The following is a 55,807-nucleotide window of genomic DNA, read 5'->3' as shown; positions in this document are numbered from 1 at the left end:
TCCGTCCGGGCCGCCCCCGCTGTCAGAACGCGTCGGCCCTGGCGGTCTCGGACACCGTGTGGAGGTCGATGGAGCGGCCGAGGGCCCGGTAGCCGGTGTCGTTGAAGTGGAGCCGGTCGCCGGAGTCGTAGGCGGGCAGGATGTGGTCGGGGGCGTAGGGGTCGCGGACGGTCCGGTCGAAGTCGATGTAGTCGTCGTAGACGCGGCCCGCGCGGATCTGCTGGTTGACGGCGAGGCGTACGGCGTTGCGTTCGGGTGTCCAGGTGCGGAACCCCTGGAAGGGGGTCAGCGTCGTCCCGACGGCGCGCAGCCCACGGGCGTGGGCGCGTTCGGTGAGGGCACGGAGACCGGCGACGATGCGCCGGGGGTCGCTTTCCTGGGGGGCGAGCTGTACGTCGTTGATGCCGAGCGCGATGATCAACGTCCTGGCTCCGGCGACGGAGAGCGCGTCGCGTTCGAAGCGGTGGGTGCCTCGGGGGCCGCCCCGGCCGCTCGGGCTCTCGCGCAGCAGGCGGTTGCCGGATATGCCCTGGTTGGCGATGCCGTAGCGGTGGTCGAGGCGGTCGGACAGGACGTCCGGCCAGCGGCTGTCGGTGTCGGTGCTGGAGCCGCTGCCCGCGGTGAGGGAGTCGCCGATGACGACGATGGCGCCGGGCGAGGCGTCGTTGCGGACGTCGACGGCCGTCAGGTAGCGCCAGGTGGTCGTGGTCCGGGTGGCGAGGGCGTCGGTGAGGTAGGACGTTTGGTGGCTGCCGGAGTGCTGGGTGACGGGGCCGCCCGGCCGCGCGGTGCGCAGGCTCACTTCGAGGTCGGCGTCGGGGGCGACGGTCACGAGCACGGGGTCGCTGACGACCTGTCGGCCCGCGGGGACGGTGACGGTGGGCCGGCCCTGGAAGGTGGCCGGCCGACTGCTGACGGCGGCCCGGTCGATCACGAGCGGGGTGGTGCCGAACAGGTTGGACAGGGTGATGCGGGCCGCGTCTCCGCCGACGCTGGTGTGGACGATGTTGCGGATGGTGCGGCCGGGGTAGCCGTGTGAGGTGTTCGGTTCGCCGCTGACGGGGGCTCCGGTCCAGGTGGCGACCCAGGCGCCGGTGGAGTGGGCGGGGGCGGCGGGGTTGTGGGCTGCCGCGTTCGCCTCCGTGCCGGTGAGCGGGGCCTGCCGGTTCCCGGTGATCAGTGCCGTACCGAACGCCATGGCGGCGGCCAGTGCGGCGGTGCCGGTCATGAGGGCGATGAGCAGGGCGTACCCCTGGCGCCTGGGCATGTGCGGTGATTCTCCTTGCGGTGTTCGTTCGTGTCTCATGATGCGGCAGGCCCTGGGGAACTCGACGTGCGGCCCGGGAGTAGGTGAGGTAGGGACAATGCGTACGGCACCGGGTGACGTGTACGCGGACGGGTGGAGTGGATGGAACAGGACGCGGGGAAGAGTGCGGAGCCGGCCGGGGCCGCTGCGCGGGGTGCGGGGGCGTCGCTCGGCGGGTTCGCGTACACCGCCGCCGACGAGGAGAAGCGGCGTGGCGTGCGCCGTATGAAGACCACCGCCACGGGTCTCCTCCTGCTGGTCGCGCTCGTGTACGTGCTCGCCACCTGGGCGAGGAATGCGGGTGTGGGCGGCTGGCCGGGCTACGTCGCCGCGGCCGCCGAGGCGGGAATGGTGGGTGCGCTGGCCGACTGGTTCGCGGTCACGGCGCTCTTCCGCCGCCCGCTCGGTCTGCCCATCCCCCACACCGCCATCATTCCCACCAAGAAGGATCAGCTCGGGGCATCTCTCGGTTCCTTCGTCGGCGAGAATTTTCTCTCCGGGGACGTGGTGCGTGGGCGGATTCACGCGCTGGGGGTGGGGGCGAGGCTCGGGGCGTGGCTGTCCGAGCCCGCACACGCGGACCGGGTCACCGCCGAGCTGGCCACCGCGCTGCGCGGGGCGCTGACCGTGCTGCGGGACGCGGACGTGCAGGCGGTGGTGGGCGAGGCGATCACGCGGCGGGCGGACGCGGTGGAGGTCGGCCCGGGCCTGGGGAAGATGCTGGAGAAGATCGTCGCGGACGGTGGCCACCGCAGGGTCGTCGACCTGGTCTGCGTACGCGCCCACGACTGGCTGATCGAGCACGAGAGCTCCGTCATGGACGCGGTGCAGGGCGGGGCACCGGGCTGGACCCCGCGCTTCGTCGACAAGCGGGTGGGGGAGCGGGTCTACAAGGAACTGCTGCGTTTCGTCACGGAGATGCGAGACATGCCGGGCCATCCGGCGCGCGGCTCGATCGACACGTTCCTGAGGGACTTCGCGACGGATCTCCGGACGGACGCGGACACCCGGGCCCGGGTGGAGCGGCTGAAGTCGGAGATCCTCGGGCGCGGTGAGGTGCAGGAGCTCATCGCCTCGGCCTGGTCCTCCGTCCGGTCGATGATCATCGCGGCGGCCGAGGACGAGGGGAGCGAGCTGAGGCTGCGGGCCAGGGCCTCGCTGCTGTCGCTGGGCGCCAGGCTGTCGACGGACGAGCGGCTGCAGGCCAAGGTGGAGGGGTGGCTGGAGGACGCCGCGGTGTACGTCGTCACGACGTACCGCGCGGAGATCACCTCGCTCATCAGCGATACGGTCGCCGGCTGGGACGCGGATCAGACGTCGAGGAAGATCGAAGCCCACATCGGCCGTGACCTGCAGTTCATCCGGATCAACGGCACGGTGGTGGGTGCGCTGGCGGGTCTGGTGATCTATTCGGTGTCGCGGGCGCTGGGGGCGTAGGGCGTGGGAGCGTGCCGAGGGCGCATCCGTCCTGTCGTACGGGTGCGCCCCCGGGTTACGCGGGGAGTTGCTGTTCAGTACGCACCCGCAGGCGCCCGTGTTCAACCCCTGGTAGGGAACTTTTCCGGCGTCGGGCTCCGCGAGGCCTCAGGCGTTGCGCCGGGTGACCGCCCAGGAGGCCGTGGCCATGCCGCCCGCCACGGTGAAGACCGCGGGCCAGGCGCCGACCTTCCTGGCGAGCGGGTGCGACCCGGCGAACGCGGCCACGTAGGCGGCGCTCAGTCCGGCGGCCGCGCGGCCTCCCGCCTGCCGGTTCCACTCGTAGGCCGCCACCGAGCCCGCCGCGGCCAGGGCGACCCCGCCCAGCGGGCGCTTCTTCGTCCACCGGGCGATCGCGTACCCGCCGACGAGTCCGCCCGCCGCCACCACCGCTGCCGGGACCTTCGCCATAGCCGCCACCTTCGCTCGTTCCGTACCCGGTCTCGTACCTGGTCGGGAGTCCGAGGCTAACGCGCGGATGACTGCCGGGACGCGCCCCGGGGGTGTCACACGCGCCGTACGTCGATCCCCAGGGCGGTGAACTCCTCGACCACGGCGTCGGGGGCGCCCTGGTCCGTGACCAGGATCGACACGGCACCCGTCTCGCACACCTGGGCGAAGGCCCGGCGTCCCAGCTTCGAGGAGTCGGCCACCACGATCACCGTGGTCGCGCATTCGGCGAGCGCCCGGTTCGCGCCGGCCTCCGACTCGTCGTGGGTGGCCGCCCCGAAGCGGGGATGCACGGCGTCCACGCCGAGGATCGTGTAGTCCAGGGCCAGGGTCCGCAGGACGGAGTCCACGAGCGGGCCGACGAGTTCGTAGGAGTTGGGGCGGGCCACCCCGCCGGTGACGACGATCTTCACCTGGGGGCGGACCGCGAGTTCGTTGGCGATGTTGATCGCGTTCGTCACGACGGTCAGCGCGGTGCCGCCGCCCGCCGGTTCGGGCCGCACGGCCAGTTCCCTCGCCACCTCGGAGGCCGTCGTGCCCCCGTTGATGCCGACGGTCGATCCCGACGGGATCAGTTCGGCCGCCGCCTTCGCGATCCGCTGCTTCTCGTCGGCCTTGCGGGCCGCCTTGTAGCGCAGCGGCAGGTCGTAGGCGACGGTGCTCACCACCGCACCGCCGCGGGTGCGGGTCAGCAGGTTCTGGCGGGCGAGTTCGTCCAGGTCGCGGCGGACCGTGGCGGCGGAGCAGCCCAGCCGTTCGGCGGCGTCGAGTACGTCGAGGTGGCCCTGGTCGCTGAGGATCTCCAGCAGCCGGGTCCATCGCGTGTGTGCCGCCACCTGGTCCTCCTTGCTCGCCCGCCGACCCTATCGCGCCCGGTCGTGCCCGGTACGGGCCAGCACGTGCAGCAGCCGCGTCACCTCCGCGGCGACGGCGTCGCGGGCCGGTCCCAGGTACCTGCGGGGGTCGGCCGTCCCGGTGTGGGCGTCGAGGTAGCTGCGGACGGTCCGGGTGAACAGCTTGTTGAGGTGGGTGGAGATGTTCACCTTCGTCATCCCCGCGTCGACGGCGCCGGCCAGGCCGGTGTCGTCGACGCCCGACGAACCGTGCAGGACGAGCGGCACCTCCACCGCGTCGCGCAGCCGGGAGATGAGGGCGAGGTCGAGGACCGCGTCGCGGGTCAGCATGGCGTGCGAGCTGCCCACGGCCACGGCGAGGGCGTCGACGGCCGTTGCGCCGACGAACGCGCGCGCCTCGTCCGGATCGGTCCGCACGCCGGGGGCGTGCGCCCCGTCCTTGCCGCCGACCTCGCCGAGCTCCGCCTCCACCCGGACGCCATGGGCGTGGCAGTGCTCCGTGATCGCACGGGTCGCGGCGACGTTGTCGTCGTACGGGAGCGTGGACGCGTCGAACATGACGGAGGTGAAGCCGAGCCGTACCGCCTCGTGGACCAGGGCGGCCGATTCGGCGTGGTCGAGGTGCACGGCCACCGGAACGCCGGCCGCCCGGGCGACGGCGAGAGAGGCGAGCCCGATCGGTTCGAGGGAGCCGTGGTAGCGGGCGGTGTTCTCGCTGATCTGGAGGATCACCGGCAGCCCGGCCGCCTCCGCCCCGCTGACGATGGCGTGGGCGTGTTCGATCTGTACGACGTTGAAGGCCCCGATGCCCCTCGCCTCCGTCCGGGCCTCGTGCGTGATGTCACCGGTGGATATGAGCGGCATGGGCTTCCTTCGCGGATACGGGCTGCGTGAATCCAGGCGGATGATGCTCGAAGTTGCTCATTTATAGCGTGTTCGGAGCAGCATGAAAAACAGCAGCCGTCTCGGCCGAGGGCCGGAGGCGGCTGCTGACGCGCCGGAAGGGAGGTGCGGACCTACTCGCAGGCGACTCCGTCGCCGTCCCGGTCGAGGTGGGATCCGTAGCCGGGGTCCCCGCGGTGGATGGGCGCCGCTCCCGCGGCGCGTACGGCCGTGCAGTTGGCGTAGTAGGCGCTGTTCCCGCCGCCGGTGGACCCGCCGCCGGACGAGCCGCCGCTGGACGAGCCGCCGGACCCCGACGATCCGTACGGCTCGCAGCCGACGCCGTCGTTGTCACGGTCCAGGTGCGCCGCGTAGCCCGGGTCCCCGCGCCGGACGGGGGCCGCTCCGGCGGCCCGGGCGGCGTCGCAGTTGGCGTAGTACACGGAGGGCTCGACGGGTGCCTCGGCCTTGGGCTTCGCGGTCCGCGCGACGGTGGGCGTCGGCTTGGGCTTGGGCTTCGGCGTGGGCGTGGGCGTGGGCGTGGGCGTCGGCCGGGTAACGGTGATCCGTACGGTGGCGTGCCCGTCGGTCACACTCTTGCCCTTCCCCTTCTCCTTCAGCGCGACGTCGTACGTGAACGTGTCCTCGCCGGCATAACCGTTGGCAGGCGTGTAGACGAGCGAGGACCCCTCGACCGTCACCGTTCCGTGCGGAGTCGGGCTCGCCACGGTGAGGGTGAACTCGACCGGCTCGTACGTGTCCAGCAGGGGAGCGTCGGTGCCGCCCTCCATCGTCACGGCGTCGTTGGTGAGTGCGTCGACGGTGATCTTCCGGCCTGCCTCGGTGCTTTCCTCGTCGTCGGCGAGCGCGAGAGCGAGTGCGCGTGGGGCGGAGGGTGAGGCGGGCCGCGGCGACGCCTTCGTGTCCTGGCCGGACTCGCCGCCGCAGCCCGCCAGCGCCACGGCCAGGACGACAGCTCCTGCCGACATCCGGAACGGTCCGCTCATCACTCGCGTATTCATGTGCCCCCCAAGGTGTGTGCGCACTGGTGTGCGGCTGAGGGGCGATGCTCGCAGCGGGGGGCGGGGTCCGCGACGCCGTTCGGTGAAAGGAAGCGGAATTGTGATGAACTTATGGAGTATTGATGTAAGCGACGTGCGGGGGCATGGCCGGGAGGCCTTACGCTGTCGGGCCGGTCGCCGTCATGATCTGGATGCCGATGACGTCGAGCAGCCGGAGCCGGCCGGCGCTCTCGCTGTCCGGAGCCGCTGTGTAGGCGACGACGCGCAGGTCGCTTCCGGCGGCGACGAGTACGTCGCGGTCGAGGGCGAGTGTGCCGACCTCGGGGTGGTGGACGGTCTTGGTGCCCGACACGTGGGCACCTACGATGCCCGAGTCCCACAGGGCGGCGAACGCGGGTCGGGTCTCCCGCAACTCCCGCACCAGCGTGCGCAGGTGCAGGTCGGACGGGTAGCGGGCGGTGGCCGTCCTGAGGTCTCCGACCATGGCCGCCTCGAAGTGGGCCCGCTGCCGGGGCGTCTGGCTGACCCGGCCGGGCAGGCCGGCGAAGTGCCGCCAGATGATGTTGCGTTCACGTCCCCGCAGGGCGGACGGGTCCCCGAACAGGGCGGCCCAGGGACGGTTCCACTCGATCAGGTTCCAGGCGGCGTCGTGGACGCACAGCGGGGCGCCGCCCAACTGGTCGAGGAGTCTGCGCAGGCCTGACGGGACGTGAACGGGAAGCCGGCCGGGGCCGGGTGCCGGCTGCCCGGCGAGGAGGTACAGATGCTCGCGTTCGGCGTCCGACAGGCGCGGCGCGCGGGCGAGCGAGGACAGGACCTGCGGGGACGGGGAGGTGGCCCGGCCCTGCTCGAGCCGGGTGATGTAGTCGATCGTCCGGCTGGCCTCCATCGGCGCGGACGGCCCGACCAGCGGCTTCTTCGACGAGGCCGGCCCGGCCGCCTGGTGACCTGCCTGCCCGGATGCCCCACCGCCGTGCGGGCACGGGGCCGAGGGCGGGCGTTATCCGGTGGCCCGGCCACCGGCCGCGCCGTACGGTGCCGTTCATGACGACGCGGCTCCGCCTGGAGAAGGTCACACCCGACAACGTCCTCGACGCCTGCCGCCTGACGGTACTGCCGGAGCAGGAGCGGTTCGTTGCCCCGGTCGCCCGGTCACTGGCGGAGGCGTACGTCCAGCCCGGGACGGCCTGGCCGCGGCTGATCGTCGACGGTGACCGGTTGGTGGGCTTCGTGATGGCGTTCTTCGACGTACGCTTCGACCCCTCCGACCTCGCGGACCGGCCCCGGTCGGGGCTCTGGCGCCTGGCCGTCGCCGCCGGTGAACAGGGCCGGGGCTACGGGCGCTTCGCGGTCGACGCGGTCTGCGAGGAGATCCTCCGACGCGGGCAGCGGTGCGTCACGGTGACCTGGGGGCAGGGCGAGCACGGCCCCGAGGAGTTCTACCTGCGGCTCGGCTTCCGCAGGACGGGCGAGACGAGCGGGGACCAGGTCGTCGGCGAGCTGGAGCTGCCACGCGCCTGACCGGCCGCACCGGGCCGTCCCGGACCGACGCCGGCCGCCGTCGTCCGCCGGTGATCCACATGCGGGTCCGGCGGTCCGGAGTGAGGATCGGGGATACGGGCGGTGGCCCGGGCGCGCCCTGACCCTCTCGGGTCGGTTCTCCCTTCCGGGTGCCCCGGTCCGCCTCCCGGCCCAGCCACTGCCACCAGGGGGGTCTGGAGGTACGGATGCCGCGGCCCCTGTGGACCGGAGCGATCAGCTTCGGGCTGGTCACCATCCCGATCAAGGTGGTGTCCGCGACGGAGGACCACTCGATCTCGTTCCACCAGTACCACGCGCGGGACATGGGCCGGATCCGTACCCGCAAGGTGTGCGAACTGGACGGCGAGGTCCTCTCGCAGGACGAGATCGGCAAGGGGTACGAGGTCGCCAGGGACCGGACCGTCCCCGTCACGGACGAGGAGCTCGACCGGATGCCGCTGCCGACGGCGAAGGCGATCGAGATCGTCGCGTTCGTCGACGCCGACACCGTGGACCCGGTGCGGATCAGCGACAGTTACTACCTGGCCGTGGACGGGCAGGTGGCGGCGAAGCCGTACACCCTCCTGCGCAGGGCGCTGGAGCGCAGCGACAAGGTGGCCGTGGCCAAGTTCGCCTGGCACAACCGGGAACGGCTCGGGCTGCTGAGGGTCCGTGACAACGCCATCGTGCTGCACTCCATGCGGTGGCCGGACGAGATCCGCAGCCCGGAGTCCCTGGCGCCCCGGGACGTCGAGCTGGAGGAGGACGAGGTCGACCGGGCGGTCCAGCTCACCGACACGATGGCCCTGGACGACATCTCGGGCTTCCGGGACCGTTACCGGGAGGCCCTGGAGGAGCTGATCGCCGCCAAGTCGGAGGGCAAGGAGCTGCCGGAACCGGGCGGGGGCGAGGAGCAGGAACCGGGCAAGGTCATGGACCTGATGGCAGCCCTGAACGCGTCGGTGAAGGCTGCCCGGGAGACGCGCGGGGAGGAGGCGGAGGGCGAGCACGCGACCGTGCACGAGATGAAGTCCCGCGAGCCCCGCCCCCGCAAGAAGGCCGCCCCGGCGGCGAAGAAGACGGCGGCGGCGCGGGGCAAGGCGGCGCAGGGCAAGGCCGCCGCGCAGGGGCAAGCGGCACGGGGCGGGACGGCGGGCGGGACGGCGAAGTCCTCCGGCCGCAAGGGGCAGCCCGCCAAGAAGACGGCGGCGAGGAAGCGGACCGCGTCCTGAGCACTCCCCGCACCGGGTGCGCACGGCGCAGGGTCGGCACGCGGGACCGGGTACGGCTCCCGAAACCAGGGCGCTGGAACCACCCCCTGGAACCGCCCCCTGGAACCCGGGCCCTCCTCACGCGTCGCCGATGTCGTCCGGCGCCAGGTCGGGCCGCAGCCGGTGCCAGGACGGCTGGCGGAGTTTCCCCGCCTTGGTCCGGGTCGAGTACCGCACCTCGCCCACCAGCCGCGGCAGCACCCACCGTGCGCCCGCCACCCGGGGCACCTCGTCGAAGGGGCACGTGTCGACGGCGGCGACCCGGAGCAGTTCGGCGAGCGTGGTGCGCTCCGCGTCGCTCCACCCCGTGCCCACACTGCCCGCGTACCGCAGACCGCCCTCGTGCCGCTCGCCGACCAGCAGGGCCCCGGGCAGGCCGCCCAGCCGCCCGCGGCCGGGCACCCAGCCGCCGACGATCACGTCGGCGGTACGCACATGGCGGATCTTGATCCACGTACGGGAGCGGACCCCCGGCTCGTACACGGAGTTCAGCCGTTTCGCGATCAGGCCCTCCAGCCCGGCTTCCCGTGTCATGTCCAGCGCCTGTGCCCCGTGGCCGACGGTCACCGCGGGCGTCGACCAGCGCGGCCCGGTCAGCCCCAGCGCCTCCAGGGCCGCCCGCCGCGCGGTGTAGGGGAGCGGGACCAGGCTCGCGCCCCGCAGGTGGAGGGCGTCGAAGAGCACCAGGTGGGCGGGGATCCGCTCCGCCATACGGGCGGCCTTCGCGGGCGACCCCGACAGCCCCATCCGGGACTGGAGCCGCTCGAAGTGGCTCCGCCCCTGGCTGTCCAGGGCGACGATCTCACCGTCCAGCACCCCCGGTACGCCGCCGAGCGCGGGCCCCAGGGCCATCAGGTCGGGGTAGGCCGCCGTGATGTCCGTCCCGGACCTCGCCCGCAGCTCCACGGAGCCGTCGCCCGGCAGATAGACCATGGCACGCTGGCCGTCCTGTTTGACCTCGTACGCCCACTGGTCGTCGGTGGCCGGTGGGGGCAGGGTGCCGGGCGTCGCGAGCATGGGGGCGAAACGGGGCAGAGAGGTCATGGCAGCACCTTCTCAGCCGATGCGGCGCCGGGCCCGCGGCCAGGGCCGGGGGCGCTGCGGCCCGTGGCCCGGGAGTGAGAGTTCTTCCGGAGGCCGTGTCGATCCGGCCCTGTGCCGTACGTCGTCATGGTGTACGAGGGAAACGACGGAGTACGACAGGAGCTGGACCATGAAGTACATGCTGCTCATCCACAGCGGTTCCATCGACGGGAACGGCGGCGCCGCGGACTGCACGGTCGAGGACTGGATGACCTACGACAAGGAGGTCAAGGACGCCGGGATCCACGTCTCCGGTGAGTCGCTCGCCGATCTGGTCACCGCCACGACGGTGCGCGTCGGCACGACGGGGGAGCGGACCGTCACGGACGGGCCGTTCGCCGAGACCCGCGAGGTCCTGGGCGGCTTCCTCGTCATCGACGTACCTCACCTCGACGACGCCCTGGACTGGGCCGCCCGGTGCCCGGGCGCACGGGGCGGCGGCGCGGTCGTGGTGCGGCCGGTCGCGGACTTCGGGGTCTGACGGCGGTGGACGGGGCAGCGGCCGGAGGCGGGGCCGGGCCCAGGGAGCCGGGCGGGCCGCCCACTGCGGCGTCGGTGTCCAGCGCGGCATCCGTGGCGGCCGTCTTCCGGGAGGAGCGCGGCCGGCTCCTGGCCTCCCTCGTCCACCGCTTCGGCGACCTGGACCTGGCGGAGGAGGTCACCTCCGAGGCGATCGAGGCCGCCCTGCTGCACTGGCCGGCCGACGGGGTGCCGGCCAGGCCGGGTGCCTGGCTGCTGACGACGGCCCGCCGCAAGGCCGTCGACCGGCTGCGCCGCGACCAGGCGTACGCGGCCCGGCTGGCCGTCCTCCAGGTGGAGGCGGAGCGGGCCGGGCACGCACCGCCCGCCGACGTGGAGGGTGACCTCCCCGACGACCGGCTGCAGCTCTTCTTCACCTGCGCCCACCCGGCGCTCGGTGCGGAGGACCGCAGCGCCCTGACCCTGCGCTGCCTGGCGGGTCTGTCCACCCCCGAGGTGGCGCGGGCGTTCCTCGTGCCGCCCGCGACGATGGCGCAGCGGATCGTGCGGGCCAAGAGGAAGATCCGCGAGGCCCGCATCCCGTTCCGTGTCCCCGGGCGGGACGAGCTGCCGGAGCGCCTGCCGGGTGTCCTCCAGGTCCTCTACTCGATCTTTACCGAGGGCTATGCGGCCAGCTCCGGACCGCACCTGCAGCGGGTCGGCCTGGCCGAGGAGGCCATCAGGCTGGCGCGGATCCTGCGCGGGCTGCTGCCGGGCGAGCGGGAGACGGCCGGGCTGCTGGCGCTGATGCTGCTGGTCCACGCCCGACGCGGGGCCAGGACCGGACCCGACGGCGGGATCGTGCTGTTGGACCACCAGGACAGGGCCCGCTGGGACCGGGCGATGATCGAGGAGGGTGCCCGCCTGGTGGTCACCGCACTGGACGGGGGCCCGCCCGGTCCGTACGGGGTGCAGGCCGCCATCGCCGCCCTGCACGACGAGGCCGCCACGGTGGAGGCCACCGACTGGCCGCAGATCGTGGCGCTCTACGACGTCCTGGGGGCCCTGACGCCCTCGCCGGTCGTCGCCCTGAACAGGGCGGTGGCCGTGGCCATGCGCGACGGCCCGGAGGCGGGCCTCGCCCTCCTGGACCAGCTGGCCGGTGAGCCCAGGCTGCGCGCCTACTACCCGTACGCGACCGCCCGTGCCGACCTGCTGGGCCGCCTGGGCCGCCGGGCCGAGGCCCGGGCCGCCTGGCTGGAGGCGCTCACGTCGGCCGGTACGGAGCCCGAACGTGAGCTCGTCCGGCGGAGGCTGCGGGGCTTCGGCACCCCCGGTTCGGCTGGCTGAACCGAGGGCGCCGGCATCGCTCCCGGGCGAAGGGTGCCGGAGGCGCGTCACCGGCGGGCGAAGCCCGTCGGAGGGGTTCGGGAGACCGCAGGACCGTGACGGCCCGGCGAGCGGGGCGGTTCCCGTGCTCCGCCGGGAAGCGGAGGGTCGGCGACGGAGGGGGGCCGGGCCGGTCCGGGCGCCTTCCGGATGGAGATCTCCGGGAGCCCGCTTACCATGATGAATCCGAGCAAAGCGGGCAAAGTGCCCGGCGGGGGTGCCTGACGGACGCACCCGCCCCTTCGGCGGAGGTACGGCATGAAGATCGCGGTGATCGGTGGAACAGGACTCATCGGTTCGCAGGTCGTCGACGTCCTGCACGCGGCCGGGCACGAAGCGGTGCCGCACTCCCTGTCCACGGGGGTGGACCTCCTCACCGGACAGGGGCTCGCACCGGCGCTGCAAGGGGCGGCAACCGTCGTCAACCTGACCAACTCGCCGACCTTCGACGAGGCTTCGCACGACTTTTTCCGCCGGACGATGGACAACCTCCTGGACGCCGCCGAACAGGCGCGCGTCGACCATGCGGTGATCCTGTCCATCGTCGGCGCCGACCGGGTCCCCGCACTCGCCTACTACCGGGCGAAGGTGCTGCAGGAGGACCTCCTGAAGGCCGGGCCGATCCCGTACTCGATCGTCCGGGCCACCCAGTTCTTCGAGTTCGTGGACGCCGTCCTGTCCTGGACCGCCGACGAGGACACGGTCCGGCTGCCCTCCACGCCGCTGCAGCCCATGGCGTCCGCCGACGTCGCCCGGGCCGTCGCGGAGGTCGCCGTCGGCGCCCCGCTCCAGGGCACGCGCGAGGTCGCGGGCCCCGACGTCTTCCCGCTGGACGAACTGGGAAGGATCACGCTGAAGGCCCGGGGGGACGAACGCACCGTCACCACGAACGAGGAGGCGGGCATGTTCGCGGCCGTCGAGGGCGACGCGATCATCGCGGGCGCAGACGCGTTCGTCGCCCCCACCCGCTACCGCGACTGGCTCGCGGCCTGACCCACCCGCCGTGCCGACCGGTCCGCGCGCCGGCACCGCCGCTCTGTGCGACGGCGGTGCCGACGGGGGCCTGGTGCGCGGGCTCGGCACGCGGGGCCCGGCACGCGGGGTCAGGGACGCGGGGCCAGGGACGCGGCCCGGCACGAGCCGGTCCGGACGCCCTTGCCGGATGCTCCGCCGGACGCGGCTGTGGGCCCAGCCGCCCGGCGTCCCCCGCTGGACAGTTCCGCCGGACGGCCCCGCGGGACGGCTTCGTCGGATGCCCCGCTGAACGGTCCCCGCCGGAAACCTGCGCAGGTCGGCCTGTGGGACGGTTCCCTCGGACGCCCCGCCCGACGGCACCGCCCGACGTCCCCGCCGGGCGGCCTTCGTCAGGCGGTCGCGCAGGTGGCGCCGCCGAGGGTGAACGCGGTCGGCGCCGTGTTCCTGGCCCCCTTCACGGCGGTGAAGCCGATCGTCACCGCGCTGTGGGCGGAGATGGTGGACGTGTACGAGGCCGGGGCGACACTCACCGAGCTGCCGCTCTGGGTGGCGACCCCGCCCCACATGGTGCTGATCGTCTGGCCGTCGGAGAAGGCGAAGCCGAGCTGCCAGCCGCTGATGGCCGACGCACCCGTGTTGCTCAGGGTGATCTCGCCCTGGAACCCGCCCGGCCACTCGCCGACGACGCGGTAGCGCACGGAGCAGGCCGCGCCGGGTGTGCCGCCGCCCTGTTCGGTGGTGGCACTCACCGTCGCCGAGCGGGGCGAGCGGTTGCCGGCCGCGTCGCGGGCGTAGACGGCGAAGGTGTACGCCGTACCGGCGGTGAGGCCGCTCACGGTGGCGGACGTGGTGGTGGACGCGGCGACCGTGGTCTCGGAGCCGTCCACGCGGACGACGTCGTATCCCGTGACGCCGACGTCGTCGGTGGCCGCCGCCCAGGTGAGGGTGGCCGAGGAACTCGTCACGGCGGTGACGGCGGGGGCGCCGGGTGCGGTCGGGGCCTGGGTGTCACCCGTGCCGCCGCCGTAGACGGTGGCCTCCTCGGAGGTCTGGGCGATGCCGTTGGCGCCGTGGAAGATCCGCTCTCCCCAGGCACTGAGCCGGGTGGGGTCGAAGTCGACGACCAGGTCGAGGATCGGGTCGGTGTTGCCGCTCCAGGACCAGGCGAGGTAGCCGAGGCGGAGTTTCTCGGCGGTGGCCATCATGGTGTCCTCGTCCGGGTCGCCGTACTGGTCGGCGGGGCCCCCGAACTCGCCGATCAGCAGCGGCAGTCCGGCGTCGACGAAGGCGTTGAGGTAGTCGGTGACCTTCTCGGCGGAGTTGTAGACGCTGTACATGTGGATCGAGAAGATGAGGTTGCCGGTGCTGTCGGCGTCGTACACCGCTTGGGCGTTGGCGCGCATGACACCCTGCCAGTCCTGGCCCCAGTTGGGCGCGTCCACCATGATCGTGTGGAGGAAGCCGGCGGCGCGCAGCTTCTTCACCGCGGCGGTCGTGGGGGCGGTCCAGTCGGCCGGGTCGGTGTTCCCCCACGGCTCGTTGCCGATGTTGACGACGACGTAGTCCTCCTGGCCGGACAGGACGTCCTTGAGGCTGATCCAGTAGTCCGCCGCGTGGTCGAGCGTGCCGGCCGCTGCGTCCTCGCCGTAGCCGGTGGTGTCGTGCACCTCCAGGACGCAGATCAGCCGGTTGGCCTTGCACTGCGCGATGACGGCGGCGACATCGGCCGGGCTGTTCCTGCTCCAGCGGTGGCCGTCGGACAGGACGACGCGGACGGTGTTGGCGCCGGTCGCCTTGATGTCGGCGAGCGACTGCGTCTCGCCCGGATACCAGGTGTGGGCGTGGTTGACGCCGCGCATGACGAAGTCGTTGCCGTTGCCCTCGACCAGGCGGCCGTCGCTGATGTGGAGGCCGGTGGCGAGGGCGTCCGCCCGCTCGGCCCGGTCAGCGGCCTGCGCGGTGGCCGGACCGAGCGCAGCGGCGACCACCAGCCCGAGGAGGGCGGCGAGCCCTCGCAGGAGGAGGATGACGGGGCTTGTGCGTGCCGTACTTCTTGCTGTTCTCACTGCGGACTCCAAGGGGTGGACGCGAGGGAGCGAGCATCGGCAGTACAGGGAGTGCTCCGATATGGGAGCGCTCCCATGAACCCATTTGGGCAGGGCCACGTCAAGATGTCGGCGCGGAGGATGCGTGTGCGCGGGAGCTGTCGGCGCCCCCGACAGTGCCGGGCACGGGATGTCGGGTCCGGCGGGGTGGTGCCTGCCTAGCGTGATGGGTGAAAGGGAAGGAGGTCCGGGTGCTGGAGCGGTTGAACCAGGCCATGGAGTACGTCGAGGCGCACCTCCGCGAACCGATCGAGGCGGCCGAACTCGCTCGCGTAGCGCTGACGTCGGAGTACCACCTGCGCCGGCTTTTCTCGGCGCTGGCAGGCATTCCGTTGTCGGAGTACATCCGCCGGAGGCGGCTGACCGTGGCGGGCGCCGAGGTGCTCGCCGGTGAGCGGACCCTGCTGGACGTCGCGGTGCGCTACGGCTACGGCTCCGGGGAGGCGTTCGCGCGGGCGTTCCGTGCCATGCACGGCGTCGGCCCGGGGGAGGCCCGCCGGACCGCAGCGGTCCTGCACGCCCAGCCCCGGATGTCCTTCCGCCTTGTCGTCGAAGGGAGTAGCAGCATGCGATACAGGATCGTCGCCAAGGAGGAGTTCCGGGTGGTGGGCAGGAAGGCCAGGGTCCCGCTCGTCCACGAGGGTGCCAACCCGGCGATCGCGGAATTCATCCGAGGGATCGGCCGGGAGGCGCTCGGGCGCATCGCAGCCCTGTCCGACCAGGAGCCGACGGGGATCGTCGGGGTGAGCGACCAGCTCGATCCGAGTAGGGCGGAGGGCACCGAACTCGACTACTACCACGGTGCGGTGACGACCTCCGAGGCGCCCGAGGACATGGACGTACTCATCGTCCCGGCGGGCACCTGGGCCGTATTCGGGAGTGCCGGCGAGTTCCCCCGGGAGCTCCAGAACCTCTGGCGCGACGTGTACACGCAGTGGTTCCCCTCGAACCCGTACCGAAGCAGACCGGGCCCGGAAATCCTGAGCGTGCGCCTCTCGGACACGGCCGATCGGGCCGACGCCCAGCTGTGGATCCCCGTGGAGGACCTTCCCAGCTCGGTGTGAGGTACGGGACCGAATCGTGGGCGCCATGTCCGCTTCCGGCGTCCCCTGCCTCCCCATGACCTGATTGTTCGGCCTGGGGCGGCGGGGGTGCTGAGTACGGGGGCGCCGTGTTGCCGCCGGAGCTGAGTGCGGGGGCTCAGGACCGGGTCCACGTCCCGGCAGACGATGGGGAATGCGCAGCCGCCGCGCCGCCCCGATCCGTCGCCGAACCGCAGGAGCACCCGTGCTCAGCCGCATAGCCGCCGCCGTCGTACCGTCGCTCGGCCGTCTGACGACGTCCGCCGAACCGGTCGGCCTTCGGACCCCCGGCATCCTCGTCGCCAACCACACCTCCCTCGCGGACCCCGGCGTGGTGCTGGCCGCCCTGCACCGGATGGGCATCGAGCCCGTCGTGCTTGCCACCGCGGGCCTGTGGCGCGTCCCCCTCCTGGGGCACCTGCTGGAGCGCGGGGGCCACATCCCCGTCCACCGGGGCACGGCCCGCGCGGCCGACGCCCTGACCGGGGCGTTGGCCGCGCTGGACGCGGGCCGGCACGTGCTCATCTACGGCGAGGGGCGCATCCCGGACCGCAGGGACGCCGCCGAAGCCGCCCCCGAGGCGTTCCGGAGCGGCCCGGCACGTCTCGCCGCAGCCTCGGGAGCCCCGGTGATCCCGGTCGGCCAGGCCGGAGCCCGCCGGGTCTCCTCCGGCAGCGGCGGCAAGCAGTTCGCCGGACTCCTCACCGCCCCCGCCCGCCGCCCCCGGCTGCACGTGCACGTCGGCGCACCGGTGCTGCTGCCACCCGACGTCGTACCCGCGAGTGCGGTCGCTCACCGGGCCGTCACCGCCGCCTGGCGCATCGCGGCGCGCCAACTCGGGGAGCCCGCAGCGCTGATGGCGTGACACTCGACGACGACCTTCAGGCCGGGAAGCGGAAACCAGCTCGCTGCGGGAGCCGCCGACGACGCGGACCGCGCCTGTGCACGGGTGGCATCATCACGAGAGGCGTACACCCGGGCACGGCTGGATGCGTCATGAGATCTGGGGGCGGGATGAGGCTGACGAGGCACATGGATCCGGGTCGCCGCCGGCGCGTGAACGCAGTGTGGCTGCTGGTCGGTGCCCTGCTGCTGGGCGGCGGCATGACGCTCGGTTCTTTCGCCGGCAACACCGAGCGGGTGACCCGCCTGTGGGTGGCCGCGGAGGTCGCCGAGGACGGTACCGCCCGGATCTCCGAGGTGATCGACTACGACTTCGGGCGGCGTCCGGGGAGTGACAGGCACGGCATCTACCGGGACGTACCCGGGCTCGCGCCAACCGCTGAGGTGGAGGCGACGGTCGACGGCCGGCCCGTCCCCGCCGAGACGGGTTACCTCTCGAGCGACGAGACCCGCATCAGGATCGGTGATCCCGGCCGGACGGTCAGCGGCGTGCACCGTTACCGCATCGAGTACCGCCTCGACGGCGTGGCCCCCGGCCACCGTCTTGCCTGGAACGCGGTGGGCACGGGCTGGACCGTTCCGCTGGACGACATCCACATCCAGGTCGTCGCGCCGTTCGGCCTGACCGGCGCCCGGTGCGTGCGCGGGGTCGGCGGATCGCGCACGTCCTGCGCCGTGACCGCCGCCGAACCGGGCCGTCTGACCGCCGAGTTGGCGTCGCTGCCGGCCGAACAGGGCGCCACCGTGTACGCCGCCGGCGACCTGGCCGTGTCCCGGCCCGAACTGCCGGTACCTCCCCACGCGGCCCTCCGCGCCGCGGACCGGCCCCACCCGCTGCTGCCAGGCCTCTTCGGTACGGTCGCCGCTCTGCTCGCTGTCGCGCTGACGGCGCTGCTGCTCCGGTGGGCCGGGCGCAGTCCGCTGTACGACGAGGACGGGTTCGACGGAGCCGGGCTGGGCACGACGAGCGGCGGGCGCGTCCGCCGGGTGGACCTGAGCCGTCGCGCGGCCTCCCGGCCTCCGGCTCCCGCACCGCCCGAGGACCTCGACCCCGCACGGGCCGGAATTCTCCTGGCCGGGCGTGTCCTGCCCGCACACAAAGTGGCCCTTCTGATGGACGCGCACACGCGCGGCTGGCTCACCGTCTCTCAGCAGGAGGTCCCGACACTTTCCCGGAACGAGTCCCAGGAGCAGGCGTCCCGCACAGCCGACGCACTGACCCGGAGAACACTGAACACGATCTTCGGGTCGCGCGTCTCCGTCACTCTGGGCCGCTACGACTACGACTTCGCCCGGGCCTGGCGGGCCCTCGACACCGACCTGCGGGAGTGGCTGGAGTCGGCCGGCGGCCTGAGCGACCCGACCGGACGGCGCCGCAGCCGCGTGGTGCGCCGGGCAGGTGTCGCGGCGAGCGTGATCGGTCTCGGGACGGCGCTCACGGGCGCCGTGCTGAGCGGGCACCACGGACAGCCGTGGATGTTCTGGGCGGTGACCGGCGCTGTCATTGCCGGCGCGGGCCTTGCCCTGTCGGTCCGCGCATGGGAGTTGTCGGCGCTCACCCCGCACGGCGCACGCCTGTGGCTGCGCGTGGCAGCCTTCCGGCGGTACCTGGCTCGCCCCGACATGTCCCTCGTCGCCGCCCTGACGGAGGAGGAGGTACGGCTGTACTCCTGTTGGGCCGTGGGCCTGGGGGAGACGGACAGCTGGTCGGCCGCGGCCGAAGCGTCCTCACGGCGCCCCGGACACCACGACGCGTACCGGCACTGGCACCGGCACACCTCCGGGCTCGCCGCCTCCCTCGTCGCTGCTGCGGCCTCGTCCAGCACAGCGCCGTCGTCCTCTTCCGGCGCCTCGGACTCGTCCGGCAGCGGATCGGTCGGTGGCGGAAGCGGCGGGGGCGGTGGGGGGTCGTGGTAGGCGTCAGGACGTCGCCGCGCCGGGGCGGCAGACAGTCCCGACGCTCGGCTCCCGAGTCCTGAGTTCCGGGCGGTGGGGGAGGACCGCCGCCCCGGGGCCGGGAGCGCGGACGGGCGTGCCGCGCAGGCGCCGTCTCAGCCGGCGGAGGGGACGCGCAGGGCGATGACCGCCATGTCGTCGTGGCCGTCGCTGGGATGCTGATCGGCCAGCGTGTTCACGAACTCGTCCAACGGCAGGCCCACATGGGCCCCGGCCAGTTCGGCGAGTACGGCGAGTTGGTCGTCGAGGGAGCGGCGCGGGTGCTCGACGAGTCCGTCCGTGAAGAGGAGCACGGTCGCCTCGGGCGGCAGCGGGTAGGTGTGGTCGGGGCGCTCGACGTCGGGGTCGACGCCGAGCGGAAGGCCGGGCTCCCCCTCCATGTACCGCGTACGGCCCTCCGGCGTGACGATCAGGGGAGGCGGATGACCGGCGCTGCTCCAGTGCAGTTGCCACCCGGCGACCGTCCGCTCGATGCGGGCCAGGCAGACGGTGGTGACCGGCAGATCGGTGATCTCGTGCACGGTGCGGTCGAGTTGGGTCAGCACCCGGCTCGGTGGAGTCTTCCGGTCGTACAACAGCGCCCGGAGCATGTTGCGGGCCTGGGCCATCGCGGCGGCGGCGTGCAGGTCATGGCCCACCACGTCCCCGATCACGGCCGCGCAGGAGCGGTCGGGCAGAACGACGGCGTCGTACCAGTCCCCGCCCAGGGCGGCCGGCTCGGCGGCGGGACGGTAGGCGGTGGCCCCCGTGAACGGGGTCAGATCCGGCACGGTCGGGAGCAGCAGCCGCTGGAACTGTTCGGCACTGTCGCGCACCCGGCCGAACAGGCGGGCGTTCTCGATCGCCAGGCCCGCCGCGCCCGCGAGCGCCCGGAGGATGTCCTCGTCGTCCCGGTCGAACGGCCGGCCGTCGTGCCGCTCCGACAGATACAGGTCCCCGTAGATCTCGCCGCGGACGCTGACCGCCACGCCCAGGAGCGTGCGCATCGCCGGATGGCCCGGGGGGTAGCCGACGGACGCCGGGTGGGCCGGGATGTCGTCGACCCGCAGGGGCGCCGGGTGATGGATCAGCAACCCCAGAACGCCGCGCCCGTGCGGAAACTCGATGCCGGCGAGCGCCTCGCGCTCCTCCTGCGCCAGTCCCGCGGTGATGAACTGCTCCAGATGATCGCCCGAGGCGTGCAGCACTCCGAGTGCGCCGTACCGTGCGCCGATCAGTTCCATGGCGGTGGTGACGATGCGGCGCAGCACCGTGGGCAGGTCCAGCTCGCTGCTGATGGTCAGGACCGCGTCGAGGAGTCCCTCGAGCCGGCCCTTCGTCCTGGCCAGGGACTCCAGGTGGTCGGCGACGTCCTTCAGCTGCTCGTCCGGGCGCTGCCCCGCGGCCGGACGAGGCGTCGGCCGCGTGGCCGGTCCAGGGGCCGGTCCCGTCCTCGGCTCCGCCTCCCCGGTCGGTTCGTTCGGTCCGGTAGGCTCGCTGTCCGTCATTTCCGACATCACCTCAATCATCATCCGTCAGGGGGGAACGGTACGGAAGGCGTAGCCCGAGCCAGGGCGGAACACGCGCGGCCGGACGTTCCGGCGTGAGGGGACCGGCGGGCGGCGTCGAGGGCGGGCGGGCGCCGTGGTCAGCAGGCAGCGCCGAGAGCGGGCGCCGGCGAGAGTGGGCGTACGATCGTACGCATGCGGGTGTACGATCGTACGCATGCCGACGGATCACTTCGCTGACGACCCGCGCACCAACCTGGAACGCATGCTGGCAGGCGATCTCTACATCGCCGACGACCCGGAGATCGCCCGGCGCCAGCGGAACGCCATGCGGCTGGCCGCCCGCTACCAGGCCGCCTACCTCGAGGACGCCGACGCGGCCAGGCCGATCCTCGCGGAAATGCTCGACTCCGTCGGTGCGGGCGTCGACGTGCGCCCGCCGCTGTACGTGGACTACGGGAGCAACATCGCCATCGGAGCCCGTACGTTTGTCAACTACAACCTGACCGCGCTCGACGTCGCGCGGATCACCGTCGGCGAGGACTGCCAGATCGGCCCCAACGTCCAACTCCTCACCCCCACGCACCCCGTAGAGCCGGAGCCGCGCCGGGACAAGCTGGAGGCGGCGTTGCCGATCACGATCGGGAACAACGTCTGGCTCGGTGGCGGAGTGATCGTCTGCCCCGGGGTGACGATCGGCGACAACTCCGTCATCGGCGCCGGCGCGGTCGTCACCAGGGACATCCCCGCGAACGTCGTCGCCGTCGGCAACCCCGCCCGGCCCGTCCGCGACCTCTGATCCGCGCGCGATGGCCACCGGACGTCCCGACCCCGAGCGGCGCGCACGCATCCTCGCCGCCACCCTCGACCACATCGCCGACGTGGGAGTCGCCGGGGTCTCCCACCGCAAGATCGCCGCTCGGGCCGGTGTGCCCCTCGGCTCGATGACCTACCACTTCGCCGGCATCGACGACCTGCTGTACGAGGCCTTCACGGGCTTCGCCGCCCACTTCGCGGACCTCTTCGAGCAGCACCTCGCCGTCGCCACCACCCCGGCCCAGGCGTGCGAAGCGGTTACCGACCTCATCCACACGCTCTCCGAGGGCCCCCAGCGTGATCTGGTCATCACCCAGGAGCTCTACACCCTCGCCGCGCGCCGCCCCGAGTACCGGGAGCTCACCCAGACCTGGATGCACCGCAGCCGTCATGTGCTCCGGCAGCACTTCGACGCCGACACGGCACGCCAGCTGGACGCCCTGATCGAGGGTCTGGCCCTGCACCGCTCCCTGGACACCGCGCCCCAGGGCCGCGACCTGACCCTGCTGGCCGTCACCCGTATCACCGGCACCGCCCGGCCGGCCCCTTGACCGCCCGTGGGGCGCGGACCTGACCCCGCGGCCCACGGGCACACCTCTTACCTCTCATCTCTCGACGAGGACCGAGGACCGGGGGTGAGGACCGGGGAGTGAGGAATTAGGGGTACGGCTCCCGGACTCACGAGGTGGTGGGCGCCTTGTGCACACCACCGGCCGGTTCGATGCTCCAGGAAGCGTCCGACCGGACGTACAGGAAACCCGGCCGTCTCGACGTGGTGGCCGATGCCGTGAACGGTCCCTCGCCGTCGATCAGGAGGTCCCCGGGTGTGAAGTCCGGACGGAGTTCGCGCAGCGAGAAGGCGGCTCCCTCGTTCTGGGTGACGCGCAGGGGCATCCGGCCACCGGGGTGCCGAAGAAACGTAGGTTCCGGTGGATCTCACGTCTTCCGTCAGATCCGGAACGCGGTTCAACGGATGCAGCCAGATCCGCCATCCGTGCTTGGTTGCCATCCGGAGGATCACCCGGTCCCGCCCGTCGGGCGGCACGGGAACGATCGCCCGCGTCAGCACGGAGCCGTGCGTGAGGATCTTCCGGGGAACTCCCCGCTCGCCCGGCGGGTCGCTCAGTTCGACCCAGGAGTCCTCGGCCCGGTCGAGGTGGACCACCAGCAGCGCGGGCTCGCGGCGGGCCGGGCGGACGAGCTGGACCCCCGTGGACCCATGGCCCTTCCGGCGCTGCTGGACGCCCGTTTCCGGAGGCCAGGTCCCATACAGAGCGGACGGACCTGGCGAGGGGGCGGGCTGTTCAGCCGCAACGGGCACGCGAGGGGACGGTGTCCGCGTCCTGGCTTCCCGGGCGGGCGTGGCGGTCGGCCGCCGCTCCGGCGAGGTCTGCGGGTGCGGACCGGGCTGCCGCTCCCACAGCCCGGTGGCGATCGGTCGTACGCCCTCGGAGAGGCGTACGGCATCGGCCGCACATACGGCGATCGTCCGGACGGCTCCCTCGGGCGGCGCCCAGTCGGCCTCCGCGGTGGAGGGCCCGTGCCGGGGATCGAAGAAGCACAGGGGGCGGCGTTCCGGGCGAGGACGCCCTTCCGTCGCGGCGTCCACGCAGGCCAGCGCGTGGCGTCCCTCGTCAAGGGACCGCAGCACATCGGCCGCGTCCCGGATGTCGCGGTCACCGACGAAGTTCTGCTTGGCCTGCTCGTACGCGTCCAGCGCTCGCTGGTAGTCGGCGAGAAGCCCCGCGTCGCCCGAATGGTGCCCCGGCACGAAGGAATGCCGTGCAAGCGACTCTCCGAAGGCGGTGATCTCCGCATCGATCCGAGCGAGCTCGTCGTCGCGTCCACGTCCCCGGAAGAGACCGGTCAACGCACCTACTATTCCGTCGGCCACGCGGTGATCGTAGTCGCGCCGGTCGGCCGGGGGGCGAACTTCCGACGGCGGAGCCCCTCCTCGGCCCCGAGCGATCGACGTCGAAACGCCGGCCGGTCGACACAGGCAGATCATTCTGTGTGACACGGCCGGACGCGGTGTCGATCACGTTGCAGCCGCCCGCCCCCGGGCGGCGTGCAGAGGCAGCTGCTCACAGGAGCGCGGGACGGCGGCGGGGCCGCTCCGCTCGACGGCTCCTCCGTGAGCGGGAGTTCAGGGTCCCGTGGACAGTGCGCACTCCGCCCAGACGGTCTTGCCCGGACCGACGCGGTCCTCGACGCCCCAGCGGACGGCGAGCGCGTCGACGAGGACCAGGCCGCGACCGTGGTCCTCGTCGGCGGCCGGCGCGACGAGGACGGGCCGTGCCGGGTGAGTGTCGGACACCTCGATACGGACGACGCCCCGGTCGTCGTCGTACGTGAGGAGCAGGGCGAAGTCCCGGCCGGGGACGCGGCCGTGCAGCACGGCGTTCGCGGCGAGCTCGGCGACGACTACCGTGACCGCGTCATGGTCGTCCGTCCCGCGAGGGTGTCCCCACTCGACGAGCTGAAGCGCGGCGAGCAGTCGCGCGAGACGCGCACCGCGCCGGGTGGCGGAGAAGCGCTGGGCGAACCGGCCTGCGGGAGTGGGGGTGGGGGCGGGGGTTCGGGTGTGAGGGGCTGACATGGGGCCCAGCCTCGCGGGGGCCCGGGCACCGAGACAGGCACGGCGCCGATACAGATCGGCTTGTACTGGTTCACGCACTGGACTGGGTTGATCGCAGTACGTAACCATCGACCGGGTGGGCTCCGAGAGGGCCCGGTACGGGAAGGTGGCTGCGAGTGGTTACGGACAACGGCGATGGCGGGAGCGGGGCCGGGGGCGGGGGGCACTGCGGTGAGCCGGAGCTGTCGGACAGCCTCAAGACGTTCGGAGCGGTACTCAAGGCACTGCGGGACGAAGCTCGCCTGACGCAGGAGCAGTTCGCGCCGCTGGTGCAGTACTCGGCGGCGTACATCGCGAAGATCGAGCAGGGCAAACGGTTCCCGCCGAGGGACCTGCTGGACCGTTCGGAGGAGGTGCTGGGCGCGACGGCGGCCCGGGTGCTGGTGGCGGCGGCGAGGAGCCTGACGCGGAAGGTGGGGCTGGCGTCGTGGTTCCTGCAGTGGGCGGGGATCGAGGAGGACACCACCTCGCTCTATGCCTACGAGTGCCGGGTGATCCCTGGGCTGCTGCAGCCCGAGCCGTACATCCAGGCCCTCTTCGAGCGTCACCTGCCTCCGCTCACCGAGGAGCAGTCCGAACGTCAGGTGGCGGCCAGGCTGGCCCGCCAGCAACTCCTCGTCGACCGACCGAACACCACGTTCAGCTTCATCATCGAACAAGCACTGCTCGAGCGGCGCTTGGGAGGCACCCAGGTGACCAACGCCCTGCTGGACCACCTGCTTCACGTAGGGCGATACCGCAACGTGGAGCTCCAGGTGATGCCTCTAGTGCAGGAGGACCACGCCGGATTCGAAGGCGAGATGTACCTCGCGGAGACCGCCGATCACCGGTGGGCCGGTTACGTCGAAGGGCACGGGACTAGCATGCTCATCAGCGATCCGAAAGCCGCAAGTCACATGCTCCAGCGCTATGGCAAGATGCGCTCGCAGGCTCTGAGCCATCAGGCCACGGCAAACCTGCTGGGACAGATGCGAGGAGGGCAATGAGCACCGTGGAACTCGTCTGGGTCAAGAGCAGCTACAGCGGCGGTGGCGGCGACAACTGCGTCGAGGTCGCCGTACGCCCCGAGGCCGTACTGGTCCGGGACTCGAAGGATGTGCAGGGTCACGCACTGACCGTCTCGCCCTGTGCATGGTCTGCATTCACAGTGCTGGCTGCCGACTCGCGCGTGTGAATGGCCGGTGGCGTAGCGGCTGTCACGCTGCCCCGTGTCATGTCCCGCCCGTCCTCGCCTCCCGTTGAAGGCCATTGCCCCGCTTCGTGGCGAAAAGATGTCGGCAGCACGCGAGAGACTTCCCCGATCGGCGCACAACCCCTCGACGTCCAGCGACTTCCTGAACCCATGACAGAACCCCGCCTGCCTCGTCTACGGTATCGATCAAGACAGTCTTGATTGTGCTGGCCCGGGACCGTTGCGGCCTGGGTGATATCAGCAGGGGTAGGGGCAGGGGCACCAGCGTATGGCGGTTGAACGCACGAACCGGGACATCAGATCACTCATCGGTCAGATAGCCGATGGAGAGATCATGCTCCCGGAGATTCAGCGAGGCTACGTATGGCGGGCGTCGCAAGTGGCGAAACTCGTGGAGTCGATGTACCTCGGGTATCCGGCCGGGACGCTTCTGCTGTGGAAGACAGACGAGGGGGCCGAGACCAGGGCTGCGGCGATCGGAGCGGGGCAGGGCCTCCCGAGTGTGATGCCGCTGTATCTCCTCGACGGCCAGCAGCGACTCACTTCGCTGTACCGAGTGTTCAATGACCACCCAACAGCGCAGATCGTCTTCAACATCGAGACGGAGGCGTTCCAGAACCAGAGCAACGCCACGCTACGGAGCCCGAAGTGGGTCAAGGTCTACGACGTTGTGGGCCCTCATGCTGATTCGTTCGCTTTGCAGATGCAGCTTCGTTCGGCCGGGTTGTCCATTGATGGGGCTCAGATTGGAAGCCGTCTGAAGAGGCTCGAGTCGATCTCGCAGCGAGACTTCCACATGGAGGTTCTTCACGGCTTCAGCTATGAGGAAGTCACCCAGATCTTCGTTCGGGTCAACAGCGGGGGTCGCCCCCTCAAGACAACTGATCTAGCGATGGCCACGCTCTCCGCTCGGTCGCCCGGGTTCCTTGGGGACCTTGAGAAGGAATCGGCGCGGTGGGCTCAGCGCGGTTACCGGGCTGTCGATGCCAATTTCCTCATCAAGGCGATCACGCTTAGTTTGTCGATTTCAGGCAAACGCACTTCGTCGGTCTCCAGACTGACGACGGCCGGCCCGGAGTCCGTTGCTGAAGGCTGGGAACGGGTGCGCCGCGGACTTGAGCGCGTTGTTCCACTGCTCTGCGAGCAGCTACTCGTCCCGACCACTGCGCTCATTCCATCCGTTACGGCCCTGCACCCACTGATCGTGTTCTACGGACGGCTGCCTGCGAATGCTCCCGTAGACCCTGAAGTCGAGAAGGGCCTGCTGTATTGGTTCCTGGCCGCGAGCGGAAGTAACCGCTACGGTGGGGCGACCGACAGCGCGTTGACACAGGACGTGAATGCGCTCGACTCCGAAGAGCCTGTCCGCGCCCTCCTCGCCAACCTGCGCCTGGAGGAGAAGGGCTTCAGTGTGACCGCCCGCGATCTGTCGGGGCGCAACATCCAGAGTCCATACATCATGCTTTCCTACCTGGCGGCCGCACACTCTGGCGCAGAGGACTGGTGGGCCGGCGGCCCGATCTCCATCACCGCTGAAGGTACCGACAAGCTGCAGTACAGTACTCTGCACCCGGCTGCCCAGTTGCGGAACCACCGAAACAAGTATTCGTCTGCGGAGATCAACGAACTGGCGAATATTGTTTTCGTCTCGCAGCAGACGGCGAAGAATATGATTGGCAATCGCTCTCCCGCCGCGTACATCAAGGATGTGCAGCCGTACGACCTGGCGGCTCATGCTGTCCCGACCGACCCCCAGGTCCTCGAAGCCGACGGGTTCCGTGAATTTCTTATTGCCCGCCGAACCCTTCTCGCGGAACGCATTTCCGCCCTCCTTGAGCGTTTCCGCCCTGCTTTCGTCGACGCGAGCGGTGCCAACGGCCTGCGAGCCGGAAGGCCCCACAAGTCCCTCACGCTCACGGGTTATGCCGCTGGTAGCCGCACCCTTCTGCTTGCTGAGGCTCAGAGCGGAGCGCAGCATTGGGGCGGGCGAATCGACACCGCTGAGCTGGACGCCGCCCTTGATGCGGCTGCCAGTGGCCTCGACAGCGACGTCACTGTGGCCGGCGAATCAGCCCCACTGAAGGTTGACGAGGACGGTGTGACTCTTCAGGTCGGCCCCTTCAAGCTCCGTGGCACCGCGAACCAGTGGAGGGCGGCGTTGGAGGACGCATTTTCGGACGCCTTGCCAACTGCCGACTGCCCCGATGCGGAGTCGGCGGCATGGGTCGGTGAGACCGAGGACTTCCTCCTGGCGGACATCGGCGTTCAGCGGTCGTAAACACACTTTGGCCGAGGTGGGAGCGCTGGTGACGATGCCGAGTGTTCCCACCTTCAGCCGTCTTGTGTGCCCGGCAATAGAGGTTCGACCACCCCCGGGCTGAGCAAGGGGGCCAGTCGCGGAATGCCTGGTGTCAGGGCCTCTGGCGGAACGGTGAGCCGGCACGTCTCCCACCGCCCGAACACCCCTATGTCTCGCGGCACTTGGGCGCTGATCCAGTCTGAAGCGACCGAAGCGACCGCGACGGCGTCGAGATCTTGGGTGAGCTGTACCGTCACGAGCTGCCATGTTGGGTCGCGGCACATAGTCTTGTACTCATTCCGGGAGATGAAGAAGACTGTCCGTCCGCGCCGCACCGTGCTTTTCGCCTCGATATGCAGCGGATGCTGCGTGGAGTGTATGGCGATGTCGTACCCGAACCCGTCGGCGTGGGCGGCGACATGCTCGACCCGGGCATCAGTGACCTTGGCGATGAGATTGACAAGGGCCAGCTCTCCAGCGTTGCCGATGCGGGCTCGCGCTTCCATGTCAACCTTGCCCCAGACTGCGCTGACCTGCTCATACGCCTCACTCTCAGGTATGCCCAGCGTTTCCGCAGTCCGCAGAGCGTCCTCGGGCAACTCGTCCGGGCCACGCACGAGGAAATCCGCGTCCGGGAGCCATACCGCGCCGCTGGAAGCGATCGCAGTGCGGAAGACGCGTTCCCTCACTGTGGTGCTGCTCTGCAGGTGCTCGAGCAGGCCGTTCTCGCTGAGCCACGAGTACGCCGTTTCGTACTGGGTGGGAGTGACGTCGCTGAAGTCGGCATGGGTCGTGAACAGCGCTCGGCACCGCGCAGCGCTGGAGGACGGGAGCCGTTCCAGCCACCGCACGGCGGCGCGCAGAATGGGGTCAGGAGGAATGGGCACGGAGGTGGCCCATCAGCGCCTGGAGATCTCCTTGGTCGAGGCCACCGCCGACGGCAGGCTCCTCGTCGAGGTCGGCGAGCTCTTGGACGGCGGAGTCGTCGAGGATGCGTCCCATGAAAAGCAGTTTGTCGCTCAGCCGCTGGTCCACGACTTCGTCGATGCTCCCCTCAGAAGCGAGCACGGTGATACGAGTCTCCGTTTCGGGTGCGAGACCGAGACGGTGGATTCGATCGAGGCTCTGCAAGAAGCGGCCGGCTGCGAAATCCCGGTCGACATAAACTGCGTCATGGCAGTTGTGATGCAGACTGATGCCTTCGCCGAGCGTCGCGGGATTGGAAAGGAGCACCATGCAGTCCGGGTCCCTTCGGAAGCGCTCGATCTCCGCTTCCCTGTCCTCTGTGCCCCCGTGGACCATCGCCGGATGGAATTCTCCGAGGATCCGCTCCAGCGTGTTCAGGCTGCGGATAAAAGTTGACCACACCAGGGTCTTGCGGCCTCTAGTCGCGTTCTCCGCGACGATGGCCAGGACTTCGCGGTACTTCGGTGACATCTCGTAACTAGGAAGGTCCTGCATGAGTTCGAAGAGCGGGCTCCCCGCAGGAACTGTCAGAGGCGGAACCTGGTACATCAGTGGCTCGTACCGTGTTGTGCCGACGGCGAGCAGCGCCGGGCTGGTGGCCGCCATCAGCATATAGACGGTGATCTTGCCGAGAGCTTGAAAGTTGCCCTCGGCCCCAGCCGCGCGGTCGGAGAACCGCCCCACGAGAGCTTCGTACACCTCCTGATGTAGCGGAGGCATTGGCAGCGAGCGGAGGGTCGTCTTTACTGGCGGTAGGCCCAGTTCACCCTTGGTAGTACGAGTGAACAGCGGACGCAGGACTTGGCTCGCTCTTACGAGGTCGCCGCCTGCCACTGCTTGAGTCACCCTCTGTCGACCGTGCCCGGGCCACACGAAGCCGAAGAGGTTCTCGATATCTTTCACGCCGTTCGGTGCCGGAGTGCCGGTCAAGATCAACCGGTGGCGCGCCCTCGGCCCCAGGGCTAGGCAGGCAGCCCCATACGTCCCCTCAGCACCGAGCTTCATCCGGTGCGCCTCATCCAAGAGGATCATTGAAGGGCGCGCGGTGAGCCACTGGCCGAGCTCGTCGACCGACGAGCTGAGGCGTTCATAGTTCACGATGAGCGCTTCTGCGGACGGATCGACGTTTCGTGACAGGACTTCCATGCGTAGTGGTTCAGCGAGGCATTGCGCATTCTCATAGTGCCATGACTCGTAGCACGACTTGGGGCCCACGATCAGCAGTCGCTCGATTCCCTGGGTGTGGCGTAGCGCCTGGAACACGGCGAGCCCGACCCGCGTCTTACCGGCACCCGGGACAGAGAAGTTGGCACCGTGTCGCAAAGAAAGAAGTTTGGCGATGTCCCGGCGCTGAAACGAGGTGAGGTTGGCTGCCCATGCGGGGCCGAGCAGTCCGTCAATCGCATCTTCTCGTACCTCGCCGGGGCTTGCGGATGCCGGGCTCAGGCGGGAGGCCACGGTCTGGGCGTCTACGGCGGAGTCCGCCGCAAGGGCGGCTAGTTGGCCGTCCCATGACACGCTCGACGGGGCAGGCCACGTTGTCAGCGCCACGAGGTTCGTGAGCAGGTCATCGATGTCGACGTCCATGCTCCCAGGGGAGCGCTGCACACCGCTGCGAAAGCGCAGGGCGAGTCGGCGCAGGTCGTCCTCATGCCCGGTGCCAGCCCGCAACCGGGCTTTGGTCACGCCATCCCCGAAACCGATCTCCAGACTCGGTACAGCCGTCATCGGCTTTCCCGGGTGGCATTGAGCAGCCACTCGACGCCGTCCCCCGGCGAACTGAACGTACGGGCCGCCTGTTTGGCCAGGCGTGTGAGGCTCGTACGGAGAGTGAGCAGTGCGTCGTCGAAGGCGTCTTCGTCGAGGGCGCGCTTCGCCTTGGCCTCGGCGAACTCTGCCGCACACTGGTGCACGTAGTCTGCGGCATCCGTCAGGCGCTCCGGCACCGCAATCTTCCGCTTCTGCAGCTGGGCGTTTTGGCCTGCCATCTTTACTGCAATGTCGAACGTAGCGCGAGCTGATTTGATCTTGGAGTCGGCTTGTGTTACCTCGGCGGCCGTGAGTTTGTCGCCGGCGAGGGTAGCCGCCTTGGCTTTCAGTAGAGTGTCCGTGAGGGCACGAGTTGTTTTCACAACTTTTGTAGCGTCCGGGATCGCGACGCCCGGCAGGCCCGGGATCGCTACCGAGGCGGATTCCTGCGCCGCAGGACGCAGAGCGTCTGGCAGCCGCTCGTCGAGGTAACGGGTATGGAAGTCGGCCTCAGCGAGCCGGACTGAGGTCTTCGGGTAATTCAGGACAACCATCGCGAGCCGGGTCTCTCTCAGCTGCTCTGCCGCATCCGGGTCCGTCTTCGAGAGCTTGGTGTAGTCGCGGTGGAGTTCACGGAGCTTCTCCTGATGATCCTCGAAGTCCACCAGCCGCAGGCCGACGCCGCTGGCGGGGTCCTTGCTGCGGTCAATGGCTTCGTTGACCAATTGGTAGACGCAACGGTCCTGGCGGAGCGTGGTCGTCTTGATGTTGAAGTCCCGTGCGACGTCTTCCTCTCGACGCCCGTTCGCTAGTTCCTCCTCGATCGCGATCAGGCGGTTGATGTAGGAGTACTCGCGCCGCTTGTCCCGTCGCAGCTGGAGCGCCAGCTCCACGCTGTTGATGTCGCGACGGGAGGTGTCCGCGGGGAGCACTCCCACGCGAATGTCCTTGATGCCCAGCTTGCGGAGAGCAGCGCAGCGGGTATTCCCGTCTACAAGGATGCCATCGGGGCTGATGATACCGGGTTCCTTCTGCCCGAAATCATCCAGTTCGTCTTGTAGGGCGGTGAAGTCCGGGTCGGTCTGATTCGGATTGGACGGGCTGCGGCTCAGCAGGTGGCCGAGGTAGTCCTGCGCAGCCTCACTCCACGGCTGCTCTTCCAGGACCCGGTTCTGTGCGGGATCCAGCGTGCGCTGCGCGCGTATGCGGTGGGTGTCGGGGTTGAAGTAGAGGAGGTCCACCGGCATGGAGATCACGCTTAGGTGCTTCTGCTCGCCGCGCCAATCCACCGTGATTTTGGCGCCGTTGTCGGCCATGGCCTGTCTCAGTCGCTCCTCAACCATGGTACGGATCCGCTCGCCTTCGGGCGGGACACCAAACTTCACAGCCACAGCCAGAACCTCCTCGGTGACAGGCGCACTTCCTTCTCAGGAATGATGACAGTAGTTGCTGCAACCAGGCTGCTGATCAAGCAGACTTGGGCATCCGCGATCACAGAAGAACGGAGCAGAGGTGACCCTCCCCGCTTGGAACGACCCGGAGCTTAAGGGCGGAACCATGATCAGGGGCGCGCTGTGGCTCGTCCAAGAGGTCGGCGAAGGCAACACCTTCACCAAGGAGCAGCTCCGCAACGCGTTCCCTGGTGTCGCCCAGGCCGACCGACGGTTCCGCGATCTTCGGGCCTACAACTGGGTTATCCACACGAACGCCGAAGACGCGACACTCATGGCTGAGGACCAGCGTTTCGTACGGGCGGGGGTCTCGGTGTGGGACCCGGCCGCCCGCAGGGCGGCCGCACCACAGAAAGCAGTCACCGCCAAGCAGGCACAGGCCGTGCTCGCTCGTGATGACTACATGTGCACGGTCTGCGGCATCGGCGGCGCGGAGCCGTACGTCGATGACTCGAACCAAACCGCAGTGCTGTCGGTCACCCGGCGTCTCACCGTCCTGCCGGATGGGAGGGAGGAAACACTCCTCGTAACTGAGTGTAAGCGGTGCCGTGCGGGTTACGACGGGCAGGCGGCGCGTGCCGACGAGGTCATCACCGATATCAAGAACCTTGACCCGGCGGACCGGCGTCGGCTGGCGCGGTGGGTGGACCGTGGGCGTAGGGGTTCGACACCGCTTGAGCGGGCTTGGAATGCTTATCGGCGCCTCCCCGGAAGTGCTCAGGAGGAAGTCTTGGCGGCGCTGGGTGACTGAGCACGCCGGGGTGCTTCCGGGGAGGCTCCGGGTGCCGACACGGACGCTGCCAGCCGCGCCGCGTAAACTGCCACCCCTGCCGGCTAGTAGTAGCGAAAGGTCATCGCTTCGGCGTTGCCTGTAGCTGTGGTGCTGCCGCGGTGTTTGAGCTGCTGGATGTTTGTCTGTTCACTACGGCGGATGCAGTGGCATCGTCGGTTCACGCTGGAATGTCCGGCGTGCCTGGAAGGAGACCGCTATGTCGGCCATCGAGCCTGCAAAATTGCTTGAGGTCGTCGAGATCTGCGCGGGAGCGGGAGGCCAGACCCTCGGGCTGGAGCGGGCAGGTTTCCGTCACCGTCTTGCCATCGAACTCGACCACCAGGCCGCCGAGACCCTGCGCCGCAACCTTGTGGAGTTCCTCGGATACAGCAGCGACGAGGCGGAGGAATCGGTAAAGGTTGGCGATGTTGCTGACCCGAATCTCTGGAACCCGGGTATCGATGCGGCGAACCTTGATCTCCTCGCTGGCGGAGTTCCCTGTCCCCCTTTCAGTATCGCGGGGAAGCAGCTTGGTACAAGTGATGAGCGGGACCTGTTCGCTTGGGCTATCGAGTTGTGCGGCAAGGTGCAGCCGAAGGCGCTGCTTCTGGAGAACGTGCGCGGGCTGAGTGCCAACCGCTTCGCAGGGTACCGACAGCACGTGCTCGACCGGCTCAAAGAGCACGGGTACATCGCGGAGTGGCAACTCCTCCAGGCAGATGACTTTGGTGTGTCCCAATTGCGCCCGCGCTTCGTACTGGTTGCTCTCCAGAGGGAGTTCGCCCCCTACTTCGAGTGGCCCGAGCGCCGGCCGGGAACTGCAAAGTCGGTAGGTGAACTCCTGGTTGATCTCATGGGGGCGAACGGCTGGCAGGGCGCCCAGGAATGGGCTGATGCTGCCAACGGCATCGCGCCCACCATCGTCGGCGGGTCGAAGAAGCACGGCGGTGCTGACCTGGGCCCCACACGCGCCAAGCGGGCTTGGGCGGAAAAGGGCGTAGACGCGATGGGCGTGGCCAACGATGCGCCTCCTCCTTCCGGGCCACCTGTCATCGAAGGTAAGCCGCGTCCGAAACTGACGACGGCTATGGTCGCCCGCGTTCAGGGGTGGCAGGACCCGGACGGTGTAAATGATAGTGGCGAGAACGACTTCCGCTGGAGGTTCCACGGTCGGAAAACGAGCGTGTACCGCCAGATCGGGAACGCATTCCCACCTCCTGTCGCCAAGGCCCTCGGCGTATCGATCAGAAACGCGCTGAACAAGGTTGGTGAGCCCCGGGAGCTTATCGAGGCTGCTGACGTCGTCACTGACCCGGTGTACAAGCTGCTGCGCAGCAGTACACGGGCGCTTTCGGTCGAGCAGATCATTGCCAAGCTTGAAGCACGCGGGACTTTCATGGACCAACCCGGGGTGGAACGGCACCTCAATCATCTAAAGCACGATTTTGAGATGACTACAGTGACGCGTTCTAGCGGGGTCGTTGCCTACAGCATCGGCGAGTTCAAGGCGTTCGTCGGCCAAGACGACCACCAGCGCCATGACCTTTTCAGCCAGCACCGCTCCAAGATCAGCTGAGCATAGTCGCAGCGCTTGCGCGGGCTTTGTCAGGCAGTGGCAACCAGTAACGGACAGATCACTTTTGGGTCAGTCGGCTTGGGGGGGATCACCGCCAGGCAGGGTTTCCATCCATCTCGGCGTAAAGCGTCGGCCAGTGCCTGGATGCGCAGTGACAGTTCGTCCGGCGTCTCGACTCTGTGGGGGGTGAAGGTCCGGGCGGATTACTCTCTGCGCCCCAGCGGATTCCTTCAGGTGCCACTGTCTTCGCCCATTATGAGCTCGGCGAGGTTCCCCTACGAGGGGAAGCGGATCGCTGCTTCGCGCTAGCGGTAGCAGCATCGAGAGCAGTGGTGATCCGCTCCGCAGCGGTCTCTGGGGCTTCGTGTTCCCATACCCGAACGACCGTCCAGCCGGCGACTCTGAGGGCCTTGTCGGCAGCTCGATCTCGGGACACGTTGCCTTCCAGCTTTGGCCCCCAGTAGCCACCGTTGACACCGGGCTGCCGTCCATGCTCTGGGCAGCAATGCCAGAAACATCCGTCCACGAAAACGGCGACTCGTGCTCGTGTGAAAACGATGTCTGGCCTCGGGCATGCGTTCTCTAGTTGCAGGCGTACATCAACGCGATATCGCTTCCCCGCAGCATGCAGCAAGGACCGGATGGCGCGCTCAGGCTTGGTGTCCCGACGTTTGATTGCAGCCATGTTGCGCGAGCGGCCGGGACTCGTCGGCGTTATCGGTGCGGAGTCACTGGAGGGCTTCATCACTTACACCGTAGCGGCAGCGCGCTCATTCGTCGGCACGGTTCTCACGAGTGCTGGCGAGGGCTGCTGCTTCGGAGCCATAGCTCTACGACGGGCGCAGTCACTCAGTGGGACGAATTGAGAGGGGAACGAGCTGCCCAGTTGGTCGCAATCTGACTCCATCGCTTCCTGATGCAGAGAGTTGAGGGAGGCCGGCATTCTGCAACCTGAGCGGTGAAGATCTGGCACCCCGGTCTGAATGGAGGCCGGTCGTGGAGTCCCGCGCCCCCGCTGGCATAGTGCCCGCATGTTCCGACGCATACGGGCCGCCGGACGTGCGGTCGCTCTGGCGGCCGGTGTCGCCGCCGTTCTTGCCGCGCCATCGGTACCCGCGGTCGCCGATGGCTCCCGCGAGGTTGTCCTGCGGCTCGGAGGCCCGGCGGTCTTCTCGATGTACCACGCCGACGAGGGCGCCGGGGCCGTGAACAGCGACTTCGCCCTGCCCGTCTCCGTGCGGCCCGGTGGCGGAGGCGCACCGGCCCGCAACGTGAAGGTCGTCGTGGATGCGTCCGGGCTGGCCGGGGTCGCCCGGGCGGACAAGGGTGGCTACGGGAACTGCACCGGCCGGGGTCCGGTCTTCACCTGTGACTACGGCGACGTGCAGAACGGCGACGGGGAGGCCGACGCGCCGTTCACCCTCCGCGGTGTGGACGGCGTCGAACCCGGGGACAGCGGGACGGTGACGTACACCGCCACCGCCGACAACGCGGCCCCGGTCACCGGCACCACCCGCATGACCGTGGGCGGTCCCACGCTCCACTCGCCCCGGAAAGAGGAGACCGTGAAAGGCGTGGAACCGGGCCGGACTGCGTCGCTGACCCCCAGGTTCGCCAACCACACCCGCTTCACCGCGGACCGGGGCGTGGCCCTGCACCTCACCGCGCAGGACGGTCTCGTACTGACGTCCCGCCCCGGCAACTGCTCCTTCGACACCACATACACCTCGGCATGGTGCGTGTTCTCCACGAAGGCCGCGCCGGGCACCGCGTACCGCACCGGTTCCCCGTTCGGCTTCACGGCCGGCCTGCCCGAGCAGCTGGCCGGCGGGCTCTTCTACAGCTGGTCCTCCGACCGCCGCAGGCCCGACGGACTCACCGTGCGCGGTACGGGAGTCCCGCTGACTCTGACCAGGACCGCCGACCGGGGGCTCGTCGGTGACAGCACCGACGTCGGCGTCGAGACCACCGTGCAGGCCGACTACGAGCCGGTGACCGCGACCGTCCGGGGCCGGGTCGGCGACACGGTGAAGGTGCGGCTCGGGGTGCGCGACCACGGGCCAGGCCGGCCGGCCTCCGAGTCGCTGGGCGGCTTCGAGGTGGTCCCGCCCGAGGGCACCACCGTCACCTCCGTCCCGTACGCCTTCGAGGAGTCGGGCGGCACCTGGGCGTGCGAGCGGCCGGAGCAGCCCGGCGGGGCGTTCGTCTGCCGCATCGGGCGCGACGGCTTCCTCGAGGTGCTGCACCAAGGGGGCACGACCGTCATCGACTTCCACGTCCGCATCGACCGGCAGGCCCCCGGTGCGCGCGGCACCATCCGCACCTTCAACGCGTACGACCGCACACCCGGCAACGACTCCGCCGTCATCCCACTCGATGCGTCACCGGCCCCGCCCTACCGAAGCCCCGCCCTGTGGGCGGTCGTTGCCGCGGGAGCCGTCTGCGCTGTCGGGGTCGCAGCCGTTCTGCTCCGACGACGGCGGAGGCGCCCGGCCCTGGTGTAGCGCGCCAGCCCGGGGTGTGCCCATACCCGCTCAGGGCGCCCAGCGCTCTCTCCGCGTACCGCATCGGAGGCATTGCTGCCGCCGCCGTCGTCGTGGCCGGTGCCGTCGCCTTGAGGGGTCGCCATGTGGACCTGCACCCGGCCTGCGGCGAGGGCCCCTTCCGGAGCCGGGAAAAGGCCCTGTCGCATGTCCGGGCCGATCGGTCGGCCCCGTCAGTAGGGACGCGGAAGCTGGAAGGCCTGGATGTCCCGGGCGAGTGTCAGGCAGGCCATCACGAAGTCCTGGGCGGCACCGGCCGATACGGATTCCGGATGGTGGACCGCCGTGTCGCGCAACCGGCGAAGGCGGTCGACCACCACTTCGGCATCGTCGGACAGGCCCAGTGCCCTGAGGCCCGTCACCAGCTGCCGGATGTCGTACGGGCCGGCGGCCCTGCGCTGGGCCGGGAGGGAGTGCTGCAGCAGGACATCCGCAGCGATCCGTTCGAGTGCGGACCACGCCGTGATCACGGCTTCGGCGGGGGATTCCCCGGTCATACCCAGAGGTCCCGTGAACAGGTCGTCCGTGAAGTGGCTGCCGATCGGCCGGTGACGCTGTCGTGTCACCTCGTCACCGGGTCTCGGCGTCGTGCTGGCCGCCCCTGGCGGCGGGGGTGGCGGGGCGGCTCGCCACCGCGGTGCCTGCGGCTCCTCTGCCGGGTCGTGGCTCGGGGGCCCGGCCGGGACCCCCTCCCATTCGAGGTCCGCCAGGGGCCACGGCGGGGGTGGCGGGGGGACACCCCTGTCCAGTGCGGTATCCGGCTCGGCATCCGCCACAGGTACCGGCTCGGGTACCGGGTACCCCGACGGGTGGGTCGGAGGTCGATGCCGATCGGTCACCACGCCGGGCGTGAGGGTCACCGACAACTCGGCCGCCTCGTCGCGGAGTTCACGGGCCTCCACCGCGAACTCCAGACTCCCGGCGGGCGTCTCCAGCCGTGTCAGCCGTCCGAACGCGTCCTTGATATGGGCCCGGAGTCCGTAGACCAACGCCACCGTGACCAGCGGCCACACCAGGGCTTCCACGTACTTGAGTACCAGTTCCGCGATTTCCACGGAGCAATCCTGACCTGTGCCGCACGGATATGGTGCCGGGTGGCGGCATTGTGACGTGCGTGGAACACATGGCACGGCCACCGGAGGGGGCGAGACTACCTGCCGCTGTCCTCGGCGAGGGTGTGGGCGACCAGGGCGTTGGCGTGGCCGTGGCCCATGGCGTAGTCCGTCTTCAGCCAGGAGACGAGCTCCATGTGCTTGGTCAGGGGCGAGGTGCGGATGAGCTCCTTCCACTCCGGGACCGGGCGGCCGTACCTCTTCTCGATCGAGGGGAAGTAGCTCGCGGGGCCCTTCACTGCATCGGTCATGTCGTCGTGTCCCATCCGTCGTCGTCTGCTGTGGTCTGTTGTCGTTCGGGGTCGCCGCGTTCGCTCCTGCGGCAGCGTGCGGTGGCCGCCAGGCTCTCCTGGCGTCCTGCCGATGTCCTACCTGCGTCCTCCGCCAAGGAAGACTGCGGGCCGGGCGAAAACCAATCGTTGCCGGGGTGGTGCGTGACAAAGGGGTGACCTGGTGTCAACGCCCGTGAAATACTTGTGCGTTCAGTGAGTCGCTCGCCGGATCGCACCGAGGTCGGGTGGAGGTCACCCAGTGGATCATCCGGCTGGAAGGCCCGGCACCCGCCGGGACCGACCGGTCGTCACAGGGCGGATCACGCGGTCGATCACGCGGCGACGTAGCCGATGGGGGCAAGGCACATGACGCACGGGGCAGTACCTGATGGGGCAGGGGCAGGGGCGGCCGGGTCGGAGCCGGGGGAAGGGACGGTCGAGTTCCGGATCAGCGTGAGCGGTACGCACACCCGCCGCGACGATCTCGAAGCACTCCACGCCTGGCTTCGGACCACGCCCGCGCTCGACGAGGCGCGGAAGCGGCGGGAGCTCACGGTCGGGCGCGGGAACTCGCTCAAGCAGACCGAGGCGATGAGCGGGGAGCTGATCCAGGACATCATCCTGGTCGTCTCCGTCGAGGTAGCCCGGTCCGTCGCCGAGAACGCGTGGCGGTCGGTGGAGACCTGGCTGCGCAACCGGAGCCGGTTCGCCGACCCCGAGGAGGCGCCCCGCGCCACTCTCGACGGGCCGCCCGAGGGGCCGGGTTCCGACCTGAGCCGTGACTCCGGATCCGGCGGGGGCCCGGACGCGGGCCCCGTGGCCGGCGGACGGAACCCGGCGCACGGTGGCGACGAGGCCGGGGAGGTCTAGCCGCCGTGCCGCCGTACAACGCGCGCGGCGAGGAGAACAGGGCGAAGCGGCACCGCGCCGTGCTCATCGGCGTCGAGCATTACACGGGCAGCCGGAACGACCTCCCGGCCGTTGCCGCGAACCTGCGCCTCATGCGGGACGCCCTCACCGCCGAAGGCACGGGGGTGCTCGCCCCCGATGATCTCGTGGTCGTCGCGGGGGACAGGAGCCCGGCGGGGGACGGCACAGGGACGGGGAGCGCCCCGGCCGGAGTGGACCCGCTCCAGGTCCGGGCGGCGTTGAGCGCTGCCCGGGACGAGGTGAACGGGCTTCTGATCGTCTACTTCGCCGGGCACGGCATCGTGCGCCCGGACGGCAGCGACCTCCACCTCATGTTCACCGGCTCCCGTATCTCCGGGGATCGGCACCACCCCTTCGTGGACATGCTGTCCTGGCGCGACGACATCATGCCCGGACTGCGCAACGCCCGCGCGGACTGGGTGGTCGTCATCCTCGACTGCTGCTTCGCGGGCAACGCGCTCCAGGCCTTCGCCCCCGCGGCCGGGCAGAACTTCGCGCTGCTGACGGCCGCGGAGCCGGGTGTGGAGATCCCGCCCGGCCATCCGAAGACCGGTACGGAGTTCACGACGGCCCTGCACCGGATACTGACCGGCGACACGGACGGGCCGACCACCTTCACCGGTCTCGTCACCGGGGTACGGGAGGAGATGGTGCTCCTCAAGGCGGTCGACGGACATCCATGGATACCCGACGAACGCCGGCACGGCGACGACGTGGTGCTCGCCCTCGCGCGGACCAAGGTCACGGGCACAGAATCCGGCACGGGCACAGGGTCCGTCACGGGGTCGGGATCAGGTACGGGCACGGGGTCGGGATCAGGTACGGGCACGGGCACGGGCACAGGTACGGGCACGGGCACAGGGTCCGGCACGGGCACGGGGTCGCCCCCGCCGCGCAGGCGGTGGCCTGCCGTCCCTGAGGCCTTACGCCGTCTACTCTCCCCAGCGCGCCGCCGTCTCACCCGTACGACCGCCCTCGCTCTCGTGGGTTCCGTCGCCCTCGCCGGGGCCGGTGCCTGGTTCCTGCTGGCGCCCGAGCCCGGCAGCACGTGCGCGCCGCCCCTGGAACTGCGCGTGCTGACCGACCCCGACATCCGGGCCACCGTGCAGAAGGCCGCCGACGCCTACCCGAAACAGGGCCTGAAGGGCCGGAGCGACTGCCGGGCGGTCAACCTCACCGTGTACGACGCCAAAGCCACCGACGCCGTCGCGGCCTTCCGCTCCTCCTCGCTCTGGCAGGAACCGCCTGCCGCCTGCCCCGCCTCGGGTGACTGCCCGCAGCCGCAGCGCGACGTCGGCGCCCAACCGGACATCTGGATCCCCGCAGCCAAAAGCACGTGGCGGCGGGCGACGGACACGACGCAGGACGGTGGTGTCCCGCCGTCGGCCGCGGCCGACGGCACCGGCGGGCCGGGCACGGCGGACGCGGGGAGAAGCGCCGTGACGCTCGAGCCGCTGGGCTCCGTCGCCTTCACCCCCATGGTCCTCGCCGTGCCGTACACCATGCCCCTCACGGCGTCCCTGCAGACGGGCGCTCCCCTCGGCACGATCATCGGCGCGCTGAGGGCCGCGCAGAAGGACCCGGTCGGGATCCTGCGGCCCGACCCGGAGGGCACGGACGGCGCCCTCCTCTCCACGACGGCGCTCTACGCGGCCCCGGAGACCGGAGGCCCCTCCTCCCTCGAACAGACCATGGCCCAGGAACTACGGCCCATGCCCCCCACCGCGCGGGACCTGATGTGCGCACTGGCCGACGGCTCGCGCAACCGCCTGGAGAGCAGGTCCGCAGTGCTGGTCCCGGAGCAGACGCTGGCACTGTTCAACCTGCCCCCGGCCCACCCCGCCCGCCCCGACTGCGCGACGGACGTCCTGCACCTGCGCACCGCGCAGTACCCCTCCGACATACCCATGCTCGACCTGCCGTTCCTCCGCGTCACCTGGCTCGGCGCCGACCGGGACGCGGAGGCGCGCGAGGCCGCCGTGACCGACTTCCACGACTGGCTGGTCAAAGACCGGGGCGCGCAGGCGTACTTCACCGAGGACGGCTTCCGCGGGGTCGACGCGCACGGCCGCCCCGCCCCGCCGGCCGACGACTCCCTGCTGCGGACCGGCGTCAACGAGTCGGCGGTACAGGCGGAGATCCCCGCGACCGAGGGCGGCGGCACCGGCACGGTCACCTCCGCGTCGCTGAACACCACCCTGCACCGCTACCGCTCCGCGCTCGGGCCCGGGAAGGTGCTGTACCTGTTGGACAACTCGCCCTCGATGGCCGACAAACGGGTCTGGGACGGTCCCGGGCGCGCCAAGGAACTGGTGACCCGTTCGATGAACTCGCTCAGCATCCTGGACGAGTACGGCGTGTGGTCGATGGCCGTCGCGGAGGGGAAGAAGGCGACGGACACCGTGCCGTTGCACTCCCACGGCCGAGCCGACGCGTCCAAGGCCACCGCCGCCGTGACCATCGCCGACCACCACGCCCGTGTCGCGGAGAGTCTGCACGACGCGTTCGCCGCGCTCCGGGGCGGTGCCACCGACGCCGATCAGCCGCGGCTCCTGGTCCTGGTCTCCGACGGGGAGGACTCCGGGGAGATCGGGAAGAAGGAGCGGGACGCGCTGCTGGCCGAGGCCCGGGACACACCCCTGGTCCGGGTCGTGGCGGTCTCCCTGCGCAACGGCGGCTGTGCACCGGGCCGGTTCGACGAACAACTGGCCGCGGCGGGCGGGGGCCGGTGCCTGGACCCGGCCGACGACATCGCCGGAGCACTGACCGCCGAAGTCGCCAAGGCCGGTACGGGGGACGCGGAATGAGGAACACCGACCGCCCTGCAAGACGCGGAACGAGGCACACCGGCGCCCGCCGCGGGGGCAGGGCCGCCGTGGCCCTCGGCTGCCTGCTGGCGCTCGTCTCGGCCGGCTGTACGGACGGGCCCGACGCGCCCCCGGGAGCCGGCCCGGAGGGAAGGGCCCCCGAAGGGCCCATCGTCGTCGCCAGTGGACTGGACGTCACCGGCTCCGGCGGTGTCCGCCAGCAGCTCATAGAGGAGTGGAACCGGCAGCACGCCGGGAAACCGGCCCAGCAGGCCACCCTCGTCGAACTGCCCGGCGGCGCGGACCAGCAGCGCAGCCAGCTCCTCGGCGCCCTCCAGTCAGGCAGCGCACGCTACGACGTGGTGAACCTCGACATCACCTGGATCCCCGAGTTCGCCGAGGCCGGGCTCGTCAGCCCCGTGCCCGAGCCGGAGACCGGGAGCGAGGCCGACGACGACCTCGACTTCCTGAAGCGCGTCCACGCGACCACGTTGTGGAAAGGCCACTCCTACGCGCGGCCCTTCAACACCGACGTCGGCCTCCTCTACCACCGCCCCGACCTCCTGGCGAACGCCGGAATCCCGTCGAACCGCCGGCCCACCCCGCTCTGGACGTGGAGCGACCTCTACGCCTCCGCCAAGACCCTCGAACAGATCCCCGGCCGCCCGGCCGATCAGTCGGGCTGGTCCACCCAGCTGCAGCGGTACGAAGGGCTGACGGCCAACACCATCGAGGCGTTCGAGACCGTGGGCGTCCAGCTCACCGACGGCCAAGGGCGCTACAAGGGCAGTGCGGCGCAGATCGAGAAAGGGCTCGGTGAACTCCTCGACCGCATCGACCGCGGCCACCTCCGCCCCGCCGCGCTCACCTCGGACGAGACGGCGTCGCTCACCGACTTCGCCGAGGGGCGCGCCGTGTTCCTGCGGCACTGGCCCTACGTGTACGGGGCGCTGCGGAACCTGCTGGAACCGGAGCAGTACGCGGTGAGCCGGCTGCCGGGCAAGGCCGTGCTCGGCGGGCAGAACCTCGCCGTCACCGCGGACTCCCCACGCGCCGACGACGCCCGCGCGCTCATCACGTTCCTGACCTCGCAGGAGAGCGAGAGCTGCCTCTTCGACGCGGGCTTCGCCGCCACCCGGGCCTCCGTGTACGACCACACGGCGAAGCCCTGCTGGCCCCGGGTCGCCGCCGCGCTCCGGCCGGCCGGCGGCGCCCCGAAGGCGGCGCCGACCGCGGGCGAGGACGTCCCGGAGGAACAGGACGCGTCGAAGCGCGAGGAGTACGCGCAGACCTTGAAGAGGGCTCTGGACGAGGCGGTCCAGCGCCCGCGCACCCCCTACTACGGTGCCTTCACCCACGTACTGCAGTCCCGTGTGCACGCCCTGCTCGTCACCGACCCGCCGGACGGCGCCAAGGCCACCGCCGCCGCTCTGGACCGGGACCTGCGGGACGTGTTCGCGGGCAGGTGAACCGGCCGCGCCACGGCCGGCGGCCGTGGCGCCCGCCGGTCGTCAGGCCGCCCCGTGGCACTCCCGGTAGGTGCGGCCCGAGCCGCACCAGCACTCCGCGCTGCGCGCCGGAGGCCACGGGACGGCACGGCCGCGGGCCGCGAGCACGGTGGCGTACTGGGGGAGCAGGTCCGGGTCGGACGGCGAGGCGGCCTCCGACGCGGCGAACGCCTCGTACGAGGGGACCGTGCCCGTGACGATGCCGAGATTCGGGGTGCCCGCGGCATGCAGGTCCCGCAGCGCCGCCTCCAGCCGCGCGAGATGGTCCGCGTGGGAGTGGTACTCCTGGGCCAGTTCCGGGTAGCCGGCGAGGAGTTCGCGTAGCTCGTCCTCGGGCCAGTGCAGCACCGCCACGGGGAAGGGGCGGGACAACGCCGTTCGGTAGGTGCCCAGTTCGGCGCGCAGACGGGTGATCTCGGCCCGCAGCTCGCCCGGGTCGGAGGAGCCCAGGGACCACAGCCGCTTCGGGTCGTGCAGCTCGTCCAGGGGGACGGCGGCCGTGTGCAGGGTGTCGGCGAGCTCGTCCCACGCGTCGTGGGGGACGCCCATCAGCCTGCGCACCCGGTGCCGGCCGGTCAGCAACGACTGGGTGGCGAAGGGGACTTCCTCGCTGGGTGTGATCAGGAGCGCCAGCGCGGTCGAGAAGAGTTCGTGGGCCGGCTCCAGCTCGTCATGGGCCTCGAGGGTCTCCGCGGCGATCTCCCACGGGGTGGCCTCGGCCGGGCGCGCGGTGCGGATGCCGTCGATGATCGCGCGGGCCTCCGCCTCATGGCCGTACTCCCAGAGGTTGGCGGCTTTGAGCGCTTTGACCAGATGCGGGTTCTCGACCCCTGTCCCGGATGATCCGAGCAGTTCGTCGTAGAGGGTGGCGGCGCGGGCGCGGTCGCCCGCGAGCTCCAGATGGGCCGCGGCCTGGAGGAACAGCGGTTCGTGGTCCTCGGGGTACTGCGCCGCGGTGCGCAGCAGGCGCTCGGCTTCGGTGATGTGGTCGGCAGGCGTGTCGGGGCGCATGGACCACACGGTACTGCGACCCGGGGGAGAGGTGAGAGGGTGCGGGCCGCAGTGCCGGAGGAGCCGAGGGCGACGGTCAGCGCTCGCGCAGCAGGAGGACGCCCACCGCCGCCGCGAGGGCCGCGCCGGCCGAGACGAGCACCGCCGCGTCCGCGCCCGACGGGGTGGCCGCCACCGCGATCGTCACGGCGACCCCGGCCGAGGAACCCAGGTAGCGGGCCGTGTTGTTGGCACCGGACCCCATCGCCGCCCGCTCCGGGGGTACGGACTCGACGGCGAGGCGGGGCAGCGCCGCGTTGAGGAGGCCGCTCCCGGCGCCCGCCACGACCAGCGCCGGGATCAGGCGCGCCCACACCGCGGTGCCCGTGCCGCCGCCGGTCAGGATTCCGAGCATCGGCAGGACCGCCACCGCGTGCAGCAGGAAGCCGGCCGCCAGCTGGTGGCGGGCCGCCACCCGGCCCGTCAGCCGACGGGCCTGCAGGGCCACGGTGAACGAGGTCCCGGACCACAGCAGGAACAGCCACGCCGAATCGAGCGCCGAGAGGGACAGCGTGTGCTGGAGCAGGGTCGGCAGGTAGCTGAACAAGCCGATCACCGCGAGCCCCGTGAACAGCCCGCCGGTCAGGGAGGCGAGGAAGGGACGGCTGCGGAACAGGGCCAGGTCGATCAGGGGCGCCGCAGCCCGGCGCTCCACGGCGGCGAACACGGCGGTCAGCGCGAGGGCCGCCAGCAGCAGGAGGCCGACGGGCGCCCGCAGCCAGCCGTCCCGGCCCAGGGTCAGCGCGGTCAGCAGGGCGGTCATCGCCAGGCCCAGTGCGGCGGCCCCCGCCAGATCGGGGCGCCCGGCCCGGGGCGCACGGGACTCCGTGAGCGTACGCAGGGCGAATCCGGCCGTCACGAGGGCGCCGGCCCCCAGGGCGAGGTACGTCAGACGCCAGTCCAGGGAGCCGAGGGAACCGGCGAGCAGCGGGCCGAGCGCGATGCCGGCGCTCACGGACGCGCCCCACACGCCCATCGCCCTGATCCGGGTGTGGCCGACCGGATAGGCGCCCACGAGCAGGCCGAGGCTGGTCGCCAGGACCGCGGCGCTCGCCGCGCCCTGCCCGGCCCGGGCGAGGGTGAAGGCGAAGGTGGAGGTCGCGAGGGTGCCGAGGGCGGTGGTGGCCGCGAGGCCGAAGGTGCCGATGAGGAAGAGCCTGCGCCGGCCGAAGTCGTCGGCGAGGCTGCCCGCGACGAGCAGCAGGACGGCGAGGCCGAGCGGGGCGCCGTTGAGCAGCCACGCCTGCGCGGCGGGCGGGGTGCCGAGGGAGGCGGCGATGCCGGACAGCGTCGACATGGGGGCGGTGTAGTTCATCAGCGCGACGGCGGTGGCGGCGCTGGTGACGGCGAGGGTCGCGCCGGGGCGGTGCGGGCGGCGGACGGCGGGGCCGGCCCCTCCTTCCGGCGCGGGCCGGGTCCGTACGGGCTGCTGGGTCATGACGTCCCTCCGGGGCGCTCGGCCCGGCGGACCCGGGCTCGGTTCGGTGAATGAACCTGGCGAGGGCGGTCACGTTAGCACGAGTGGGTTCGGTCAACGAACCCACTGGGGTAAACTGGTGCCATGGCTCTGGGCAAGGACTACGCGACACAGCAGTGCTCGATCGCCCGCGCACTGGAGGTGATCGGCGAACGCTGGACCCTCCTGGTCGTGCGCGACGCCTTCTACGGGGTGCGCCGCTACAACGACTTCCTCGGCCACCTCGGCATCCCGCGCGCCGTCCTGGCCGCCCGGCTCCAGTCCCTCACCGACGCCGGGGTCCTCGCCCGCCGCCGCTACCAGGAATCGCCTCCGCGCGACGAGTACGTCCTCACCGACAGCGGCAGAGCCCTCTGGCCCACCCTGCGCTCGCTCGGCCTCTGGGGCCGCGAGCACGTCGAGGGCACCGTCCCCATGCGGATCTTCGTCCACGCGGCGTGCGGCACGGAGCTCGGCGTGTACGGCGAGTGCCCGGCCTGCGGCACCGGCGTACCGCTCGAGGACGTGGAGATGCGGCCCGGCCCCGGACTCGACCCGGATCCCGCGGACCCGGTCAGCCGAAAGCTGCTCGCACCCCGCCGGCTCCTCGAACCGCTGGATCCCGATCGTGTATAACGGCTGAAGGACACAGGACACAGGACACAGGACGTACAGGGGGGAGGGGCCGGTGAACGACGACACGAACCGTGTGCGCCGCGCCTGCGCCCGCCTCGTGCGGCCCGCCGCCTTCCTCGTCCTCTTCCTCACCGAGGTGCTGCTCGCCGAGGGCGGCAGCCTCTCCGCCGCCGTGGCGCTCGCCGCCACCGCGGCCGCCGGCTCCGCGCTCCTCGTCTGCTCCGTCATCAGCGCCCGCTGCGCCGCCCCCGTGCCCCGCACGCGGGTCCGCACCGCCATGCGCGACCGGGAGAAACGCACCGCCTTCCTCCCGCAACGGGATCCCGACGCCAGGGGCCGCACCAGGCCCCGAGCCCCCGGGGCCGCCCTCCCGGCGGCCGCGTAGGGGCATCGCTCCCCCGCGCGGTCCGTCCTGCCGAGTTCACCCACTCCACCGGCACGACGAGACCCCCGGAGGGCTCACCCATGTCCGCGTTCATGTCCGCCTTCGCGAGCCTGGTCGGCTCGCTGGCCGATCTGCTCCAGCCGCTCTTCCAGGGCGCGTCCACCGCTGCGGCGATCGTCCTGTTCACCGCCCTCGTACGGCTCGCCGTCCACCCCCTGTCCCGGGCGGCGGCGCGCGGCCAGAAGGCCCGCACCCGGCTCCAGCCGCAGATCGCCGCACTGCGCAAGAAGCACGCCAAGAACCCCGAGCGGATGCAGAAGGCGCTCATGGAACTGCACGCCGAGGAGAAGGTCTCGCCCCTCTCCGGCTGCCTGCCGAGCCTCCTCCAGATGCCTGCGTTCTTCCTGCTCTACCACCTGTTCTCCAGCCGCCGGATCGGCGGGGAGCCCAACTCGCTGCTCGACCACGTGCTCTTCGGCGCCCCGCTCGGCGAACGCTGGCACCAGGCCCTCGCCGACGGAGGGCCGTTCGGCGGGCAGGGGCTGGTCTACCTCGCGCTCTTCGCGATCGTCGCCGCCGTCGCCACCTTCACCTACGGCCGCACCAAGCGCCAGATGGCGGCGAACCCCGTCATCCCGGCCACCGGACCCGACGGACAGCCGGTACCCGGCATGGGGGCCATGACGAAGGTGATGCCCCTGATGTCCTTCCTGACCCTCTTCTCGGTGGCCTTCGTGCCGCTCGCCGCCGCGCTCTACATCGTCACCAGCACCACCTGGACGGCGATCGAGCGTGCCTGCCTCTACCGGACCACCCCGGCCGCGGACACCGCTCCCGCCCCGGCCGTGCGAGGGGCGCGGGGTCCAGTGCGTGAACAGGGTCTTGCGGAGTGATCCGACGTCTTGGAGGATCGGCCAAGCCTTTCGCTGGCCGCAACCCACCGACGGGCTGGACCTCGACCAAGGGGAGATGGACCGTTGAAGCTGCTTCGAGTCGGTACGGCGGGCGCCGAGCGCCCAGCACTGCTGGACCGGAACGGGATCCTGCGTGACCTTTCGGGCCTTGTCGCCGACATCGACGGTGAACTGCTCGCCGACGCCTCGGCACTGGCCCGCGTACGGGAGGCGGCGCAGACACCCGACGTACTGCCGCCGCTCGACCCGGCCGGGCTGCGCATCGGCCCGCCGGTCGGCCGGATCGGCAAGATCGTGTGCATCGGGCTGAACTACCACGACCACGCGACGGAGACCGGCGCGGCGATCCCGGACGAGCCGATCCTGTTCTTCAAGGCGCCGGACACCGTCGTCGGCCCCGAGGACACCGTGCTCGTGCCGCGCGGCAGCCGCAAGACCGACTGGGAGGTCGAGCTCGCCGTCGTCATCGGCCGCACCGCCCGCTATCTGGACTCCGCCGAGGAGGCGCTCGGGCACGTCGCCGGATACGCGACGGCGCACGACGTCTCGGAGCGGGAGTTCCAGCTCGAGCGCGGCGGCACCTGGGACAAGGGCAAGAACTGCGAGACGTTCAACCCCCTCGGGCCCTGGCTGGTCACCGCGGACGAGGTACCCGACCCGCAGGCGCTGCCGCTCAGGCTGTGGGTCAACGGGGAACTCGAGCAGGACGGCACCACGGCCGACCAGATCTTCCCGGTCGGCGAGGTCGTGCGCTACCTCAGCCACTTCATGACGCTCTACCCGGGCGACGTGATCAACACCGGCACGCCCGCGGGTGTGGCCATGGGCCGCCCCGACCCCAAGCCGTACCTGCGCGCCGGGGACGTGGTGGAACTGGAGGTCGAAGGCCTCGGCCGCCAACGCCAGCACCTCAAGGACGCGTAGCACACCCCGCTTCCGTCGGAGGGAGGCGGAGGACGGACATCCGGGCGGTATGCCCGACTTCCGTGTCCTCCGCCTCCCGTCGACCGTCGGTACCGGCCACCGGCCGGCGTCAGCCGGTGCGGCGGGTGGCGAACTGCTCCAGCGCCTCGACGACCAGGGCGTGGTCCTCGGCCTGCGGGAGGCCGGAGACCGTGACCGAGCCGATCACTCCGGCACCCTCCACCGCGATCGGGAACGAGCCGCCGTGCGCGGCGTACGCGTTCGGGTCCAGCCGGGAGGACTCCTCGAACGTCGTGCCCTTCGCCCGGAACCGCGTGCCCACCAGGTAGGAGCTCTCCCCGTACCGCTCCACCACCCGGCGCTTGCGGTCGATCCAGGCGTCGTTGTCCGCGCTGGAACCCGGCAGCGCGGCATGGAAGAGCTGCTGCGCGCCCCGCCGGATGTCGATCGCGACCGGGGCGTGCCGGTCGCGGGCCAGCGCGACCAGCAGGCCGCCCAGCGCGTACGCGTCGTCGTATCCGAAGTGCGGCAGCGTCAGGCGCCGCTCCTGGGCGATCAGCTCGGAGATGGTCGGAGCGCCGGGATTCATGGGTGCTGCTCCTCGTCGTGGTGCGGAAGAAGGGTCACGGACACGCCCTCGCGGGCCGAGCGGCGCGCGGCCTCCAGGACGTCCAGCGTGGCAGCGGCCTGCAGCGCCGTCACGGGATTCGCGCCGGTACCGCGCAGGGCGGCGGCGACGGCGGCGTAGTACGCGGGATAGTCGCCCGGCACCGTACGGACCGGTTCACCGCCGCCCGTCAGCGGGGACTCGCCGGCACCCAGGCGTCCCCACAGCTCCTCCGGCTCCTCGCCCCACGGCCGGCCGGCCACCGGCCGGGCACCCTCGCGCAGCGCGGCCTCCTGCGGGTCCAGGCCGTACTTCACATAGCCCGCCTTGGAGCCGAGCACCCGGAAGCGCGGGCCGAGCTGGGCCGTGGTGGCGGCGGCGTACAAGTGGGAGCGGACACCGTTGGCGTGCGTGATCGCGAGGAACGTGTCGTCGTCGGCCGCCGCACCCGGACGGCGTACGTCGCACTCCGCGTACACCTGCACCGCGGGACCGAACAGCGTCAGCGCCTGGTCCACGATGTGGCTGCCCAGGTCGTACAGCAGGCCGCCGATCTCCAGCGGGTCGCCCGACTCGCGCCAGCCGCCCTTCAGCTGCGGGCGCCACCGTTCGAACCGGGACTCGAAACGCTGTACGTCACCGAGCTCACCGTCCCCGATCAGGCCGGCCAGGGTCAGGAAGTCGTTGTCCCAGCGGCGGTTCTGGAAGACCGACAGCAGGAGCCCCCGCTCATCGGCCAGCGCGGCCAGCTCCCTGGCCTCGGCGGCCGTCCCCGCGAGCGGCTTGTCCACGACCACCGGCAGCCCCGCCTCCAGGACGGCCCGCGCGATCGGGACGTGCGTCCTGTTCGGGGAGGCCACCACGACCAGATCCAGCTCGCCCGCCCGCGCGAGGAGTTCCTCGGACGAGCCCGCGAGCCGGACGCCGGGGAACTCGGCGCGGGCCTGCGCCTGCCGCTCCTCGTCCGACGTGACGACCGTGTCCAGGACGAGACCCTCGGTGGCCGAGACCAGCGGGGCGTGGAAGACGGACCCCGCCAGGCCGTAGCCCACGAGTCCGACGCGGAGAGGAGCGTTGGCAGTCATGCCGACCACTTAAGCAACGCTGTTGCCAAAGTGCAAGCGAAGGGGACAATGGGGTGGTGAACAGCAGCAGCAGCAGGAGCGGCGGAGCGAACCTCCCGGCTCTGCGCCACCACAACGCCTCGCTCGTGCTCGACCTGCTGCGCGTGGCCGGTGAGCAGGGGATCAGCCGGCTGGAGCTCGCGGAGCGTACCGGCCTCACCCCACAGGCCGTCAGTAAGATCACCGCCAGGCTGCGCGCCGAGGGCCTCGCCGCCGAGGCCGGCCGCCGCGTCTCCACGGGCGGCAAGCCCCGCACGGTGCTGCGGCTGGTCCCGGACGCCGGGTACGCGGTCGGGCTCCACCTGGACCGCGACGAGCTGACCGCCGTCCTGGTGGACCTCGCCGGAACCCCGGTCGCGACCCGCACCGCCCCGCTGGACCTCGGCGCCCCGGCCCCCGAAGTCCTCACGACGGCGGCCCGCGCGGTGCAGACGGTACGGGCAGACGTCCCCAGGACCGCGGACCGCCCGGTCCTCGGCGTGGGAGCCGCCCTCCCCGGGCCCCTGGACCACCGCAGCGGCGTCCTCCACCGGGTCACGGGCTTCCCCGGATGGAACGGCTACCCGCTGCGGGACGCCCTCGCCGAGCGGACCGGGATGCCCGTCGTCGTCGACAAGGACACCAACGCCGCCGCCCTCGGTATCGCCCTGCGGGAACGGACCGGCGCCGACTTCGCCTACCTCCACCTGGGCACCGGGCTCGGCGCCGGACTCGTCCTCGGGGGGTCCCTGCACCGCGGAGCCCGTACCGGCGCCGGGGAGTTCGGCCACCAGACCCTTCAGCTGGACGGCCCCCCGTGCGGCTGCGGCGGACGCGGCTGCGTCGAGGCCCTCTGCCTGGCCGCCGCCGCCCGAGGCGACATCGCGGAGGCCGCCAGGGTGCTGGGGGCGGGCGTCGCCAACCTCGTCGGGCTGCTCGACATCGACCGGGTGGTCCTCGGCGGCCGTACCTTCGCCGCCGACGAGGACGCGTACGTGAGCGGGGTGCGCGCGGTGATCGAGGAGCGCGCCCGGCGGGAGGGCGCCGCCGTGCCCGTACCGGTCACCGTCGCGGGCGGCGGCGACCGCCCGGTCGCCGAGGGCGCCGCCCAGCTGGTCCTGGCCCCGCTCTTCGGCCGCGCCGGTGAAGGCGGCGGCCAGGAGGAGAGGGGACGGGTAGGTCGGGGGAGGGGAGGCGAGGAGTACCCGGGGGGTGAGCGGGACGGAGCGGGGGCCGGCTGAGTGGGACCCGGGCTCCGGGCGGGGCCGATCGAGCGGTTTCCCGCGCCCGAACGGGCGGATTTCCCCGCCGGGCGGTGGCTGCCCCGGCAGCCCCGTGGCAGCGTCGCCGCCACAGCCGGTGGCCCTCCGCCCCGACCGTTCGCGAGCAGCGAAGGGTGTCCCCTATGCCCCCCAAGCCCCCCGCACGACTGCGCGACGGCCGTGCCCTCACCCGTCTCGGACTCGCCGCGGGACTCGCCGTCCCGGCCGGCCTCCTGGGAAGCCCCGACGCCATCGCCATCCCGGTCACGGCGCCGGTCGCCCCCTACGGGGCCGTCGCCGGCCTGGAGCCCGTCTGCGGCGACCCGGACGGCGCGGACTTCCCCATCGACACCCGGATCCACGGCGGCCCCGACACGTACGCGTCCGGCGGTGGTTACGGCACCTGGTACCTCGACCTGATCAACACCACCTCCAAGCCCTGCCACTCGATCCACCCGGTCCTGGTCCTCACCGACGAGGACCGCACGCTCACTCCCGAGCAGATCCAGCTGGAGTTCACCGAGCGGGCGCACCCCGACGAGGAACACCGGGTCACCTGGGAGTCCACCGACCGCGACGAGCAGATCGGTGTCTTCGGCAGCGGCGAACACGGCGACGACTTCCCCGGCTTCACCGTCCCCGCGAAGCGGACCGTCACCGTCGAGATCCGGATGGCGTTCACCTCCGACACCCGGCCCGGCAGGGTCACGGCGAACGCGGCCATCGTCCAGCGGCGCCCCGCGCAGGACGCCGGGAAACAGGACGCCGGAAAACAGGACGGCGGACAGGGCGACGGCGACTGGGTGGGCGAGTCGGCCGGGTACGACTTCGCCATCGTCGAGGGCACAGCCGACGGGGGGGTCGGCACGGACCCGGACGAGGAGGGCGTGGCGCGCGACGCGGCGGGCGACCCCCTGCCGGAGCTCGCCCGTACCGGCCGGTCAGGTGCCGCGTGGGCGGGAGTGACCGCCGGGGCGCTGATCCTCGGCGGAGCGGCCCTCGTCCTCCGGTTCCGCCGGCGTACCTGAGCCCGGCCGGCCCGCCGCACACCGCTGCCGGCCCGTCTCCGCCGCCGTACGGCCCGGCTTTCCGGCCGGATCGTGCCGGGCGGGAGCCTTCCCGGCGCCGCGGCCCCGCCGCGGGCCCCGGCGCGCTCCCGGTCCCGGACCACAGAGACCGGGCCGGGACCGGGAGAAGACCGGTACCACCTGACCGGTACGCCACCTCTTCGGCCTAAAATCGAGGACGTCGGCGCTGCACAACGCGGTGCCGCCGGCGTCCCGGCACATTGCGTGCACAGCGTACGTACGGCAGGAGTCCCGTCACATGGCAGAGCGCAAGCCGATCGAATCCTGGCTGACCGACATGGACGGAGTCCTCATCCACGAGGGCACGCCCATCCCGGGGGCCGACGCCTTCATCAAGCGGCTGCGGGAGTCGGGACTGCCCTTCCTGGTCCTCACGAACAACTCCATCTACACCGCCCGTGACCTGCACGCCCGCCTGAAGCGCATGGGCCTGGACGTGCCCGTGGAGAACATCTGGACCTCCGCCCTGGCCACCGCCCAGTTCCTGGACGACCAGCGCCCGCGCGGCACGGCGTACGTCATCGGGGAGGCGGGCCTCACCACGGCCCTGCACGACATCGGCTACGTCCTGACCGACCACGAGCCCGACTACGTCGTCCTCGGCGAGACGCGCACCTACAGCTTCGAGGCGCTCACCAAGGCGATCCGGCTGATCAACGGGGGAGCGCGGTTCATCTGCACCAACCCGGACGAGACCGGCCCGTCCGCCGACGGACCGCTGCCCGCGACCGGGTCCGTCGCCGCGCTGATCACCAAGGCCACCGGCAAGGCCCCGTACTTCGCCGGCAAGCCCAACCCGCTGATGATGCGGACCGGGCTCAACGCCATCGGCGCCCACTCCGAGACCTCCGCGATGATCGGCGACCGGATGGACACCGACGTGCTGGCCGGGCTGGAGGCCGGTATGCAGACCTTCCTCGTCCTCACCGGCCTCACCACGACGGCCGACATGGACCGCTACCCCTTCAGGCCGTCCACCGTCGTCGACTCGATCGCCGACCTGGTCGACCTCGTCGACCTGCCCCTCCCGTAAACCGTCGCGGGCCGGTCGTCACCCGACCGGCCCGCACCGGGTGCGGACATCCGTGACGCGCGCGAACCTGACCCCAGGAGGTTCACGATGCGTTCACTGCCCCTCACTTTCTGTGCCGCCGTGGCAGCCGCGGCCATAGCCCTGCCCGTATCCGCCGCGCACGCCGATTCCGAAACCCGCGACCCCGGGGACCACAAGAAGTCCGGTTCGGTCACGATCACCCCGTCCCGCGTCTCCCCCGGCGGGGAGGTGGAACTCCGGGTCGACGTCTGCGGCAAGGGCAGATCGGCCCGCGGTAACTCCGAGGCCTTCGTCGCCGAGGCGCACTTCCGCCGGGCCGGCGGCAAGGGCCTCGTCGCCGATGCCCGGATCCGCTCCGACGCCGCACCCGACGACTACGAGGTCTGGGTGACCTGCGAGGACGGCCACGGCAAGGCCACCGGCACCCTCACCGTCGTCCACCGCGACCGGCCCTCGCCCGTCGCCCCGGTCAGGGCCGGCGGCGGAGGTACGGCGACCCTCGCCGGCGAGGCCGACTCCGAGCGCAGCGGTCCCGGCACCCGGCACACGGTGACCGGGCTGGCCCTGGGGGCCGTCGCGGCCGTCGCCGTCGCGTACCGCAGTGCGCGCCGCCGCCGTTCGGCCTCGGCCTGACATGCCCGCCCCCGCCCGTTCCACTCCTGACCGTTCCGCACCCGGCCCTTCCGCACCGGCGCGCCCCGCCGGAACCGGGCGGCTGCTGACCGGGGTCGCCTGGGCCGTTCTCCTGCTGGGGCTGTGGCTGTGGGGCCGCGGAGCCGGCGGTGGCGTCTCCGCCCCGACGACCGGTGACGTCGCGGCGGTCGGCCGCCCCCTGGGCGCACCGCTGCCCCCCGCGCACGAGCCCCTCGGTGGGGCGGCCCCCCAGCGGGTCGAGATCCCGTCGATCGGTGTCGAGGCACCCGTCGTGCGGCGCGCCCTGGACGGCGAGGGCGCCATCGAGCCACCGCCGTTCGGCACGCCGAACGCCGTCGGCTGGTACGCCGACGGCACGGAGCCCGGCACGGCAGGCACCGCGCTCTTCGTCGGCCACGTCGACACCGAGACGGAGCCGGCCGTCTTCTACGGCCTGAGCACGGCACAGCCCGGGCAGAAGGTCCGGGTGAGCCGGTCGGACGGTACGGTCGCCGAGTTCACCATCGACGACGTCCAGGTCTTCACCCGGAAACGCTTCGACGCCGAGAAGGCGTACGGGCCCCGTCGGGACGGGCGGGCGGAACTCCGCCTCATCACCTGCGGCGGCACGTACGACCGCGCGTCCCACGCCTACACGGCCAACGTGGTCGTCTCGGCGTACCTGACGGGTGAGAAGCGCGGCGGGTAGCGCCGTGTCCGGACGGCCACCCGGCCCGGCCGGCGGCATCCTCTCCTCGGGCTGCCTGCCGGGCCGGTCCTCGACCGTGGGGTCCGGACTGCGGGAGAAGCCCGGCACGGCACGGGACGTCGGGGCCGCCCTGGCCCGTCACTGCAGGGCCGGCCCTCGCCGCCGCCCGGCCGGTTCTCCGCGCCTTGTCCGGATCGGGACAGCGCCACCATACGAACAAGGCCCCCTCACGCTCGGTGAGAGGGCCTTGCTGGTGCGTGCGCCGTCAGGGACTCGAACCCCGGACCCGCTGATTAAGAGTCAGCTGCTCTAACCAACTGAGCTAACGGCGCCTGCTGACCCGGAGAACTTTACCCGATGGGCGGGGGTGCTCCTGACCAATTCCGGCCCGGTACGGCCTGTCGGATGGTCTTTTTGTCCCTTTAGTCAGTCAACATGATCTATGCCGTGAAAGTTGAGATACGGAAGATCCCGACGGCTGCCGAGGGAAGAGGAGTCGCATGACTGTGCCGGTCTTCGAGGAGTACGAACCCGCCGTCGACTGCGGTTGCCCGGGCTGTGCGCTGCGTCGGCGTACGGCGGCCGCGCTGCCCGTGCGGAACGGCGGGCACCCGGCCGCCCACGGGGCCCGGCGGGCCCTGGTCCTGGTCACGGCGGCGGGGATGGTCCTGTCCTGCGGTGCGGCCGGGGCGGCGGCGACCGCTGCCGGGCGGGGGAACCGGGCCGGCGCCGAGGCCGACCCCGGGCCGGTCACCCCGCAGGGCGCGGTCGGGCCCCTGGGCACGGACGGGGCCTCGGGCCCGCCCCCGGCCCCGCAGAACGTTCCGCGTGTGACCACCCGGACCGAGATCATCGACCGCGCCCGGAAGTGGGTGGACGCGAAGGTCCCGTACAGCATGTCCGCGTACTGGTCGGACGGGTACCGGCAGGACTGCTCCGGCTACGTCTCGATGGCCTGGAACCTGGGCACCAACGAATGGACCGGCAGCCTCGCGGCGTTCGGGACGAAGATCGCCCGGGCGGACCTGCAGCCCGGGGACATGCTGCTCTTCCACAACCCGGCCGACCCCGAGAAGGGGTCCCACGTCACCCTCTTCGGCGGCTGGACGGACGACGCGCACACCCACTACCTCG

52 protein-coding genes and 1 tRNA gene (1 of these 53 cut by a window edge) are annotated in these 55,807 nt (G+C 71.2%); 31 read left to right on the top strand and 22 right to left on the bottom strand.

Annotation, left to right across the window (positions count from 1 at the left end):
- Positions 1-22: 22 nt before the first annotated feature.
- The gene (locus tag ACH4VO_RS05625; RefSeq protein ID WP_360987500.1) at positions 23-1,267 is read right to left on the bottom strand and encodes an SGNH/GDSL hydrolase family protein; all 1,245 of its coding nucleotides are present in this window, start codon (positions 1,265-1,267) and stop codon (positions 23-25) included.
- 141 nt (positions 1,268-1,408) lie between these two features.
- On the opposite strand from ACH4VO_RS05625, the gene ACH4VO_RS05620 reads away from it, so the two are divergent.
- Complete coding sequence (locus ACH4VO_RS05620; protein WP_360987503.1) at positions 1,409-2,743, top strand: DUF445 domain-containing protein; 1,335 nt, start codon at positions 1,409-1,411, stop codon at positions 2,741-2,743.
- A gap of 147 nt (positions 2,744-2,890) precedes the next feature.
- On the opposite strand, the gene ACH4VO_RS05615 is transcribed toward ACH4VO_RS05620, so the two are convergent.
- The 5 genes from ACH4VO_RS05615 to ACH4VO_RS05595 all read right to left on the bottom strand — a co-directional run bounded on the left by ACH4VO_RS05615 (position 2,891) and on the right by ACH4VO_RS05595 (position 6,879).
- On the bottom strand, positions 2,891-3,193 hold the full coding sequence (locus ACH4VO_RS05615) for a hypothetical protein (protein ID WP_360987505.1): 303 nt from the start codon (positions 3,191-3,193) through the stop codon (positions 2,891-2,893).
- A gap of 95 nt (positions 3,194-3,288) precedes the next feature.
- Positions 3,289-4,068 carry a DeoR/GlpR family DNA-binding transcription regulator gene (locus ACH4VO_RS05610; RefSeq protein ID WP_360987507.1) on the bottom strand — a complete coding sequence of 260 codons (780 nt, stop codon included), beginning with the start codon at positions 4,066-4,068 and terminating at the stop codon, positions 3,289-3,291.
- 27 nt (positions 4,069-4,095) lie between these two features.
- Positions 4,096-4,950 (bottom strand): class II fructose-bisphosphate aldolase, encoded by an 855-nt coding sequence (locus tag ACH4VO_RS05605; RefSeq protein ID WP_360987509.1) that lies wholly within the window; start codon positions 4,948-4,950, stop codon positions 4,096-4,098.
- A 152-nt stretch (positions 4,951-5,102) separates the two neighbouring features.
- A complete protein-coding gene (locus ACH4VO_RS05600) occupies positions 5,103-5,975 on the bottom strand; it encodes an excalibur calcium-binding domain-containing protein (protein ID WP_360987511.1) in 873 nt (290 codons plus the stop codon).
- A 172-nt stretch (positions 5,976-6,147) separates the two neighbouring features.
- Positions 6,148-6,879, bottom strand: coding sequence for a helix-turn-helix transcriptional regulator (locus tag ACH4VO_RS05595; protein WP_360987513.1), 732 nt, complete (start codon positions 6,877-6,879; stop codon positions 6,148-6,150).
- A 155-nt stretch (positions 6,880-7,034) separates the two neighbouring features.
- Between ACH4VO_RS05595 and ACH4VO_RS05590 the strand changes: the two genes are divergently transcribed.
- On the top strand, positions 7,035-7,511 hold the full coding sequence (locus ACH4VO_RS05590; RefSeq protein WP_360987515.1) for a GNAT family N-acetyltransferase: 477 nt from the start codon (positions 7,035-7,037) through the stop codon (positions 7,509-7,511).
- Between the two features lie 206 nt (positions 7,512-7,717).
- Positions 7,718-8,743, top strand: a complete 1,026-nt coding sequence (locus tag ACH4VO_RS05585; RefSeq protein ID WP_360987517.1) for a Ku protein — start codon at positions 7,718-7,720, stop codon at positions 8,741-8,743.
- Between the two features lie 117 nt (positions 8,744-8,860).
- Here ACH4VO_RS05585 and ligD read toward each other — a convergent pair whose 3' ends face one another.
- Positions 8,861-9,826 (bottom strand): non-homologous end-joining DNA ligase, encoded by a 966-nt coding sequence (gene ligD, locus ACH4VO_RS05580; RefSeq protein WP_360987519.1) that lies wholly within the window; start codon positions 9,824-9,826, stop codon positions 8,861-8,863.
- Between the two features lie 169 nt (positions 9,827-9,995).
- On the opposite strand from ligD, the gene ACH4VO_RS05575 reads away from it, so the two are divergent.
- The 3 genes from ACH4VO_RS05575 to ACH4VO_RS05565 all read left to right on the top strand — a co-directional run bounded on the left by ACH4VO_RS05575 (position 9,996) and on the right by ACH4VO_RS05565 (position 12,706).
- On the top strand, positions 9,996-10,346 hold the full coding sequence (locus ACH4VO_RS05575) for a YciI family protein (protein ID WP_360987521.1): 351 nt from the start codon (positions 9,996-9,998) through the stop codon (positions 10,344-10,346).
- Between the two features lie 74 nt (positions 10,347-10,420).
- Positions 10,421-11,674 carry an RNA polymerase sigma factor gene (locus ACH4VO_RS05570; RefSeq protein ID WP_360987524.1) on the top strand — a complete coding sequence of 418 codons (1,254 nt, stop codon included), beginning with the start codon at positions 10,421-10,423 and terminating at the stop codon, positions 11,672-11,674.
- Between the two features lie 297 nt (positions 11,675-11,971).
- Entirely contained in the window at positions 11,972-12,706 is a 735-nt protein-coding gene (locus ACH4VO_RS05565) for an NmrA family NAD(P)-binding protein (RefSeq protein WP_360987526.1), read from the top strand.
- A gap of 371 nt (positions 12,707-13,077) precedes the next feature.
- Here the strand turns inward: ACH4VO_RS05565 and ACH4VO_RS05560 are convergent, their stop codons facing one another.
- The gene (locus tag ACH4VO_RS05560) at positions 13,078-14,754 is read right to left on the bottom strand and encodes a cellulase family glycosylhydrolase (RefSeq protein ID WP_360987528.1); all 1,677 of its coding nucleotides are present in this window, start codon (positions 14,752-14,754) and stop codon (positions 13,078-13,080) included.
- Between the two features lie 230 nt (positions 14,755-14,984).
- On the opposite strand from ACH4VO_RS05560, the gene ACH4VO_RS05555 reads away from it, so the two are divergent.
- The 3 genes from ACH4VO_RS05555 to ACH4VO_RS05545 all read left to right on the top strand — a co-directional run bounded on the left by ACH4VO_RS05555 (position 14,985) and on the right by ACH4VO_RS05545 (position 18,695).
- Complete coding sequence (locus tag ACH4VO_RS05555) at positions 14,985-15,857, top strand: AraC family transcriptional regulator (protein ID WP_360987530.1); 873 nt, start codon at positions 14,985-14,987, stop codon at positions 15,855-15,857.
- Positions 15,858-16,080: 223 nt separating this feature from the next.
- Positions 16,081-16,740 carry a lysophospholipid acyltransferase family protein gene (locus tag ACH4VO_RS05550; protein WP_360987532.1) on the top strand — a complete coding sequence of 220 codons (660 nt, stop codon included), beginning with the start codon at positions 16,081-16,083 and terminating at the stop codon, positions 16,738-16,740.
- 191 nt (positions 16,741-16,931) lie between these two features.
- Positions 16,932-18,695: a DUF2207 domain-containing protein gene (locus tag ACH4VO_RS05545; RefSeq protein ID WP_360987534.1), complete on the top strand. Its 1,764-nt coding sequence runs from the start codon at positions 16,932-16,934 to the stop codon at positions 18,693-18,695.
- Positions 18,696-18,829: 134 nt separating this feature from the next.
- Here the strand turns inward: ACH4VO_RS05545 and ACH4VO_RS05540 are convergent, their stop codons facing one another.
- On the bottom strand, positions 18,830-20,230 hold the full coding sequence (locus ACH4VO_RS05540; protein ID WP_398440869.1) for a PP2C family protein-serine/threonine phosphatase: 1,401 nt from the start codon (positions 20,228-20,230) through the stop codon (positions 18,830-18,832).
- A gap of 208 nt (positions 20,231-20,438) precedes the next feature.
- Here ACH4VO_RS05540 and ACH4VO_RS05535 point away from each other — a divergent pair, with 208 nt between their 5' ends.
- Entirely contained in the window at positions 20,439-21,020 is a 582-nt protein-coding gene (locus tag ACH4VO_RS05535; RefSeq protein WP_360987538.1) for a sugar O-acetyltransferase, read from the top strand.
- A 10-nt stretch (positions 21,021-21,030) separates the two neighbouring features.
- Positions 21,031-21,588, top strand: a complete 558-nt coding sequence (locus ACH4VO_RS05530) for a TetR family transcriptional regulator (RefSeq protein ID WP_360987540.1) — start codon at positions 21,031-21,033, stop codon at positions 21,586-21,588.
- 127 nt (positions 21,589-21,715) lie between these two features.
- On the opposite strand, the gene ACH4VO_RS05525 is transcribed toward ACH4VO_RS05530, so the two are convergent.
- Positions 21,716-21,931, bottom strand: a complete 216-nt coding sequence (locus tag ACH4VO_RS05525; RefSeq protein ID WP_360987542.1) for a hypothetical protein — start codon at positions 21,929-21,931, stop codon at positions 21,716-21,718.
- Between the two features lie 646 nt (positions 21,932-22,577).
- On the opposite strand from ACH4VO_RS05525, the gene ACH4VO_RS05520 reads away from it, so the two are divergent.
- Complete coding sequence (locus tag ACH4VO_RS05520; RefSeq protein WP_360987544.1) at positions 22,578-23,054, top strand: hypothetical protein; 477 nt, start codon at positions 22,578-22,580, stop codon at positions 23,052-23,054.
- Positions 23,055-23,183: 129 nt separating this feature from the next.
- Here the strand turns inward: ACH4VO_RS05520 and ACH4VO_RS05515 are convergent, their stop codons facing one another.
- Positions 23,184-23,636 carry an ATP-binding protein gene (locus ACH4VO_RS05515; RefSeq protein WP_360987546.1) on the bottom strand — a complete coding sequence of 151 codons (453 nt, stop codon included), beginning with the start codon at positions 23,634-23,636 and terminating at the stop codon, positions 23,184-23,186.
- A gap of 155 nt (positions 23,637-23,791) precedes the next feature.
- Between ACH4VO_RS05515 and ACH4VO_RS05510 the strand changes: the two genes are divergently transcribed.
- From ACH4VO_RS05510 to ACH4VO_RS05500, 3 genes are all read left to right on the top strand, one after another.
- Positions 23,792-24,661, top strand: a complete 870-nt coding sequence (locus tag ACH4VO_RS05510; RefSeq protein ID WP_360987548.1) for a helix-turn-helix transcriptional regulator — start codon at positions 23,792-23,794, stop codon at positions 24,659-24,661.
- Positions 24,658-24,849: a DUF397 domain-containing protein gene (locus tag ACH4VO_RS05505; RefSeq protein WP_360987550.1), complete on the top strand. Its 192-nt coding sequence runs from the start codon at positions 24,658-24,660 to the stop codon at positions 24,847-24,849. The genes ACH4VO_RS05510 and ACH4VO_RS05505 overlap by 4 nt, the downstream gene beginning before the upstream one ends.
- A gap of 286 nt (positions 24,850-25,135) precedes the next feature.
- Positions 25,136-27,145: a DUF262 domain-containing protein gene (locus ACH4VO_RS05500; RefSeq protein ID WP_360987552.1), complete on the top strand. Its 2,010-nt coding sequence runs from the start codon at positions 25,136-25,138 to the stop codon at positions 27,143-27,145.
- Between the two features lie 53 nt (positions 27,146-27,198).
- Here ACH4VO_RS05500 and ACH4VO_RS05495 read toward each other — a convergent pair whose 3' ends face one another.
- Genes ACH4VO_RS05495 through ACH4VO_RS05485 form a run of 3 tightly spaced genes read right to left on the bottom strand, consistent with a single transcriptional unit; the run spans position 27,199 to position 31,272 of the window.
- Positions 27,199-28,053, bottom strand: coding sequence for a DUF3883 domain-containing protein (locus ACH4VO_RS05495; protein ID WP_360987554.1), 855 nt, complete (start codon positions 28,051-28,053; stop codon positions 27,199-27,201).
- On the bottom strand, positions 28,037-29,860 hold the full coding sequence (locus ACH4VO_RS05490; RefSeq protein WP_360987556.1) for a DEAD/DEAH box helicase: 1,824 nt from the start codon (positions 29,858-29,860) through the stop codon (positions 28,037-28,039). The genes ACH4VO_RS05495 and ACH4VO_RS05490 overlap by 17 nt, the downstream gene beginning before the upstream one ends.
- Positions 29,857-31,272 (bottom strand): ParB/RepB/Spo0J family partition protein, encoded by a 1,416-nt coding sequence (locus ACH4VO_RS05485; protein ID WP_360987558.1) that lies wholly within the window; start codon positions 31,270-31,272, stop codon positions 29,857-29,859. Before ACH4VO_RS05485 ends, ACH4VO_RS05490 begins: the two co-directional genes overlap by 4 nt.
- Positions 31,273-31,393: 121 nt before the next feature.
- Here ACH4VO_RS05485 and ACH4VO_RS05480 point away from each other — a divergent pair, with 121 nt between their 5' ends.
- Positions 31,394-32,083, top strand: coding sequence for a hypothetical protein (locus ACH4VO_RS05480; RefSeq protein WP_360987560.1), 690 nt, complete (start codon positions 31,394-31,396; stop codon positions 32,081-32,083).
- Between the two features lie 238 nt (positions 32,084-32,321).
- Entirely contained in the window at positions 32,322-33,680 is a 1,359-nt protein-coding gene (locus tag ACH4VO_RS05475) for a DNA (cytosine-5-)-methyltransferase (RefSeq protein ID WP_360987562.1), read from the top strand.
- A gap of 253 nt (positions 33,681-33,933) precedes the next feature.
- Here ACH4VO_RS05475 and ACH4VO_RS05470 read toward each other — a convergent pair whose 3' ends face one another.
- Positions 33,934-34,425, bottom strand: a complete 492-nt coding sequence (locus tag ACH4VO_RS05470) for a very short patch repair endonuclease (protein ID WP_360987564.1) — start codon at positions 34,423-34,425, stop codon at positions 33,934-33,936.
- A gap of 286 nt (positions 34,426-34,711) precedes the next feature.
- Here ACH4VO_RS05470 and ACH4VO_RS05465 point away from each other — a divergent pair, with 286 nt between their 5' ends.
- The gene (locus ACH4VO_RS05465) at positions 34,712-36,184 is read left to right on the top strand and encodes a hypothetical protein (protein ID WP_360987566.1); all 1,473 of its coding nucleotides are present in this window, start codon (positions 34,712-34,714) and stop codon (positions 36,182-36,184) included.
- 212 nt (positions 36,185-36,396) lie between these two features.
- Here ACH4VO_RS05465 and ACH4VO_RS05460 read toward each other — a convergent pair whose 3' ends face one another.
- Positions 36,397-37,278 (bottom strand): hypothetical protein, encoded by an 882-nt coding sequence (locus ACH4VO_RS05460; RefSeq protein ID WP_360987568.1) that lies wholly within the window; start codon positions 37,276-37,278, stop codon positions 36,397-36,399.
- A 95-nt stretch (positions 37,279-37,373) separates the two neighbouring features.
- Positions 37,374-37,586 carry a DUF4287 domain-containing protein gene (locus ACH4VO_RS05455; protein WP_360987570.1) on the bottom strand — a complete coding sequence of 71 codons (213 nt, stop codon included), beginning with the start codon at positions 37,584-37,586 and terminating at the stop codon, positions 37,374-37,376.
- A gap of 474 nt (positions 37,587-38,060) precedes the next feature.
- Here ACH4VO_RS05455 and ACH4VO_RS05450 point away from each other — a divergent pair, with 474 nt between their 5' ends.
- The 3 genes from ACH4VO_RS05450 to ACH4VO_RS05440 are packed head-to-tail and all read left to right on the top strand — an operon-like array spanning position 38,061 to position 42,813.
- Positions 38,061-38,477, top strand: coding sequence for a hypothetical protein (locus ACH4VO_RS05450; RefSeq protein ID WP_360987572.1), 417 nt, complete (start codon positions 38,061-38,063; stop codon positions 38,475-38,477).
- 5 nt (positions 38,478-38,482) lie between these two features.
- Complete coding sequence (locus ACH4VO_RS05445) at positions 38,483-41,344, top strand: caspase family protein (RefSeq protein ID WP_360987574.1); 2,862 nt, start codon at positions 38,483-38,485, stop codon at positions 41,342-41,344.
- The gene (locus tag ACH4VO_RS05440; RefSeq protein ID WP_360987576.1) at positions 41,341-42,813 is read left to right on the top strand and encodes an extracellular solute-binding protein; all 1,473 of its coding nucleotides are present in this window, start codon (positions 41,341-41,343) and stop codon (positions 42,811-42,813) included. Before ACH4VO_RS05445 ends, ACH4VO_RS05440 begins: the two co-directional genes overlap by 4 nt.
- A gap of 42 nt (positions 42,814-42,855) precedes the next feature.
- On the opposite strand, the gene ACH4VO_RS05435 is transcribed toward ACH4VO_RS05440, so the two are convergent.
- Both ACH4VO_RS05435 and ACH4VO_RS05430 read right to left on the bottom strand, forming a co-directional pair.
- On the bottom strand, positions 42,856-43,863 hold the full coding sequence (locus ACH4VO_RS05435; RefSeq protein ID WP_360987579.1) for an SEC-C domain-containing protein: 1,008 nt from the start codon (positions 43,861-43,863) through the stop codon (positions 42,856-42,858).
- 76 nt (positions 43,864-43,939) lie between these two features.
- On the bottom strand, positions 43,940-45,340 hold the full coding sequence (locus ACH4VO_RS05430; protein WP_360987581.1) for an MFS transporter: 1,401 nt from the start codon (positions 45,338-45,340) through the stop codon (positions 43,940-43,942).
- A gap of 123 nt (positions 45,341-45,463) precedes the next feature.
- Between ACH4VO_RS05430 and ACH4VO_RS05425 the strand changes: the two genes are divergently transcribed.
- From ACH4VO_RS05425 to ACH4VO_RS05410, 4 genes are all read left to right on the top strand, one after another.
- The gene (locus ACH4VO_RS05425; protein WP_360987583.1) at positions 45,464-45,994 is read left to right on the top strand and encodes a helix-turn-helix domain-containing protein; all 531 of its coding nucleotides are present in this window, start codon (positions 45,464-45,466) and stop codon (positions 45,992-45,994) included.
- A gap of 52 nt (positions 45,995-46,046) precedes the next feature.
- On the top strand, positions 46,047-46,379 hold the full coding sequence (locus tag ACH4VO_RS05420; protein ID WP_360987585.1) for a DUF6412 domain-containing protein: 333 nt from the start codon (positions 46,047-46,049) through the stop codon (positions 46,377-46,379).
- A gap of 80 nt (positions 46,380-46,459) precedes the next feature.
- Entirely contained in the window at positions 46,460-47,272 is an 813-nt protein-coding gene (locus tag ACH4VO_RS05415; RefSeq protein WP_360987588.1) for a YidC/Oxa1 family membrane protein insertase, read from the top strand.
- An 84-nt stretch (positions 47,273-47,356) separates the two neighbouring features.
- Positions 47,357-48,217, top strand: a complete 861-nt coding sequence (locus ACH4VO_RS05410; protein WP_360987590.1) for a fumarylacetoacetate hydrolase family protein — start codon at positions 47,357-47,359, stop codon at positions 48,215-48,217.
- Positions 48,218-48,326: 109 nt separating this feature from the next.
- On the opposite strand, the gene ACH4VO_RS05405 is transcribed toward ACH4VO_RS05410, so the two are convergent.
- Both ACH4VO_RS05405 and ACH4VO_RS05400 read right to left on the bottom strand, forming a co-directional pair.
- Entirely contained in the window at positions 48,327-48,806 is a 480-nt protein-coding gene (locus ACH4VO_RS05405; protein WP_360987592.1) for a heme-degrading domain-containing protein, read from the bottom strand.
- On the bottom strand, positions 48,803-49,909 hold the full coding sequence (locus ACH4VO_RS05400) for a Gfo/Idh/MocA family oxidoreductase (RefSeq protein ID WP_360987594.1): 1,107 nt from the start codon (positions 49,907-49,909) through the stop codon (positions 48,803-48,805). The genes ACH4VO_RS05405 and ACH4VO_RS05400 overlap by 4 nt, the downstream gene beginning before the upstream one ends.
- Before the next feature lie 53 nt (positions 49,910-49,962).
- Between ACH4VO_RS05400 and ACH4VO_RS05395 the strand changes: the two genes are divergently transcribed.
- The 5 genes from ACH4VO_RS05395 (at position 49,963) to ACH4VO_RS05375 (ending at position 54,673) form a co-directional block, all read left to right on the top strand.
- The gene (locus tag ACH4VO_RS05395; protein WP_398440868.1) at positions 49,963-51,168 is read left to right on the top strand and encodes an ROK family protein; all 1,206 of its coding nucleotides are present in this window, start codon (positions 49,963-49,965) and stop codon (positions 51,166-51,168) included.
- A 164-nt stretch (positions 51,169-51,332) separates the two neighbouring features.
- A complete protein-coding gene (locus tag ACH4VO_RS05390) occupies positions 51,333-52,217 on the top strand; it encodes an LPXTG cell wall anchor domain-containing protein (RefSeq protein ID WP_360987598.1) in 885 nt (294 codons plus the stop codon).
- 298 nt (positions 52,218-52,515) lie between these two features.
- Positions 52,516-53,310 (top strand): HAD-IIA family hydrolase, encoded by a 795-nt coding sequence (locus ACH4VO_RS05385; protein ID WP_069172928.1) that lies wholly within the window; start codon positions 52,516-52,518, stop codon positions 53,308-53,310.
- Positions 53,311-53,397: 87 nt separating this feature from the next.
- A complete protein-coding gene (locus ACH4VO_RS05380; RefSeq protein ID WP_360987601.1) occupies positions 53,398-53,964 on the top strand; it encodes a hypothetical protein in 567 nt (188 codons plus the stop codon).
- Between the two features lies 1 nt (position 53,965).
- A complete protein-coding gene (locus ACH4VO_RS05375) occupies positions 53,966-54,673 on the top strand; it encodes a class F sortase (protein ID WP_360987603.1) in 708 nt (235 codons plus the stop codon).
- Between the two features lie 258 nt (positions 54,674-54,931).
- Here the strand turns inward: ACH4VO_RS05375 and ACH4VO_RS05370 are convergent.
- Positions 54,932-55,005 (bottom strand) — tRNA-Lys (locus tag ACH4VO_RS05370).
- A 168-nt stretch (positions 55,006-55,173) separates the two neighbouring features.
- Between ACH4VO_RS05370 and ACH4VO_RS05365 the strand changes: the two genes are divergently transcribed.
- Positions 55,174-55,807, top strand: the start of a protein-coding gene (locus tag ACH4VO_RS05365) for a peptidoglycan-binding protein (protein WP_360987605.1). It continues 638 nt past the right edge of the window; only the first 634 of its 1,272 coding nucleotides appear in the window; the start codon lies at positions 55,174-55,176; its stop codon lies beyond the right edge, outside the window.

Origin of the sequence: Streptomyces sp. NPDC020780, assembly GCF_044334475.1 — a bacterium.
Lineage (GTDB): Bacteria > Actinomycetota > Actinomycetes > Streptomycetales > Streptomycetaceae > Streptomyces.
Note: the sequence above shows the minus strand (reverse complement) of the source record. Positions and strands in the feature narration are given on the sequence as shown.

Bases quoted from the DNA above. Each gene is read 5' to 3' on its own strand.
- ACH4VO_RS05430 (WP_360987581.1), bottom strand. From the start codon at position 45,340: ATGACCCAGCAGCCCGTACGGACCCGGCCCGCGCCGGAAGGAGGGGCC.
- ACH4VO_RS05525 (WP_360987542.1), bottom strand. From the start codon at position 21,931: ATGCCCCTGCGCGTCACCCAGAACGAGGGAGCCGCCTTCTCGCTGCGC.
- ACH4VO_RS05375 (WP_360987603.1), top strand. From the start codon at position 53,966: ATGCCCGCCCCCGCCCGTTCCACTCCTGACCGTTCCGCACCCGGCCCT.
- ligD (WP_360987519.1), bottom strand. From the start codon at position 9,826: ATGACCTCTCTGCCCCGTTTCGCCCCCATGCTCGCGACGCCCGGCACC.
- ACH4VO_RS05540 (WP_398440869.1), bottom strand. From the start codon at position 20,230: ATGTCGGAAATGACGGACAGCGAGCCTACCGGACCGAACGAACCGACC.
- ACH4VO_RS05385 (WP_069172928.1), top strand. From the start codon at position 52,516: ATGGCAGAGCGCAAGCCGATCGAATCCTGGCTGACCGACATGGACGGA.
- ACH4VO_RS05490 (WP_360987556.1), bottom strand. From the start codon at position 29,860: ATGACGGCTGTACCGAGTCTGGAGATCGGTTTCGGGGATGGCGTGACC.
- ACH4VO_RS05425 (WP_360987583.1), top strand. From the start codon at position 45,464: ATGGCTCTGGGCAAGGACTACGCGACACAGCAGTGCTCGATCGCCCGC.
- ACH4VO_RS05595 (WP_360987513.1), bottom strand. From the start codon at position 6,879: ATGGAGGCCAGCCGGACGATCGACTACATCACCCGGCTCGAGCAGGGC.
- ACH4VO_RS05500 (WP_360987552.1), top strand. From the start codon at position 25,136: ATGGCGGTTGAACGCACGAACCGGGACATCAGATCACTCATCGGTCAG.
- ACH4VO_RS05400 (WP_360987594.1), bottom strand. From the start codon at position 49,909: ATGACTGCCAACGCTCCTCTCCGCGTCGGACTCGTGGGCTACGGCCTG.
- ACH4VO_RS05625 (WP_360987500.1), bottom strand. From the start codon at position 1,267: ATGCCCAGGCGCCAGGGGTACGCCCTGCTCATCGCCCTCATGACCGGC.
- ACH4VO_RS05380 (WP_360987601.1), top strand. From the start codon at position 53,398: ATGCGTTCACTGCCCCTCACTTTCTGTGCCGCCGTGGCAGCCGCGGCC.
- ACH4VO_RS05415 (WP_360987588.1), top strand. From the start codon at position 46,460: ATGTCCGCGTTCATGTCCGCCTTCGCGAGCCTGGTCGGCTCGCTGGCC.
- ACH4VO_RS05455 (WP_360987570.1), bottom strand. From the start codon at position 37,586: ATGACCGATGCAGTGAAGGGCCCCGCGAGCTACTTCCCCTCGATCGAG.
- ACH4VO_RS05475 (WP_360987562.1), top strand. From the start codon at position 32,322: ATGTCGGCCATCGAGCCTGCAAAATTGCTTGAGGTCGTCGAGATCTGC.
- ACH4VO_RS05535 (WP_360987538.1), top strand. From the start codon at position 20,439: ATGCCGACGGATCACTTCGCTGACGACCCGCGCACCAACCTGGAACGC.
- ACH4VO_RS05530 (WP_360987540.1), top strand. From the start codon at position 21,031: ATGGCCACCGGACGTCCCGACCCCGAGCGGCGCGCACGCATCCTCGCC.
- ACH4VO_RS05405 (WP_360987592.1), bottom strand. From the start codon at position 48,806: ATGAATCCCGGCGCTCCGACCATCTCCGAGCTGATCGCCCAGGAGCGG.
- ACH4VO_RS05390 (WP_360987598.1), top strand. From the start codon at position 51,333: ATGCCCCCCAAGCCCCCCGCACGACTGCGCGACGGCCGTGCCCTCACC.
- ACH4VO_RS05505 (WP_360987550.1), top strand. From the start codon at position 24,658: ATGAGCACCGTGGAACTCGTCTGGGTCAAGAGCAGCTACAGCGGCGGT.
- ACH4VO_RS05620 (WP_360987503.1), top strand. From the start codon at position 1,409: ATGGAACAGGACGCGGGGAAGAGTGCGGAGCCGGCCGGGGCCGCTGCG.
- ACH4VO_RS05615 (WP_360987505.1), bottom strand. From the start codon at position 3,193: ATGGCGAAGGTCCCGGCAGCGGTGGTGGCGGCGGGCGGACTCGTCGGC.
- ACH4VO_RS05575 (WP_360987521.1), top strand. From the start codon at position 9,996: ATGAAGTACATGCTGCTCATCCACAGCGGTTCCATCGACGGGAACGGC.
- ACH4VO_RS05585 (WP_360987517.1), top strand. From the start codon at position 7,718: ATGCCGCGGCCCCTGTGGACCGGAGCGATCAGCTTCGGGCTGGTCACC.
- ACH4VO_RS05590 (WP_360987515.1), top strand. From the start codon at position 7,035: ATGACGACGCGGCTCCGCCTGGAGAAGGTCACACCCGACAACGTCCTC.
- ACH4VO_RS05565 (WP_360987526.1), top strand. From the start codon at position 11,972: ATGAAGATCGCGGTGATCGGTGGAACAGGACTCATCGGTTCGCAGGTC.
- ACH4VO_RS05465 (WP_360987566.1), top strand. From the start codon at position 34,712: ATGTTCCGACGCATACGGGCCGCCGGACGTGCGGTCGCTCTGGCGGCC.
- ACH4VO_RS05435 (WP_360987579.1), bottom strand. From the start codon at position 43,863: ATGCGCCCCGACACGCCTGCCGACCACATCACCGAAGCCGAGCGCCTG.
- ACH4VO_RS05600 (WP_360987511.1), bottom strand. From the start codon at position 5,975: ATGAGCGGACCGTTCCGGATGTCGGCAGGAGCTGTCGTCCTGGCCGTG.
- ACH4VO_RS05440 (WP_360987576.1), top strand. From the start codon at position 41,341: ATGAGGAACACCGACCGCCCTGCAAGACGCGGAACGAGGCACACCGGC.
- ACH4VO_RS05470 (WP_360987564.1), bottom strand. From the start codon at position 34,425: ATGAAGCCCTCCAGTGACTCCGCACCGATAACGCCGACGAGTCCCGGC.
- ACH4VO_RS05605 (WP_360987509.1), bottom strand. From the start codon at position 4,950: ATGCCGCTCATATCCACCGGTGACATCACGCACGAGGCCCGGACGGAG.
- ACH4VO_RS05515 (WP_360987546.1), bottom strand. From the start codon at position 23,636: ATGTCAGCCCCTCACACCCGAACCCCCGCCCCCACCCCCACTCCCGCA.